Raw genomic sequence first — 43,850 nt, 5'->3', positions numbered from 1 at the left:
GTGCGTCTGCGCGAGTTCCAGAAAGCTTCGCTCGAGGCTTGGGTGCAGGAGTACCGGGGCGACCTTGGTATCGCGCTGACCGATGTGGTGGGCATGGATGCCTTCCTCAACGACTTCGACCTGTACTTTGCCAAACTGTTCGACGGTTTGCGGCACGATTCCCGGCGATCCGGTCGTGTGGGGTGAAAAGGCCATCGCGCACTATCAGGCCTTGCGGATTGACTCCAATACCAAGCGCCTGGTGTTCTCGGACGGCCTGGATTTCGACACAGCGTTCCGCCTGTACCGCCAGTTCGCCGACCGCATCATGGTGGGCTTCGGCATCGGCACCTGGCTGACCAACGATGTCGGTATCAAGCCGCTGAATATCGTGATGAAGCTGATCCGCCTGAACGGGCAATCGGTCGCCAAGCTGTCCGATTCGCCGGGCAAGACGCTGTGCAAGGACGAGACTTTCCTGGCCTACCTGCGGCAAAGTCTTCAACCATCAGGCCTCCTGAGGGTGGAAGCGCAGGCGGTAGTCGCCCGGCGTTACGCCGAGGCGGCGCACGAAGGCTCGCCGTAAGCTGTTCTGGTCATGGAAGCCGCTGCGCGCGGCCACCCGCTTGAGCGGGCTGGCGGTTTCCTCCAGCATGCGCCGAGCCGCGTCGAGCCGCGCGGCTTCGACGAAATCGGCTGGCGTTTCGCCGGTATCCGCTCTTGAAAGCGCGTGAGAAATTACGCACGCTCATGCCGGCTTGCGCGGCCAACTGGTCCACCGTCAATTCTTCTTCCAGGTTTTCCCAGCACCCATTCCTGCACTTGGCGGATCGGCTTGCGTTGCGCGGTTTGCGCAGGCCAGGTGGGCGCTGAATTGCGCCTGGCCGCCGGGGCGCTTGATGAACATGACCAGTTCGCGCGCTACGGCCAGGGCCACGTTGCGGCCAAGGTCTTCTTCCACCAGGGCCAGTGCCAGGTCCATGCCGGCGGTGACGCCTGCCGAGGGTGTAGAGATTCCCGTCGCGCAGGTAGATCTGGTCGTGCTCGACCCTGCACCTGCTCGAAGCGCCGCGCCAGCGAGGCCGAAATATTCCAATGGGTGGTGACGCGCCGGCCGTCCAGCAGGCCGGCGTGTGCCAGCAGCCAGGCGCCGGAGGCATACGGAGCCGAGGCGGCGCACCACGATCGCCTGCCGCTGCAGCCACTGCATCAAGCGCGGGTTGCTGGTCACATCTTTCACCGCATGGCTGCCGGTGACGAGCAGCGTATCCACCGCATGGTCCAGCGTATCGATAGTGGCTGTCGGCTGGAACAGCATGCCATTGTCGGCGCGGACCGGGCCTTCTTCCAGCGCGACCAGGTCGAACTGGTAAGTGTCCGGTTTGCCGGAACTGGCGGGCGGCCTCATGGAAGACATCCATCGGCCCGGCCACGTCGAGCAATTGCACGCCGGGGAAAACGAGGTAAAGCGATGCGCATGGTTAGCCTGCCAGGAGTTTGCCGGTGTACAGCGAATATAAGGTACGTACCAGTAGCACGGCAATCGTCACAGTCAGGAAGGCCAGCAGCACACCAGCCAGTACCACGACAGAGGCGCTATCGGCCACCGGTGGCATACTTGATCGCAGCGTTCACCAGTGCGGCGATCGGGAAGCTGATGGCCCACCAGGCAGGACCGAAAGGCACCGAACGGCGGAACACGCGCGGGGCCAGCACCAGGAACATGAACAGGCCAAAGTAGAACAGCATGGCGGCGAACATGTCGACGTGCTGCGTGACATTGACGTAGGCCAGGAAGCCGACTTCGAACGGGGCGATCATCACCATCAGCGATGGCAGCATGCCGGTTGGCAGCGGGGTTCCGCCATGCACCAGGCGGCTGAAGATCATCACGTAGAACACGATGGCGATGGCCGTGCCGATGCCGAGCGCAATCATGTTCATTTCATGGCCCCAGGCGCCGCCGGTAACGGCGATATCGAGCGAGGCGACACCGGGGATCAGCCAGGCCGGCACCACGTTGGCTGGCGTCATTTGGCCTTGCAGGACGCGCGACACCACCACATAACCCAGCACCAGCGTGGCGACCGAACCCACAGTCCACACCAGTTTTTGAAGCTGGGCACTCCACGGAGCCACAACGCTGGACAGCAGCAGCACGGCGATGGCGATGGTGCCGAAGAAGTTGCCCGCCACCGGATGCGAGAACTCGGCCTTCACAGCTTCCGGGAACGCAGCCCATTTCGACAGGTAGGCCACAGCCAGCACCGCAAACACCAGCAACGACAGGATGCCGACGCCATCGGCGATCAGCGTGCTGCTGCCGAACAGGTGAGCCGCACCGCGCCAGGCCAGCGCCAGGCCGGCAATGCCCATGACGGAGCCAAACAGGTTGACGGGTAAATTTTTGACCGAGGCGCTGCTGGTGGGCAGGGCGGTGGCAGTAGAGGTTTGCATGATGTTCATCCGATGGATTAGCGATGAATCCATTATCGGATAGCAAGCTTTTGGCCGATAGTGCACATAAACGTCATTTTCGGCCAACGCTGCACCACCTTCGGCCAAGCGCATTCCAGACAAGGTGCGGCGGCCCGACAATGGCCGCCCTCATGTAAGGAAAGGAAGAGAAATGCCCTGGATTCTGCTAACCATTGCCGGCTTGCTGGAAATCGCCTTTGCGCTCGGAATGAAGTGGTCGCAAGGTTTCACGCGCCCCATGCCTGGCGCGCTCACTGCGCTGGCCGGCCTTAGCCAGCATCTACCTGCTGTCGCTGGCCTTACGCTCGCTGCCGGTGGGAACCGCCTACGCCGTGTGGACCGGCATCGGGGCGGTTGGCACGGCGGCGGCGGGCGTGCTGTTCCTGGGCGACTCGGCAGCGCCCCAGCACGCCTGGCCTGCATGGCTGCCATCGTCGGCGGCGTGATTGGTTTGAAGGTCTTTTCGGCGGCCAGTTAGGGCGCCAGCTCAGCTACCTGGTCGTTGTAGGCAACCGGGATCCAGCGGAACGTGTCCACCTTCCTTGCGCAGGTGGCCCAGGCCTGGGAAGGAAAAGTGCGGCGACGCCACCACTACGCCGCTGGCCGCCACTTCGTCGAACAGCTTGCGGCGCGCGGCGGCGGCTAAGCGGCTGGCTGTCGTCGTAGGAAATCGTGATTTCAGGATGCGCCAGCTGGACTTCCGCCACGTGCACCGTATCGCCCCAGAACAGCATGCGGTGACCCTTGCTCTCCAACTGGTAGGCGCTATGGCCCGGCGTATGGCCCGGCACGGAGCGCGCTGTAATGCCAGGCAGGACTTCGCCGCTCGCCGGCAGGTACTTGATGCGCCCAGCTTCGAAGTAGGGGCCGACGGTTGCTTTCGGCGCCGGCTCATTGATCCAACGAGCCACTTCGCGCCGGTCCACATACACCTGGGCGTTCGGGAACAGCATTTTGCCGCCGATGGAAAGTCCGCCGGAATGATCGCCATGGATGTGCGTGAGCAGGATGGCGTCGATCTGTTCCGGCTTGAACCCTGCCGCGGCAAGGTTGGCCAGCAAGTGGCCGCTGGTGGCGCCAAACAATTCTCCCGCGCCGGTATCGATCAGGACGCGGTGTCTGCCGGTGTCGACCAGGTAGACATTGATCGACAAGGCCAGCGTATCGCGCAGGTGGCTGGCGCGCAGTTCGGCGCGGGTGGTGGCGGCGTCGCTCAGGATCGTTGTGACATCGCGCGGGGCGACGCCATCCGATATGGCAGTGACCTTGAAATCGCCCAGCTGGGCGCCGTAAAAGCCCGGCGCCTGGCTGGCCGCCAACGCCAGCGCGGGGACTTGTGCTGCAATGGCCATCAAGGCCGTGGCAATCATTCGTTTCATGGCAATCTCCATTTGTCTGTTGGTGATGATTGCCATTGTGGCGGGCCTAGACATATACTGGAAATCGATCGTTGATATTTGACATATAAGCTGTATGGATATAAGACCTTCCGACCTCGCATTGCTGGTGTCGCTCAACGCGCTACTGGAGGAGAACAACGTGACGCGTGCCGCGGCACGGCTGCATATCAGCCAGCCCGCGTTGTCGGCCCAGCTGGCGCGCCTGCGGGAACTGTTCGGCGATCCGCTGCTGGTCCCGTCGGAGAGCGGGGCGCGGCATGGTACCGACGGCACGGGCGCTGGCGCTGCGCGACGGCTTGCGCGCTTCGCTGCGCCAGCTGGAAACCGCGGTGCGCGATCCGGAAACCTTCGATCCGGCGCGCGCCGAACGCACCTTCATGATTGCCGCCAATGACAACGTGGTCACGATGTTCGGCATCGAACTGGTGCGGCGCATTGCCGCAAGCGGCGGGGTTGGCCTGCGCGTGGGTTTTTGTGAGCCGAACCAGGATGGCCTGGTGGCGCGCATGGAGCGCGGCGAGCTTGACTTGCTGCTTGGCGCGGCGCAGACCCAATCCCGTCCTGCGTTGGAAAGGCCGTACCGTTATCGAGCGAGCGTTATGTGATGGCGCAGCGGCGCGGCCATCCACGCGGCATGCCGCGCGCCGTCGCTGAGGCAGTTTTGCGCGCTGAAGCATGTGCTGGTGTCGGGCAGGGGAGAATTCCACAGTTTCCTGGACCAGCGCCTGAAGGACTTGGGCCAGCAGCGGCAAGTGGCCGTGGTGGTGGCGCATTACAACCTGGTGCCGGCGATCCTGGCCAACACCGATCATGTCTGCACTTTGCCGTTGCGCTTCCTGCAGCGCTTCAGCGAGCAGCTGGACATTTTCAAACTGCCCTTCGACCTGCCGAAATTTGCAATCGCCATGGCCTGGCATCCGCGCAGCGAGCATGATGCGGGGCACCGCTGGCTGCGCGAGCAATTGAAGTCCGTTGAGCTTTAGGGCTTCCTGCGCGCCGAAGCGTGCCATGATGCGGTCGGCCTGTTCGCGCTGGGCCTCGTCGTCCACGTCCACCGACAGCAGGGCCGCCGGGCGATCCGGCTTGTCGGTGTTGTCGACGTCGTCAGGCGTCAGCGAATCCATGATGTTCTTCACGGCCGACGCGGTGGTGCTGAGCGCGCGTGCTTCATGCAGGTTCAGTTGTACGGCCGAATTGGCAAAGCCTTCGGCCAGCAGGGCGCTGCGGGCGCCTTCTGCATCCGCGATCTGGCGGAAATTTCGGTAAATAGTGCTTGGCATGATTAGTCTCCTGTTTGGCGGGATTGTCGCGTAAGGCGCGGCAACGTGGCGCGCGCTTACTTCGCTGTGGCCTTGCGTGACGACCAGTGCAGGTGCACGATCTGCCAGCCGTCGCCCAGCTTTTCCAGCACGGCGGTTTCGAGCCCGAATACGTGGACCTCGGCATCCTTGTAGCTGCCGGTGGTTTCCGTTTCGCGCATCACGATGGCGGTGGCGCCGTCGCGCCGTTCTTCGGTGGCGCAGCAGGCGTGACCTGGTGCTGCGCAGGAAGTCGATATCGCTGTCGAGATGATGGGCTGCATATTCGTCGCGGCTATTCTCGGTATAGCCGGATTCGAATATCCGGACTTTGGGGCTGAGCAGGGCCAGTACGGCGTCGCGCTTGCCCTCGGCCAGCGCGCGCTGGAAGGCGTCCATGGTTTCAGCCGGGGTGACGGCGAAGGCAGGCAGGCCGGCGGCAGCCAGCAGCAGGCAGGCGAGGAGTCGCATCAGAATCCGGCGACGACGTTGGAGGTGTGCTCGACGCGCGGGGTGTTGGCGAAGTATTGGCCAACCATGCCGCGCCAGGACTGGAAGTCCCTCACTGCCGCGGAAATCGACGGTATGGTTCTCCAGCGTTTCCCATACGATGACCAGCATATAGGTGTTGGCGCGCTCGATGGCGCGCTCCAGGCGCATCGATTTGCAGCCCTTGGCGCGCTGGAACAGCGCTACGGCATTCTGCACCGCTGCTTCAAACGCGGCACCCTGGCCATCCTTGATTTCAAATTCCGCCAGTTCGTAAATCATCGGGACATTCCTTTTGCAAAGTAATGTCCCGATTGTGCCTCAGTTGGATCAGAAGCGGTAGCGGGCAGTGACGCGGAAATTGCGCGGTGCGCCCGGCATGTTCAGCAGCTTGCTTGACCCGTGGCCGGAAACGATGTACTCGCGGTCGAGCAGGTTGTTCACGTTCAGCTGCACGTCAAAGGATGCGGTGCGGTATGCCACCATGGCATCGACCACGGTGTAGCCAGGCAGGGTGGTGGTGTTGCCCGGATTGGCGAAAGCGGTCACCCTGGTAGTTCACACCGGCGCCGCTGAACCAGCCGCCGCCGAGTGCCTTGTTCAGCCACACGTTGGCACTGCGCTTTGGCGTCAGTGTTGGCTGCTTGCCTTGTACGTTCTGGCCGTCGTCGCGTGCGATGGACTTGATGATTTCCGCATCCATCAGCGCCAGTCCGGAAGCCACTTGCCAGCCCTGGCCCAGTTCACCGGTGAAGGTCAGTTCCAGGCCGTCGGTGCGCTGGGTGCCGACCGGGATGACGATATTGGTGACTGGATCGGTAGCCTTGATGCCGGTGCGCTTGCAGGCGGAACAGCGATGCGCCAACGGTAGCCTGGCCGCCGAACAGGTCGATCTTCGCACCCACTTCCTTGTTGGTGGTTTCTTCCGGTTCAATGGCGGCGTTGTTGGCGGCCAGGGCGAAGGTTTCACCCGAAGGCTGGAAGGACTTGCTGAACGATGCGTAGTAGGAAACGGTGCCGCTAGGCTGGTACACCAGGCCTGCGCGCGGACTCCAGGCGCGGTCGGTGCGTTCCAGGTCCTTCTGGCCCACGCGTCGCTCACGGGTCTCCTGGCTGAAGTCATCGTAGCGCACGCCGGCCAGCAGCTTCCATTGCGGCGTCAGCGTCGCCAGGTCCTGCACGTAGACGCTCTTGTTCTTCATGATGCCCAGGTTGTCGGTGCCTGGTGCGACATTGGCTGCCAGTTGCAGCACCGGCAGTACTGGATTGAACAGGTTGACCGTGGCCGCATTGGTTTTTGAGCGGTTGACCTGGTCCTTGTCCTGTTTGCCGATCTCCACCCCGTACAGGATCTGGTGCTGCATGCCGAAGAACTCTGCGCGCTGGGTCAATTCGGTCTGGTTGAAGTACCCGTCTTCTTCGCGGCGCACATTGGCGTGGGTCAGGGAAGCAGTTTGCGCCGCCTCATTGACGCTGCCCACCAGCGTGTTATTGCGGTTCAGCGAGTAGTCATAGCGGCGGAAGGCATTGCGCAGCGACCAGTTGGCGTTGATGCGGTGATCCAGCACCGCGGCCAGCGATTTTACGCGCGCCTGGCTGAAGTCCACGTCGCGCGCGTTGGCGGCGCCGAAGTAGGTGCCCGGTTCAACGTCGACCGGACGGCCTTTGTAGGACGGAATGCCGAAGTCGGTCAGGCGGCGGTCGGACAGGTATTCGCCCTGCAGCAACAGGGAGGTGTCGGCACTCAGCTTCCACTGCAGGGAAGGCGACAGCGCCTCACGCTTGAGGAATTGCTGGTCGCGATAGCTGTCCGAATCTTCCTTGGCGCCGGTGATGCGGAAGGCCACGCCGCTGTCGTTCAGGTTGCGCGCCACGTCGAATTCGCCGCGCTTCTTACTCCAGCTGCCGAAGGTCACGCTGGCTTCCGTGCGGTCGATGCCAGGCTTTTTGGTGATGCGGTTGATCATGCCGCCCGAAGAACCGCGGCCATACAGCACCGAGGCCGGACCCTTGATCACTTCGATCTGCTCGACGTTGGACAGGTCGCGGAAATACAGCGCGTCGTCGCGCATGCCGTCGATGAACTGGTCGGCAATCGCGGTGAAACCGCGGATGGTGACCTGGTCGCGCTGGCCGTCGCCGTGCGACAGGCCGACGCCAGGAATGCCCTTCATCACGTCTTCCATCGAACTCGCGCCCTGGTCGCGCAGCAGCTCCTGCGGCACGACGTTCACGGTTTGCGGAATGTCGCGCAGGGGCGCGTCGATCTTGGTGGCGCTGGTGGCGGTGCTTGGGTTGTAAGCGGCGTCGCGTGCTGCGGTGACGGTAACGGAGGGCAGGGTGGCTTCTTCGGCGAAGACTGCGAAATGCGGCAGCGCCAGTGCAATGGCAAGCGCCAGCGGAGACTTGTTCAACGACATGCGATTTCCTAAGTGGCTACGTAATGAGAATTGTTATCATTCGCAATTATGCGCCACCCAGGAAGTTTGTTCAACGGTAAATCTTGTACTAGATCAAGAATTTAGCGTTCGCTGCGCCGCACGGTATCGGGCCCCGAATCCCGTTGCTCGCCCTGGCGATATTGGATGCCGGTCTGGAAACCGTGCTCGCGTTCCCCTTCATCGACACCGCCCGACAGCAGGTCGTCGGTCCGGCCCGCTGATTCTTCCGCTTGCTGGTTGCCTTCCTGCGATGGGGAAAGATTACGGCGGCCGGTGCAACCGGCGCCCATGGTCCCGATGCTGCTGGTGCCATCGTGGGTTTGTTGCTCCAGGCTGCGTCCCTTGTTGAGTGTGGACATGATTGCCTCCTCGTAGCTACGGCCAATCCCCATTTTAGGCCGATAGGGAGGAATATCCTAATGCTCGGTGTACTTGCGAAGCAGCAGGTTTAGCTGCTTGTTGCCGTCCGTGCCTATCCAGTTCCAAGCGCTATCGACCTCGTGACGGTGTGCTTCATAATAGGCCGGGTTGGTCGCGACCCAGAGATAGGATTTCAGCACCGGTTTGTCCAAACGGACCAGTTGACTGAGGTAACCTGAGTTTTTCGGACACTTCCATTTGATAAACTTGTCAAAGGGAGTGAAATCATGAAATCAACAACATACACGCGAGAGTTTCGGGCCGAGGCGGTGAAGCTGGTACTGGCGCAAGGCTTGACGCTTGAGGAAGCAGCCAAGCGGATTGCGATACCCAAAGGGACGTTGGCCAACTGGGTAAGCGCCGCCAAACGTAGTGCCGATGCTGCTGCGCCTCCAGGCAGCCGTAGCGTCGCCGAACTGGAAGCGGAAGTCGCCAAGTTGCGCAAAGAACTGGCTGTCGAACGGATGGAAAAGGAAGTATTAAAAAAGGCCACCGCGTACTTTGCGAGGGAGTCGCTGCCCGGTACGCGTTCATGAAATCGGTGCGACTTGAATACCCGCTTGGCTTGTTGTGTCGGGTCTTTTCGGTGTCGCGCAGCGGCTTCTATGCAGCGGTGGGTCGCCCGCCATCTCAACGACGGCAAGATGACGAGCGATTGAAGGTCGCCATCAAGGCCGCGCATGCGCAGACGCGCGAGACCTACGGGCCGTTGCGTTTGCAGCCAGAGCTGGCCGCACAAGGTTTTGACGCAGGGCGTGATCGCATCGTAAGGCTGCGGCGGGAACTGGGTCTGCGCTGCAAGCAAAAGCGGAAGTTCAAAGCGACGACCAATTCGAAGCACGCCTTCCCGGTGGCGCCGAACTTGTTGGAGCAGACCTTCGCGCCGACACGGCCGAATGAGGCCTGGGTTAGCGACATCACCTATGTCGCCACCGAGGAAGGATGGCTCTACCTGGCGGGCATCAAAGACGTCTTCACATGCGAGATGGTCGGTTATGCCATGGGCGCGCGAATGACGCAGGATCTGACGGCGAAAGCGCTGTGGCGGGCGGTGCGGAGTAAGCGGCCGGCGCCAGGGCTGATCCTGCACTCTGACCGGGGGAGCCAATACTGCGCTGACGACTACCGCAAGCTGGTCTCGCAGTTCGGAATGCGGGCCTCTATGTCGCGCAAGGGGAACTGCTTCGATAACGCGCCTATGGAGAGCTTTTGGGGCAGCTTGAAGAACGAAATGATTCATCATCAGAGGTACGCTACACGGGCCAACGCGGAGGCAGCCATCAAGGAGTACATCGAGATTTTTTATAACCGCCAGCGGCGCCATTCGCGCCTTGGTTACGAGTCGCCAGCGAGGTTCGCTGAGAACTTCGGCAAACAGGCGCTGGCTGCTTGAAACGGAAGTGTCCACCATTGACAGTACACCTCAGTCTTTTCCGTCTGAATGCATCTTGTAGCCTTGTGATGGTTGAAGTACTGAAACGAGTTAGCGGCTCATCATTACATATCCTCCGGCGTCATCGTCCGCCGTAGCTCCGCTGGATTGAAGAACTTCTGCACCAGCTGATGGTTGTTGAGCATCCCTAGCGCATCGAGCCAGACGAGGACAGCACAGAATCTGTACTTGTAGAAGTCAATTACCACTTCTGAACCTTTATGCTCGGCATACTTTATGAGTAGATAGCTCAGGGACACAAACTCCAGTCGTAGTGGCATCGTTTGCGCTTCGAGTTTATTTAGCAGGTCACTGACTATCTCTGTAACCCCTAAAAACTCCGACCTTTTTTCAGTACTGCTGAGTTCGAATGTCCCTACCAGGGAAATTACTTCAAACAATGTTCGGGGCTGGCTAAAGTACCGATTGATCGCTTCCGAGTTGCTCGTGCCCATGACTACTGGTACCTAAGCGACTTGTTCATTTTCTCTGCGAGTGTATAAGTCATGCAAGAACCTTAAGATTGATGGTGAAAATGAAATTAAAAGTAATCGAAAGCAAATACTAGCAGGCTGGCTAGATTTCTGATATTTACTGTATGTATGTACAGTATTGAGTATTCTTACGACGACCCTTTCGCGGGACCAAAAACCGTGACTCCAAAAGGTATGCGTGTAGCGGTCTCGGTTTTGCGCAGTTTCGGTGCGAAGGTAACTTGCGCAGAGTTGGGGCGAACTCAGCCTATCGTGGGCTTCATTCGAAAAGTTCACGATAACGGGAAGAGTATGGCCTATAGTTACAACGGTTTTCTCACTTTGGAAACCGACGGCTACCAACCTCGCGAGCTTGCTCGTCTTCACAGTCCAACGATTAACGATTGGAATGGTGATGGGGAAATTTTGGAAGGGTGGGTGCTGGAGAGAGGAGCGGAAGGGAAGCTTCATCAAGTGATGCAGCTTTGGTGGGTTCGTCCGCTCGCAGCCGATGCAGTCGAAAGTCCAGGCTAGCTTCTTTGGTAGGGGATGAGTTACAGTCCAGTTCGACACATTACGTGCCAACTCGCCTAAAGGCCCATCCCACATGCAAGCACTCGACCTTGAGCACTCGCTTCAACAGTCGCAGCAAATATCCGATCTGATTCGCAATTCTTTGGGGGAGCAAGCGCAAGTCGATCATCGTGGTCGAATTGCGTTGGCTTACTTGACTCTCAGTCTCGATCATCGCGAAGGCATTTCCCTACTAATCAGAAGTGGTGCGTTCGCAAGTGCCACTGCGTTAGTGCGTCCATCACTTGAGGCGCTGGTGACTGGCGCTTGGGTTGATTGTGGCGCAAGCGATTTCGAATTTAAGTAAGCGTCAAGGCAGCGCCGTCTTGAGCGCTGCGCTACTTTGATCGAAGATGTTCCCAACACCGCTGGGAAGCGGAGTTCAAGCGCTGGGGAGTTTGTCGGCGCAGTTCCAGGGCAGGAAGTCGTCCACCCGATTCACAGGATGGTCGGCGATATGGGCCAGCACGTAGCGCAACCAAGCCTCGGGGTCGACACCGTTAAGCTTGGCCGTTCCGATCAGCCCATACATGGCGGCAGCGCGTTCGCCGCCACTGTCCGCACCTGCAAACAGGAAGTTGCGACGACCCAGGGCCACGCCGCGCAAGGCTCGCTCGGCGGCGGAGTTGTCGATCTCGATGCGGCCGTCATCGCAGTAGCGTGTCAGCGCCGGCCAGAGTTTGAGCGAGTAAAGAATGGCGGCCGCCGTATCGGACTTGCGCGACAAAGTAGCGAGCGTGGCGTGGAGCCATCGTTCGAGGTCGTCGAGCAGTGGTCTGGCATATCGCTGGCGAGCAGTGCACCGCTCGTCTGGCGGTTTGCCGCGTATGCTGTCCTCGATGACATATAGCTCGCCGATCCGGCGTAGCGCTTCGGTCGTTACGGCCGATGGCCGCGCTGCGTGCAAGTCGTAGAATTTGCGGCGAGCATGAGCCCAGCATGCGGCTTCGCTCACTTTGCCGGTCTCGTAGATGGCATTGAAGCCGGCATACGCATCTGCCTGCAAGATGCCGCTGAAGTTGGCCAAGTGCGCTTGCGGGTGCTCGCCTTTGCGGTCGGGAGTATAGGCAAACCATACCGCTGGCGGCGTGCTGTCGCCGCTGGCGCGGTCGTCGCGCACATAGGTCCAAAGGCGCGCCGTGCGCGTCTTGCCATTGCCTGGCGCCAGTACCGGCAGCGGCGTGTCGTCGGCGTGCAGCTTGGTCGCCGCCAGCACATGCCGGCGCAACGCATCGACCAGTGGGCGCAGCAGCGCTCCGGCGGCGCCGACCCAGTTGGCAAGCAAGGCGCGCTCCAGTTCCACGCCTTCGCGCGCATACATAGTGCTTTGGCGGTACAAGGGAATGTGGTCGGCGAATTTGGCCACCAGCACATGCGCCAGCAGGCCGGGGCCGGCCAGACCGCGCTCAATTGGGCGGCTGGCGGCCGGGGCCTGTACGATGGCATCGCAGCAGGCGCAGGCCAGCTTCGGGCGCACATGGCGAATCACACGGAAGCTGGCCGGGACATATTCCAGCTGCTCCGACACGCTTTCGCCCAGTACCTTCAATTTTCCGCCGCAGTCCGGGCATGCTTCACTGGCTGGCATCTGCACTCGCTCCTCGCGTGGCAAGTGGGCTGGCAGAGGCTTGCGTTCGGCCTTCTTGCGAGGTGCCACTTCCACAGGTGCCAATGCTTCGGCCACCGCTGCTTCGGCTTCCAGGTCTTCCAGTTGCAGCTCCAGCTGCTCGATCTGCTGGTCCAGCTTTTCCGAGCGGCGGCCGAACTGCATGCGCTTCAGCTTCGCCAACACCAGCTTAAGATGTTCGATTTCGGCGGTGCGCGTAGATAGTTCGGCGCTCAGGTGTGCCACCTTCGCTTCGCTCGCCAACAACGCTGCATCGCGCGCCAGCAGCATGGCTTTAAGCGCTTCGATATCGTTGGGCAGATTGGCGGCGTTGAGCATGCGTCCAAGTTTACGCAAATCGTGCCATGTTTACAAGGCCGATTGCGGTCGCCAGGTGCGTTCTGGTCGGCGCCAGTCGATCCCTTCCAGCAGCATCGACAACTGTGCTTGTGTCAGCGCCACGCTGCCACTACTGGCCTGCGGCCAGATAAAGCGGCCACGCTCCAGGCGCTTGGCCAGCAAGCATAAGCCGTCGCCGGTCCACCACAGCAGCTTGATTAAGTCACCGCGCCGGCCACGGAATACAAACACGTGGCCACTGAACGGATCTTCTTCCAACGCGGTTTGCACTTTCGCTGCCAGGCCATTGAAACCGCTGCGCATGTCGGTGGTGCCTGCGGCCAGCCAGACTTTCGTACCTGCCGGCAGGCCGATCATCGCAGCACGCGATCCAACACTTGTGCCAACGTGGCGGCATTGGCCTGGCCTTCGATACGTAGCCGCACACGCCCAATTTCCAGCGTGATGATTCCGGCAGGGGCAGGTTCAGCCTCAGGCTGCTGTGCCGGCGTCGTCACCACCACTGGCAGCAACTCACTCCCCGGCGCCGCTGCGCCGCCTACAAGCTGCCCTGCCTCGTATAGCTTGCGCCAGCTAAACACCTGGTTTGCATTGACGCCGTGCTCGCGCGCGAGGCGCGCTACAGAAACTCCGGGCTGCATGGCCATTTCCACGAGCGTTCGCTTGAACTCCAGGGAATGCTGGCGGTACTTGCCACGCGGTCTGCGTTCAATGACTGGTTGAAAATTTGTGTCCATAATTGAATTTGTGGGCACAACTGCTGTGCCAAAATTCGATCATGGCTGGGGGCGGTTTCTCCGTCCAGACGGTGCTGGCTTTACGCTTACGAATTTAAAGCGATTGCTGCGCTTGATCCGAACCAACCCAGACCGAAATTTGAATCGATGGCGCAGCGCCTGCGAAAAACCCATGTGCTCGGGAAGATGTTTGAAGCACTACGCCGCCATTATGGGACTTTGAGTGACTATACCCATGGGCATCATCGTCAGTTATCGCGATGGTTAAGCAAGGAGGGCATAGGGCCTCGCTACAGCAGAGAACAGATGGCCGAAATTCTGCGATTTTCGGATTTCGTCGGCCTATTGGCCGCCATACTTAGGGAAAAAATAGCGGAGCGCCCAATTGAGCCGCTGCTCTACACGGCAGAAGCCCTGCTGCAGAGTCGTGACTTGCCCTCTATCTAGATCACTCAAAAAAAATAGCCGCGAGGCGCGGCCATCTTCAGGTTGTCATTATGTTGGCATTCCAGTGCCAAAACAGCCCTAAAATACTCCAACTAATGACAACATTAAAATCATAAGTTCATGATTTTAAACGAAATAGTGGTGGAGACGGCGGGAATCGAACCCGCGTCCGCAAGCACTCTACAGACAGTTCTACATACTTAGCACTGCCATTTAATTTAACCCCTACGACGCGGACGTGCACGCTTCGTAAAGGCGATTCACCTTAGATTTAGAACTACTCGAAGTGAACCCTCGTAGTTCGATCCCTTATAAATGACCCAACACGACCTTGCGGTCACACCCTAAGGGCGAGGTGTTGTCGGGCAGGCGCGATTAAGCAGCCAGTGCGTACGAGTTATCGTTTGCAGTTAGTTTGTTTCTGGGTGTATTTACGAGGTAACCAGCCCTCGGTATGCCCTGTTCTGCTTTGCAACCCACGTCGAAACCAGGTCGTCCCCACAGATGGAAGTTGTATTCTACCTGAATCTTTAACGCTGCGTCACTCTTCGAGCGAAACCAGTGGGCGGGCGTCATCTGCAAGGCGGTTGGCGCGGATCTCGCCGCCGGGCCCGAAGGTGAATTCGACCAGATGGCGGCGCGAGACCGGCACGATGGCGGACTTGAGGTCGTGGAAGCTGTCGGCTTCCTTGAAGCCGAGGTCGACGGTGAGCCTGTCAAGCTGGTAAGTCTCGACCAGTCCTGCCACGCGGTCGCGCCGGTTGTTGTTCTCGATGGTGCCGTGGTGGGCGGGCTTTTCGCCTTCGAAGTAGCGGATCAGCGCACCTTCCATCACTTCGCTGTGCGAGCGGGCGGAGGCTTCGCCGAGCGGGTCTTGCACCGCGGTCTCCACTTTCACATCCATGCGCTTGACCAGCAGGAAGGTGTCGAAGGCGCCGTCGTTCTCTTCCATGATGCGGTTGACCGCTGGCAGCCGACCCTTTGCCAGGCGGGACTGCTGGTCGCGTGTGATGCCGACGAACTGCACGCTGCTTTCGTACTTCAGGTCATTCGGGAATTTCTGCAGCAGGTCGTGCGCGGAATAGCATTCCGTCAGCGCGCCCCAGTTCAGCGTGATGTACTTGTCGTGCAGGGTGACAATTGGCTTCTTGAAGGTTGCTTCGAACGGCACTTCCAGTTCCAGCGTGATCGATTCCTTGCGGTTGTCGGTGCCCGACAGCAGCGGCACGCTCAGCTTCAGGCCGAAGAAGCCCCAGCTGGTGCCTTTCTTGATGTCGAAGCGCAGGCGAGGGCGGGAAATGACGAAGAACAGCAGCTGCTTTTCCATGGTCGCGTCGAGCGCGAACTGCATGCGGCGCTGGTAGCGGCCGATCGGGTCGCGGAAGTCGGGCACCAGCGGGTCGTTGACCAGCAGGTCGTACCAGTAGAAGCGGCTCTCGGCAACGGAGGCATCCCAGGCTTGCGGCGCGCTGCTGCGTGGTGGGAGCGCCGCCTCGATGTTCTCGTCCCCGTCCATAAAGTCTCCCGATGCCCTTTTCTTGTAATCGTTACTGACTATAGTATAGAAACTTATTGCTGTTGGGCAAGTTATAACGCAGTTTCTATGCTGCTAACGGTGTCGGGGATGGTACGGTTGTGCGAATCAGGGCCAGCAGGTCGGCTGGCGAAGCCAGCAAGTGGTCGGCGCCCCAGCTGGCCGGCTCGACCGGTCCGCAATAGCCCCACTGGCAGGCCGCGGTGCGCATGCCGGCGGCGTGGCCTGCTTGGATGTCGCGCAGGTCGTCGCCGACGTACCAGCATTCTTCCGGCGCCAGGCCAAGCCGGGTCGCGGCTTCCAGCAGCGGGGCAGGGTGCGGCTTGGCGTGTGGCGTGGTGTCGCCGGAAATCACGCAGCTGGCCAGCGCCAGGCCGATTTGCGGCACCAGCGGATCGGTGAAGCGGGCTGGCTTGTTGGTGACGATGCCCCAGCGCAGGCCGGCTTCGGTGATGCCGGCCAGCAGTTCATGCACGCCGTCGAACAGCGTGCTGTGCACGGCCATCGCAGCTTCGTAATTGGTGAAGAAGCCGTCGCGCAGTTCTTCAAAGCCTGCATCCTGCGGCTTCAGGCCGAAGGACACGCCGATCATGCCGCGCGCGCCGTGCGATGCCTGTGGCCGCAGCACCTCATACGGCGTCGGCTCCAGCCCGCGCACGGTGCGCAGCAGGTTGATGGCGGCGGCCAGGTCGGGGGCGGTGTCGGCCAGGGTGCCATCCAGGTCAAACAAGATGGCGCGCGGGGCTGGGAACAGGCTCATGGTGGGGACGGGCTTTCGAAGCAGGCGGCGCGCAGGCCGCCTGGCTTTATTCAGGGCGGGTGCAGGCCACCAGGTAATTAACGCTGGTGTCGTTGTTCAGGGAGTAGACCTTGGTGAGCGGATTGTAGCCCATGCCCTTCAAGGCATCCACTTGCAGGCCAGCAGTGCGCACATATTGCGACAGTTCGGCTGGGGTGATGAATTTCTCATAATCGTGCGTGCCCTTGGGGAGCATGCGCAGCAAGTATTCGGCACCGATCACCGCGAACAGGTAAGCCTTCGGGTTACGGTTCAGGGTTGAGAAAAACACATGGCCGCCTGGTTTTACCAGGGTGGCTGCTGCGCGCACGATGGCGCCTGGATCGGGAACGTGTTCCAGCATTTCCATGCAGGTGACCACGTCGTACTGGCCGGCTTCCTGCGCTGCCATTTCTTCGGCGGCAATCAGCTTGTAGCGTACCGGCACGCCGGATTCCAGGCTATGCAGGTCGGCCACTTTCAGGGCCTTTTCGGACAGGTCGATGCCGGTGACCTTGGCGCCTTTGCGGGCCATGGATTCGGACAGGATGCCCCCGCCGCAGCCGATATCGATCACGTTCTTCCCGGCCAGCGGGGCGCGGGCGTTGATCCATTCCAGGCGCAGTGGATTGATTTCGTGCAGGGGTTTGAATTCGGAAGTGGGATCCCACCAGTGATGGGCCAGTTCGCTGAATTTTTGCAGTTCTAATGGGTCGGCGTTCATGCCGGGATGATACTGGAAAAATGTCCACTTCGGGGTCAGGAACCCAAGTGGACATTTCCTGCATTAAGGAAAATGTCCGCTTTGGTTCCTGACCCCAGGGTGGACAAAAAAAAGCCCCGCACGGGGCGGGGCAGTACTTGCGCTGATGCGCCGGGAATTACTTCTTGGTGCCTACAACTTCGATTTCCACGCGGCGGTTCTGGGCGCGGCCTTCGGCGGTCTTGTTGTCCGCTACTGGCTGCTTCTCGCCCTTGCCTTCGGTGTACACGCGGTTGGCTTCCACGCCTTTGCTCAGCAGGTAAGCTTTAACGGCTTCAGCACGGCGCAGCGACAGCTTGTCGTTGTATTGGTCGGTGCCCATCGAGTCGGTGTGGCCGACGCCGATGATCACTTCCAGGTTGATGCCTTCCAGCTTGGTTGCCATTTCGTCCAACTTTTCTTTCGCTTCCGGCTTCAGTACGGCCTTGTCGTAGTCGAAGAAGGCGTCAGCTGCGAAGGAAACTTTCTCCGCGGTTGGAACGGCGGCTGGCGCTACTGGGGTTGCGACAGGCGGTACGGCGACTGGCGGCTGCTCTGCTACTGGCGGTGGCGGTGGCAGGACGCATTTGCCATCCTTCAGCTCTTCCGGCGGGGTGCAGAGCGGCAGGTCGCAACCTGGCACTGCATCGGCTGGGGTCCAGTAGCCGGTGCGCCAGCACAGGCCGAACGGATTGCGGGCGATGACGCCACGGGCATCCGTCACATAGGCGCTCTTAGGCGTCGCGGCCTTGATGTCCTGGGTTACTGGTGCGAACGGAGGAGCGGTTGGCTTGTCTTGTGCTAGCACAGGGCCGGCCAGAACGGAAGACGCAGCAAACACGGTGGCGAGGATTTTCTTCATATTGGTCTTTTCCTTAATCGGGGGGTAAAGCTAATAAAACTAGGTATTTCATTAGTTTCTCGACCATTTTGCCATATTTCGCAAAACTGCATCAAAACTAGAGGAAAAGGCCAGTTTCGCGCATTTGACCAAAATGTTGTTTTGTTGCAACGTAAGGGGCATGGTACGGTGCATTTGTGTCAACTCGATGACTTTCGTCCGGCAGCCTTGGCGCCATGCTAAAATCGCAGGCTTGTACGCCTAGACACTAGATCGACCCGCCAATGGATCAATTCGCAAAAGAAACAATCCCAATTTCCCTCGAAGAAGAGATGCGCAAGAGCTACCTCGATTACGCCATGAGCGTAATCGTAGGCCGAGCCTTGCCCGACGCTCGCGACGGCCTGAAGCCTGTGCATCGCCGCGTACTTTTCGGGATGCACGAACTGAACAACGTGTGGAACCGTCCTTACGTGAAATGCGCCCGCGTCGTGGGTGAAGTCATGGGTAAGTACCACCCGCACGGCGACGCGTCGATTTACGACACGCTGGTGCGTATGGCGCAGGACTTCTCGCTGCGCTACATGCTGGTCGACGGCCAGGGCAACTTCGGTTCCATCGACGGCGACAATGCCGCGGCGATGCGTTATACCGAGTGCCGCCTGGACAAGATTTCGGCAGAACTGCTGGCCGACATCGACAAGGAAACCGTCGATTTCGCGCCCAACTACGACGGCAAGGAGAAAGAGCCGACCGTCCTGCCGACCAAGATTCCTAACCTGCTGATCAACGGTTCGTCCGGTATCGCAGTGGGTATGGCCACCAACATCCCGCCGCACAACCTGACGGAAGTGATCAACGGCGCGCTGCACGTGCTGAATAACCCGGATTGCTCGATCGACGAACTGATCGAAATCATCCCGGCACCGGACTTCCCGACCGGCGGCACCATTTATGGCGTGTCCGGCGTGCGCGATGGTTACCGTACCGGCCGTGGCCGCGTGGTGATGCGCGCCAAGACCCACTTCGAGGAATACGGCAAGGAAGGTGGCCGTACCGCGATCATCGTGGACGAACTGCCATACCAGGTCAACAAGAAATCCCTGCTGGAGCGCATCGCCGAAAACGTGCGCGACAAGAAGCTGGAAGGTATTTCCGACATCCGCGACGAGTCCGACAAGTCGGGCATGCGCGTAGTGATCGAGCTGAAGCGCGGTGAAGTGCCGGAAGTGGTGCTGAACAACCTGTACAAGCAGACCCAGTTGCAGGACACCTTCGGCATGAATATGGTCGCCCTGGTGGACGGCCAGCCGAAGCTGATGAACCTGAAGGACCTGCTGGCCACCTTCCTGTCGCACCGCCGCGAAGTCGTTACCCGCCGTACCGTGTACGAACTGCGCAAGGCGCGCGAACGCGGCCACGTGCTGGAAGGCCTGGCGGTTGCACTGGCTAACATCGACGATTTCATTGCCATTATCAAGGCCGCGCCGACGCCGCCGATCGCGAAACAGGAATTGATGGCGCGCGGCTGGGATTCGTCCATCGTGCGCGAAATGCTGAAGCGCACCGGTGAAGAAGGCCAGGGCGGGATCGAAGCGTTCCGTCCTGAACACCTGCCGAAGCATTACGGCTTGCAGCCTGATGGCCTGTACAAGTTGTCCGACGAGCAGGCAGGCGAAATCCTGCAAATGCGCCTGCAGCGCCTGACCGGCCTGGAGCAGGACAAGATCGTCAACGAGTACAAGGACGTGATGTCCCTGATCGCCGACTTGCTGGACATCTTGTCCAAGCCAGCCCGCGTGACCGCGATCATCACCGACGAACTGAATGCGTCGATGCTGGAGTTCGGCGACAAGGATCCGCGCCGTTCGAATATCGAGAACAACGCGACCGACCTCGAAACCGAAGACCTGATCACGCCGCAGGACATGGTGGTGACCCTGTCGCACATGGGCTATATGAAGGCCCAGCCGCTGTCCGAATACCGTGCCCAGAAGCGCGGCGGCCGCGGCAAGCAGGCAGCTGCGACCAAGGATGAAGACTGGATCGACCAGCTGTTCATCGCCAACACCCACGATTACATCCTGTGCTTCTCCAACCGCGGCCGCATGTACTGGCTGAAGGTATGGGAAGTGCCGCAAGGCTCGCGTACGTCGCGCGGCAAGCCGATCGTGAACATGTTCCCGCTGCAGGACAACGAGAAGATCACCGTGGTACTGCCGCTGTCCGGCGTCAACCGCACCTTCCCGGAAGACCACTACGTCTTCATGTCGACCAGCCTGGGTACTGTGAAGAAGACCCCGCTGAAGGACTTCAGCAACCCACGCAAGGCCGGCATTATCGCGGTCGACCTGGACGAGGGCGACTTCCTGATCGGTGCTGCGCTGACCGACGGCAAGCACGACGTGATGCTGTTCTCCGATTCCGGCAAGGCAGTGCGCTTCGACGAGAACGATGTGCGTCCGATGGGCCGTACCGCGCGCGGTGTGCGCGGCATGAACCTGGAAGAAGGCCAGAACGTCATCGCGCTGCTGGTGGCTGAGAACGAGCAGCAGTCGGTGCTGACCGCAACCGAGAATGGCTTCGGCAAGCGTACTCCGATCACCGAGTACACCCGTCATGGCCGCGGCACCAAGGGCATGATCGCGATCCAGACTTCCGAGCGTAACGGCAAGGTGGTGGCGGCGACCCTGGTCAGCGCGAGCGACGAGATCATGCTGATCACCACTGGCGGTGTGCTGATCCGCACCCGCGTGTCGGAGATCCGCGAGATGGGCCGCGCTACGCAGGGTGTGACCCTGATTGCGGTGGAGGACGGCACCAAGCTCTCGGGCTTGCAGCGAATCCTCGAGGCGGACGTGGACGAGCCCGAAGCAGAAGCCGAAAACGGCGAAGCAGCCGAATAAGGCTGACCCGCAACGGGCCCCGTCTGAGTGATCAGGCCGGGCCCGTTAGTTTTTGCAACGACCATATTCGAAAAACGAATAAACAATGAAGAAAAGCGTCGCAGCCTTGAGCGCTTCCTTGGCACTGGCCCCAGGGGGCGTTTGCTGCTGACTGGCGCCAGCCGCAGCGCATTCAGAAAGCAATGGAGCAGTTCCGTAAAAACCAAGGAGCAAGCATGAAGAAGATCGCCTTCGCCGCCGCAGTATTCGCCTTCGCCGCAGCCGCCCACGCAGCTCCGCCGAGCGAGGCGTCCATCCGTGAGCTGATGGACACCACCGGTGCGCGCGCCAATATGGCCGCCTCGCTGCAGAACCTGGCAAAGGCGCTGCCGCAAATCCTGCGCATGCGCGCGGAAGCGGTGGTGCGCAATAATCCAAAGCTCAACGACGAACAGCGCAAGGCCGAAATGGCGAACGTGGAGCGCCGCATGCCGGTCATCACCACTGCCCTGCAAAAGGATTTGAACGATCCGAAAATGGTCGATGAGCTGTACAACCAGGTGGTGCCGCTGTACGCCCGCCATTTCACGCAGGACGACGTCAAGGCGCTGACCGCCTTCTACCGCAGCCCGACCGGCAAAAAGTCGCTCGAGGTCATGCCTGTGCTGATGGGCGAAAGCGCCCAGGCCGCACAAAAGCTGATGCAGGAGCGCGCCAAGCGCATTGTCGAACAAACGAAGTAAGGAGTCTCGAAGTGGCGAACATCTACAATTTCTCCGCCGGCCCGGCCGTGCTGCCTAAGGAAGTGCTGCAACAGGCGGCCGCTGAAATGCTGGACTGGCAGGGCAGCGGGATGTCCGTCATGGAGATGAGCCACCGCGGTCCGGAATTCATTTCGATCTACAAGGCCGCCGAGCGCGACCTGCGTGAGCTGCTGGCCGTGCCGGACAACTACAAGATCCTGTTCATGCAGGGTGGCGGCCTGTCGCAAAACGCCGTGCTGCCGATGAACCTGTGCGGCGGCGCCGACAGCACCATCGATTTCGTGCAGACCGGTTCCTGGTCCAGCAAGTCGATCAAGGAAGCCGCGCGCTACGCCCGCGTCAACGTGGCCGCTTCGTCGCAGGCCACCGGTTTCGACCGCGTGCCGGATCAAAAGGACTGGAAGCTGACCCCGGGCGCGTCCTACCTGCACATCTGCACCAACGAGACGATTGACGGCGTCGAGTTCAACTTCGTGCCGACCGCGCAGGGCGAGACCGATATCGTGGCCGACATGTCGTCCCATATCCTGTCGCGCCCAGTGGACGTCAGCAAATACGGCGTCATCTTCGGCGGCGCGCAAAAGAACATCGGCCCGGCCGGCGTCACCGTGGTCATCGTGCGCGATGACCTGATCGGCAAGGCGCAGCCATTCTGCCCGTCCGCCTTCGATTTCAAGAACGTGGCGGACAACGAATCGATGTACAACACGCCACCGACCTACGGCATCTATGTGGCCGGCCTGGTGTTCCAGTGGCTGAAGAAGCAGGGCGGCGTCGCCGCCATGGAAAAGCGCAATATTGAGAAAGCCGAGCTGCTGTACCAGGCGCTCGACGCCGACGACTTCTACCAGAATCGCGTCGCAAAAGATTACCGTTCGCGCATGAACATCCCGTTCTACCTGCGCGACGAATCGAAAAATGAAGCATTCCTGGCCGGTGCGAAAGCGCGCGGGCTATTGCAGCTGAAGGGCCACAAGTCCGTCGGTGGTATGCGGGCATCGATCTATAACGCGATGCCGATCGAGGGCGTGCAAGCGCTGGTCGACTACCTCAACGAATTTGCAGGCAGATAATGAGCGATAAACTGAAACCCTTGCGCGAGAAGATCGATTCGATCGACGCGCAGATACTGGCGTTGCTGAACGACCGCGCCAAAGTGGCGCAGGAAGTAGGGCACGTCAAGGCCGAAACCAATGCGCCCGTGTTCCGTCCCGAGCGCGAAGCCCAGGTGCTGCGCGGCGTGGCCGACCGCAATCCGGGCCCGCTGGGCGCACGCGAAGTGCAAACCATCTTCCGCGAAATCATGTCGGCCTGCCGCGCGCTCGAGCGCCGCGTGACCGTGGCCTACCTTGGCCCGGCCGGCACCTTCAGCGAGCAGGCGGTGTACGCCCAGTTCGGCACTGCCGTGGATGGCATTCCTTGCGTCTCCATCGACGAGGTGTTCCGCGCCACTGAAGCCGGCACCGCCGATTTCGGCGTGGTGCCGGTCGAGAATTCCTCCGAAGGTGCGGTGAACCGGACGCTGGACCTGATGCTGGCCACGCCATGCCTGATCTCGGGCGAGATTGCGATTGCCGTTCACCACAGCCTGATGACCAGGACCGGCGTCATGGAAGGCGTGCAGGTGATCTGCGCCCATTCGCAAGCGCTAGCCCAATGCCAGGTGTGGCTGAACCAGAATTACCCGCATATCGAGCGCCGCGCCGTGGCCTCGAACGCCGAGGCGGCACGCATGGCCGGCGACGACCCGACCATCGCCGCGATCGCCAGCGAGCACGCCGGAGCGCAATATGGCCTGGGCGTGGTCAATGCCCACATCCAGGACGACCCGCACAACCGTACCCGTTTCGTGGTGATCGGCAGCCTGCACACCAATCCGTCCGGCCGCGACCACACCTCGGTGATCCTGGCGGTGCCGAACAAGGCTGGCGCTGTGTACCAGCTGCTGGCGCCCCTGGCCAAGAATGGCGTGTCGATGACGCGTTTCGAATCGCGCCCGGCCCGCATCGGCACCTGGGAATACTATTTCTATGTAGACGTAGAAGGGCACGTGCAAGACCCGTCCGTGACAAAGGCATTGGCTGAACTCAAGGACAATGCTGCCTTCTTCAAAGTGCTGGGCTCTTACCCGACCAGCCTCACCTGACCTTTAAAAGAGATTAGATCCATGTCCAAGAATTACGGCCCTGAATACGTTCGTGCAATCGCTCCTTACCAGGCTGGCAAGCCAATCTCCGAAGTGGCGCGTGAATTCGGCTTGAAAGAAGAATCGATCGTCAAACTGGCATCGAACGAGAACCCGTTCGGTGTGCCGGAATCGGCGCAGAAAGCCATGGCCGCTGCTGCTGCGGAACTGGGCCGCTACCCGGATGCCAATGCCTTCGAGTTGAAGATGGCGCTGTCCAAGCGCTACGACGTGCCGATGGATTGGATCACCCTCGGCAATGGCTCCAACGACATCCTGGAAATCGCTGCGCACGCTTTCGTCGAGCGCGGCCAGTCCGTGGTGTACTCGCAGTACTCGTTCGCCGTGTACGCACTGGCGACCCAGGGCATCGGCGCGCGCCACATCGTGGTCCCGGCCAAGAACCACGGCCACGACCTGGACGCAATGGCTGCCGCGATTGAAGCGGATACCAAGCTGGTATTCATCGCCAACCCGAACAACCCGACCGGCACTTTCGTGACCGGCGCCGAGATCGAGGCTTTCCTGCAGAAGGTGCCTGCGAACGTCGTTGTGGTGCTGGACGAGGCTTACAACGAATTCCTGAAGAAGGAAGACCAGTACGAGTCCGCTGCCTGGGTCAAGAAGTACCCGAACCTGCTGGTGTCGCGCACCTTCTCCAAGGCATATGGCCTGGCCGGCCTGCGCGTGGGCTTCGCGCTGGCGCAGCCGGACGTGACCGACCTGATGAACCGCATCCGCCAGCCGTTCAACGTCAACTCGCTGGCGCAGGCCGCTGCGATCGCTGCGCTGAACGACAAGGCATTCCTGGACAAGTCGGCGGCCAACAATACCGCGGGCTACGAGCAGTTCGTGGAAGCGTTCAAGGATATGGGGCTGGAGTTTGTGCCTTCGTACGGCAACTTCGTGCTGGTGCGCGTGGGTTCGGATGACGCGGCTGGCGCGCGCATCAACCTGGCGCTGCTGAAGCAGGGCGTGATCGTGCGTCCGGTTGGCAATTACGGCTTGCCGCAGTGGCTGCGTATTTCCATCGGCCTGCCGCAAGAGAATGCGGTGCTGATTACTGCGCTGCGCAAGGCGCTGGCGGAGGACCGTGCTTAACAAGGTTGTCATCTTTGGCGTCGGCCTGATCGGCGGCTCGTTTGCACGGGCGCTGAAGCAGGCTGGCGCTGTTCAGCATGTCGTTGGCGTCGATCGTTCGGAAGCGTTCCTGTCGCGGGCGCTCGAGCTGGGTATCATCGACTCGGCCGCCCAAACCGGTAAACCGGTGTCTGACCCAAGGGTCAGACCCGCAAGTTCCGCAGTCAGCGGATTCGACGCAGGCGGGTCCGACCCTTGGGTCGGACCCAGTTTCACCGGTTTTGGCGAAGCAATCGCCGGCGCCGACCTGATCCTGCTGGCCGCGCCGGTCGCGCAGACAGCCCGCATCCTGACCGCAATCCTGCCGCACCTTGACGCCAGCACCATCGTCACCGACGCCGGCAGCACCAAATCCGACGTGGTCGCCGCCGCCCGTGCCGTCATGGGCGACAAAGTCAATCAGTTCGTCCCCGGCCACCCCATCGCAGGCCGCGAAACCAATGGCCCCGACGCCGCCATCGTCGACCTGTACCAAGGCAAAAAAACCGTCCTCACGCCACTGGCCGAGAACGACCCGGCCGCCGTGGAGCGCGTTGCAGCAGCCTGGAAAGCCTGCGGCGCCATCATCCACACCCTGACCCCGGAAGAACACGACAAAGTGTTCGCCGCCGTCAGCCATCTTCCCCATCTGCTGGCCTACGCGCTGGTAGACGACATCGAGCGCAAGCCCCACTCGGATTTGCTGTTCCAATATGCTGCCAGCGGTTTCCGCGACTTCACCCGCATCGCCGGCAGCTCGCCTGAAATGTGGCGCGACATCAGCCTCGCCAACCAGGCCGCCCTCCTGACTGAGCTGGATGCATATCTGGCACAATTAACCCGCTTGCGCGCCAGCCTCGCCGCTGGCGACGCCGCCGCCCTCGAAGCCACCTACGTCAACGCGCAGCGCGCGCGCCGGCAATGGATCGAGACCATCGAGGCGGCAGAGCCGCCGCAGCCGAAAGACGCAGCGGCAGAATAAGGACCACGCATGACTGATTATCCGCATTACCTCGACCTGCTGCCGGTCGCCCGTGCCGCGGGCACGGTGCGCCTGCCAGGTTCGAAATCCATCTCCAACCGCATCCTTCTGCTCGCCGCATTGGCAGAAGGGGAAACCCGCGTGATCGACCTGCTGGCATCCGACGATACCGCCGTGATGCTGGCCGCATTGCGCTCGCTCGGCGTCGAGTGGACCGAACACCGCGAAGGTGAGAGCACCGTGCACGTGGTGCAGGGCGTCAAAGGCAGCTGGCCGCTGCGCAGCGCCGACCTGTTCATGGGTAACGCCGGCACCGCGATTCGCCCGCTGACCGCGGCGCTGGCCGTGATTGGCGGCGACTACAAGGTGCACGGCGTGCCGCGCATGCACGAGCGTCCGATCGGCGACCTGGTCGACGCGCTGAACGCCGCCGGAGCCGACATCGAATACACGATGAACAAGGGCTACCCGCCGCTGCACATCCGCAGTGGCGAGTTCAAGTCGCAGCGCCTGTCGGTGCGCGGCGATGTGTCGAGCCAGTTCCTGACCGCATTGCTGATGGTCGCCCCGCTGATGGCGCGCGAACACGCGGTGACCATCGACGTTGAAGGCGAACTGATTTCCAAGCCTTACATCGAAATCACCCTGAACCTGATCCGCCGCTTCGGCGGCGTGGTGGAGCAGGACGGCTGGTCGTCGTTCACCATTCCCGCTGGCCAGGTCTATCAGAGCCCGGGCACCATCCACGTGGAAGGCGATGCCTCCAGCGCATCCTACTTCCTGGCTGCCGGCGCGATTGGCCGCGGCCCGGTGCGCGTGCAGGGCGTGGGCAACAACTCGATCCAGGGCGACGTGCGCTTTGCGCAGGCGCTGGAGCAGATGGGTGCGACCATCGTCATGGGCGATAACTGGATTGAAGCCAGCGCGAGCGGGCCGCTGAAGGCGGTCGATATGGACTTCAACCATATTCCGGATGCGGCGATGACCATCGCCGTGGCCGCGCTGTACGCCGAAGGCACCACCACCCTGCGCAATATTGCCTCCTGGCGCGTGAAGGAAACCGATCGCCTGTCGGCCATGGCGACCGAACTGCGCAAGCTGGGGGCGAAGGTGGAAGAGGGCGCGGACTGGCTGTCGGTCACCCCGCCCGCGGTACTGCTGCCGGCCGCCATCGATACCTACGACGACCACCGCATGGCGATGTGCTTCTCGCTGGCCTCGTTGGATGGCTTTATCCGCCAGGGTGCCAAGGTTCGCATCAATGATCCAAAATGCGTCGCGAAGACCTTCCCTGAGTATTTCACCGCGTTCGCGTCGATCGCGAAGCGTGGTAGCGTTTAACTTTTAATCAAAACCGGTAGTTCTGGGTCAGACCCAAGGGTCAGACCCGCCACCGCAGGTGCCGCAGGCTGGGTCAGACCCTTGGGTCTGACCCGGGTTTACCGGTTTGAAAATTAATCATATGCCAACATCGAACATCCCAGTCATCACCATCGACGGCCCGACCGCTAGCGGCAAGGGCACCGTGGCCCACAAGGTCGCGGACAAGCTTGGCTTCCACCTGCTCGATTCGGGCGCCCTGTACCGCCTGACAGCGCTGCAGGCCCTGCGCCGCGAAACCAACCTGAACGACGAGCACGCCCTGGCCAAGCTGGCCGAGCACCTGAACATCCATTTCGCCGGCGACGCCATTTACCTGTCGCAAGAAAACGTCACCGACGCCATCCGTGTCGAGGAAGTTGGCAATACGGCATCGAAAATCGCCGCGCTGCCCGCCGTGCGCCAGGCTTTGTATGGCCTGCAACTGAGTTTCCGCAAGACACCTGGCCTGGTCGCCGATGGCCGCGACATGGGCTCGGTGATCTTCCCGCACGCCCCGCTCAAGGTGTTTTTGACCGCCTCCGTGGAAGCGCGCGCCGATCGCCGCTATAAGCAATTGATCGGAAAGGGAATTTCTGCTAGTATGCAAGACCTGCTGATGGATTTGAAAGCGCGCGACGACCGGGATATGAACCGGGCCATTGCGCCGCTGGCGCCAGCAGAGGGTGCTTTCCTCCTCGATACGTCTGCCATGAACGCTGATGAAGCGACCGAGCAGGTGTTGAAATGGTGGGCCGCTACCCACAAATAAATAGCTGTTCTTGTTCAACCCTCAACCCAGTTGAAGCCGCATCGTGCGGGTCTTACTGGCTAACCTGGAAATAACAAATGGAAAGTTTTGCAGCCCTCTTCGAAGAGTCCCTGTCACGTCAAGACATGCGCTCCGGCGAAGTGATTTCCGCTGAAGTCGTGCGTCTGGACCACAACTTTGTGATCGTCAACGCCGGCCTGAAATCGGAAGCTTTCATCCCTGTTGAAGAATTCAAGAATGACCAAGGCGAACTGGAAGTCAAAGTAGGTGACTTCGTTTCCGTGGCCATCGAATCGCTGGAAAATGGTTTCGGCGATACCATCCTGTCCCGTGACAAGGCTAAGCGCCTGGCATCGTGGCTGGCACTGGAAAAAGCAATGGAATCCGGCGAGATCGTCGTTGGTACCGTCAATGGCAAAGTCAAGGGCGGCCTGACCGTTCTGACCAACGGCATCCGTGCGTTCCTGCCAGGTTCCCTGGTAGACACCCGTCCTGTTAAAGACACCACCCCATTCGAAGGCAAGACCCTCGAATTCAAGGTTATCAAGCTGGACCGCAAGCGTAACAACGTCGTTCTGTCCCGCCGCGCCGTCATCGAAGCTTCGATGGGCGAAGAGCGTCAGAAACTGATGGAAACCCTGAAAGAAGGCACCGTGGTTACCGGCGTCGTCAAGAACATCACCGACTACGGTGCGTTCGTTGACCTGGGCGGCATCGACGGCCTGCTGCACATCACCGACCTGGCATGGCGTCGTGTGCGTCACCCATCGGAAGTGCTGACCGTTGGTCAAGAGATCACCGCTAAGGTCCTGAAGTACGATCAAGAGAAGAACCGTGTGTCCCTGGGCGTGAAGCAACTGGGCGACGATCCTTGGACCGGCCTGTCCCGTCGTTACCCACAGAGCACCCGCCTGTTCGGTAAAGTCACCAACCTGACCGACTACGGTGCGTTCGTTGAAGTTGAACAAGGCATCGAAGGCCTGGTTCACGTGTCCGAAATGGACTGGACCAACAAGAACGTGGCTCCTAACAAAGTCGTTCAACTGGGCGACGAAGTTGAAGTCATGGTCCTGGAAATCGACGAAGAGCGTCGTCGTATCTCGCTGGGCATGAAGCAGTGCAAGGCAAACCCTTGGGACGACTTCGGCGTGACCCACAAGAAGGGCGATAAGGTCAAGGGCGCGATCAAGTCGATCACCGACTTCGGCGTGTTCATCGGCCTGCCAGGCAACATCGACGGCCTGGTGCACCTGTCCGACCTGTCCTGGACCGAGTCCGGCGAAGAAGCCGTGCGCAAGTTCAAGAAAGGTGACGAACTGGAAGCCGTGGTTCTGGCAATCGACGTTGAGCGTGAGCGCGTTTCCCTGGGCGTTAAGCAACTGGAAGGCGATCCATTCAACAACTACGCAGCCATGAACGACAAGGGCTCCCTGGTTACCGGTACCGTTAAGTCGGTTGAGCCAAAAGGCGCCGTGATCCAGCTGTCCGAAGAAGTTGAAGGCTACCTGCGCGCTTCCGAAATCTCCCGCGACCGCGTGGAAGATGCCGGCACCCACCTGAAGGTTGGTGATTCCGTGGAAGCCCTGGTGATCAACATCGATCGCAAGGCACGTTCGATCCAGCTGTCGATCAAAGCTAAAGACAGTGCTGACACCGCTGAAGTGATGTCGAAGATGGCCGCTGACTCCAGCGCCGCTTCCGGCACCACCAGCCTGGGCGCACTGCTGAAAGCCAAGTTCGACAACAAGAACTAATCTACCGAGTACTTAGATGACTAAGTCCGAATTGATCAACCGCCTGGCTGAGCGTTACTCTCAGCTGGTGGCCAAAGATGCGGAGTACGCCGTCAAGACCATTCTCGATGCGATGACCAACGCCTTGGCCGAAGGCCAGCGCATCGAGATCCGTGGTTTTGGCAGCTTTGCCCTGAATTCGCGGCCGCCACGCATTGGACGCAATCCCAAGTCCGGCGACAAAGTGATGGTGCCTGAAAAACGGGTGCCGCACTTCAAGCCTGGCAAGCAGCTGCGCGAGCGGGTCGATGCGATGGTCGGGCAACCGATCATTGAGGACTGAGTCTCTGGCACAGTAGAATGAAGGGGCGGGCATTTGCCTGCCCCTTTTTTTGTTGTTTAGAACCGGTAAACCAGTGTCTGACCCCGAGGGTCAGACACTGGTTTACCGGTTTTAAAGATAGGAACCGAGAATGAAATTTATTTCCACCGCCTTCGGCGTTGTCCTGTTTGTCCTGTTCTTTGGTTTTGCCCTGAAAAATTCGCAGGAAGTCGACCTGCACCTGTTCCTGAATTACGAGCTGCGCGGACCACTGGTGCTGATGCTGCTGGCCTTCTTCGTGGCCGGCGCCGCCCTGTGCATCCTGGCGCTGACTCCTACCTTGTTCCGCCAACGCCGCGAATCGAACAAGCAGAAATCCACCATCCAATCCCTGCAGAGCGCGGCCATGCAAGTGAACGAGCGCCCGCTGCCGGACAGCATCAACACCCAGCAATAAGAGAAATATGGATTTTGAACTCTGGTGGCTGCTGGGCATCCCAGCTATGTTTGCCCTCGGCTGGATCGCCGCTCGCGTCGATATCCGCGCCGTGGTATCCGAATCGCGCACCCTGCCGCGCGGCTATTTCCGTGGCCTGAACCATCTGCTGAACGACCAGCCGGACAAGGCCATCGACTCCTTCATCGAGATCGTCAAGCTCGATCCCGAAACCGCCGACATGCACTTCGCACTGGGCAACCTGTTCCGCCGCCGCGGCGAGACGGAGCGCGCCATCCGCGTGCACCAGAACCTCTTGTCGCGTCCCGACCTGCCGACCGAACAGCGCGCCCAGGCGGAATATGAGCTGGGCCAGGATTACCTGAAGGCCGGCCTGCTGGACCGCGCGGAGGAAACCTACACCCGCCTGCTCGACACCACCTACGCCGTGCAGGGCCGCAAGGCGCTGCTGGAAATCTACCAGCGCGAAAAGGAATGGAAGCGCGCCATCGAAGCCGCGCTGGCGCTGCAGGAAGCCGGCGCCGGCTCGCGCCAGAAAGAAATCTCGCAGTTCTACTGTGAACTGGCGCAGGACGCGCTGGTGCACATGAAGCCCGAAGAAGCGGAAAGCCTGCTGGAACAAGCGCTGCAAGCCGACCGTTCGAGCGTGCGTGCCACCATCTTGTGCGGCGACGCGCAGCTGGCAAAAGGCGACACCGAAGCCGCGCTGCTCACCTGGCGCCGCGTCGAGCAGCAATCCGTGCCGCACACCGCCCTGGTGGCAACACGCCTGATGGACGGCTACCGCAAGGTCGGCCGCCCGCAGGAAGGTGTCAGCCTGCTGAAGTCCTACCTGGAACAGGCCTCCTCGATCGACTTGCTGGAAGTGGTGTTCAAAGCCGTCATCGAACTGGAAGGCGTGGACACCGCCAAGCAGGTTGTGCTCGACGAACTGCGCCGCACGCCGACCCTGCTCGGCCTCGACAAGCTGCTGGAAGCGCGCATGATGGATGCGCCGGCCTCCGTGCTGTCGGAGCTGTCGATGGTAAAAAACCTGGTGCACGGCTACACGCAAAAGCTGGCGCGCTACCAGTGCAGCCACTGCGGCTTCAAAGCCCGCCAGTTTTACTGGCATTGCCCAGGATGCAGCCGTTGGGATTCCTACCCGCCGCGCCGCACCGAAGAACTCAACGTAATGAACTGATATGAGCAAAGCGCCCGCACTCGACAAAGTACGCATCCTGGTCGCAGGCGACGTCATGCTGGACCGTTACTGGTTCGGCGACGTCAGCCGTATTTCGCCGGAAGCCCCGGTACCCGTGGTGCGCATCGAACGCCGCGAAGCCCGGCTGGGCGGCGCCGCCAACGTCGCACGCAATTCCGCGGCGCTGGGCGCGCACGCCGGCCTGCTCGGCATCGTCGGCGCCGACGAAGCCGGTGCGGAAGTGGAGCAACTGCTGCAAAGCGGCGGCATCCACAGCTACCTGAAACACGACAGCGCGATTTCCACCATCATCAAGCTGCGCGTGATCGGCCGCCAGCAGCAGATGGTGCGCATCGACTTCGAAGAACCGCCAAGCGACGCCGTGCTGCGCAACAAGCTGGTGCAGTTCAAGACGCTGTTGCCGGAATACGACGTGATCGTGCTGTCCGACTACAACAAGGGCGGCCTGGTCGACGTGGCTGAAATGATCGCCACCGCACGCGCGGCCGGCAAGATCGTGATGGTCGACCCGAAAGGCGACGACTTCTCGCCATACAAGGGCGCCACCGTACTGACCCCGAACAAGTCGGAACTGAAGCGTATCGTCGGCACCTGGAACAGCGAAGAGCAACTGGTGAGCAAGGCGCAAAACCTGCGCGCCGAACTCTCGCTGGACGCATTGCTGCTGACCCGCTCGGAAGAGGGCATGACCCTGTTCACCGACGAAGGCATCTTCAACGTGCAGGCCAGCGCGCGCGAAGTGTTCGACGTCTCCGGCGCCGGCGACACCGTGATCGCCACCATGGCCGCCATGCTGGGCGCCGGCGCCGGCTGGCAAGAAGCGGTCGAAACTGCCAACCGCGCCGGCGGCATCGTGGTCGGCAAGCTCGGCACCGCCACCGTCACCCGCGACGAACTATTTGCTTAAAAGTCGGGGTCAGCTCCGGCAATCGGACAAAAGGCGCACATTCGTGCGCCTTTTGTCCGATTGCCGGAGCTGACCCCGACTTTCATGTGCGTGGGCGGGAAGCGATTTTTTGTTATATTGGCAATCCGTTTATTCTTTCCGGACTGCCATGCGCCTGCTCATCCTTTCCCTGCTTGCCGCGATCTCGGTGCAAGCACACGCCCAACCTAATTTCTCCAAAGACATTGCCGGCGGCAGCGATCATCCGTTGCTGCATCGTTATGAGGGGTCGATGCTGTATATGTTCGGCGGCGAGAACCTGGGGCCGGCCCGCATCGTCGATAGCGAGGCTGGCAAGCCGGTGCTGCGCAAGGTGGAAGGCAAGACCGCCAACCGCTTTTACTGGGGCCCGAAAGGCCGCAGTGCGCTGGAAATCCACCGCAACTACCAGCAGGCGCTGACTGCCGCCGGCTTCAAGATCCTGTACGCCTGCGAGACCGACCAGTGCGAAAAGGCCAAGGTGCAGCACCTGGTGCAGGAGCTGCCGCGCGAAGCGAACTGGAAGTCGTTTGACGCGTATGTCAGCAGCATCTTCAACAGCGCCAACCAGCCGCGCTTCCACTTGGTCAGCGCTGCCAAGGCCGGGCCGGGCGGCAATACCCATGTCATGGTTGCATTGTCCGAATACACGGATTACCAGCGCGTGCGCCAGTTCGTGCAAATCGTCGAACCGACCGTGATGGAAGGCGGCAAGGTGACTGTCGATACGCGCGCCATCCAGGATGGTTTGCAGCGCGATGGCAAAGTGGCGCTGTATGGCGTGACCTTCGACACCAACAAGGCCGTGATTCGCGATCAATCCAGTGAACAGCTGGAACAGATGGCCAAGGCACTGCAGGCGCAGCCCAAGATGAAAGTCTTCATCGTCGGCCACACCGATGACCAGGGCGAGTTCGAGGCCAACCTGGTCTTGTCGCAGAAGCGTGCCCAGGCCGTGGCCGAAGCGCTGGCCTCCAAGTACGGCATTCCCGCCAACCGCATGATGCCGCGCGGCGTCGCCAATATGGCGCCAGTGGCCAGCAACGCCAGCGACGAAGGCCGCGCCAAGAACCGTCGTGTGGAATTAGTCGTGCGTTGATTGATCTGCCTCAAACTACGCGTGGCTCGCGTCAGCCGGAAGGCGCGGGCCGCGTTGTGGCTGAACGAGGTCTTCTCGTGTCCACATATGGAGGTAATCATGATCAGGAAACTGTTGCTTGCCGTCGCCACGCTGGCCGCTTGCATGGGCATGGCGTTCGCCCAGGTTGATGTGAACAAGGCCGACCAGGCCGCACTCGATGGCGTCAAGGGTATCGGCCCGGCCAAGTCCAAAGCGATCATGGCGGAACGCGCCAAAGGGGAGTTCAAGGATTGGGCCGACCTGGAACAGCGCGTCAAAGGCATCGGCGAGAAAAACGCCATGAAGTTGTCGGAGGCCGGGCTGATGGTCAACGGCAAGTCGCGCGACGGCGCCGCGCCTGTCCGTAAGGAAGCCGCGCGCAAGTAAGGTCAATTCGCTGCGGTAGTCCGCAGGTATCGGCGCTTATCGGCAAGGGGAGGCGTTCATCGCATGCTTCCCCTAACGCCTGCGGCCTGGGGCACAGTTACGGACATGACAATGTCGTCATGCCATGAGAAACTACCGCCCCATGAAACCCCACGTCGTACTGCTTGCAGCACTAAGCGCCATCTCATTGCTGGCGCTTGCACAACCCACTTCACAGCTCGATCCTGCCTGGTCGGTCGGCAGCGAAAATAACAATTATGAAGGCGGCATCGCCGATTTCGGTTTCGCTCGTGGCGGCAGCGCGAAATTCCTGCGTGCGAACAAAGCCGGAGAGCGGGATTGGGGCAGTCTGGCGCAGGGATTCAATGCCGCACAGTATCGAGGCAAACGGGTGCGGTTCCAGGCACAGGTTCGCACCGAGGGCATCACCGACTGGAGCGGCTTGTGGATGCGGGTCGATTGCCAGGGTGATCGTTCTTGCGCGTTCTATAACAGCGAGGACAACGCAATTGTCGGCACTCATGACTGGCAACTGCGTAGCGTTACACTGGAGGTTCCGGAAAACGCCAGGACAATCGTGCTGGGGGTGATTGCGGCAGGCAGGGGGACCGTCTGGATCGACGAATTGAAAATTGAAGCCGTAGGCAGCGAGGTGCCAGTCGACGTCCAGCCTTCTTTTGAAGAAATGATGGAACGGCGCAGCATGCCGAGCCTGTGATGGACATGCCACCCTCACCCTTGTCCGCCAAGCGTTTTGGCCCGATGCCTGCGTTGCAGCAGCTGGTTAGCTGCACGCGCCGCCAATTCGTCCTGAGCGCATTGCATATTCTTCTGGTTACTGCTGTCTTCCTGTGGCGCCAATGGTATGACCTGCTTGTGCTATTTGCCTGCCTGCTTCTGGCCGCTGCGCTGGTATTGCCCGGCGAAGCCTTGCTGCGCCGGGTGTTGCCGACGGATGCCGGCTGGCGCTGGTGCTGGGCGGCGCAGCCACCGTTGCTGGCGCTGGGGGCCAGCGCCGCGACCCTTGCCTATGTTTATGCGACAAAGACCCTGCACTTGAAGGCGCTGGGCGGCGCGCAGATGTTGGGAAGTGCGCTGGCGTTTGGCGCGCTGGTTGCCGTGGTTCCGCTGCTGTATGCGCAGCGCCAGGCCAATGCCCTGCGATTGTCGGAACTGCAGCGTGTGGCGCTGTCTGCTGAGCTGAAGTCGCTGCAGGCGCAGGTGGAGCCGCACTTCCTGTACAACACGCTGGCCAATACGCGCTACCTGGCGCGCCATGCGCCGGAACGCGCGGTGGAGATGCTCGATCACCTGATTGCTTACTTGCGCACGGCATTGCCCGACATGCGCACGCCGTCGTCCACGCTGGCCCGGGAGTGCGAACTGGCGGGCCATTACCTGGCGCTGATGGAAATCCGTTTCGGCACGCGGCTCGCGACCAGAATCGCTTGCCCTGAAGATCTGGGCAGCTTGCCCGTCCCGCCGATGATGCTGATGTCATTGGTCGAAAACGCGGTGCAGCACGGCGTCGAACCGAAACCGGGCGCCGTATGCGTGAGCGTCGCAGCAGCACTGCGCGGTGATGGCCGGTTGGGCATCGTCGTGCGTGACGACGGTGCCGGCGTGCAGTCCGGGCAGGGCGCCACGCTGCTGGGCAGCGGGGTTGGGCTGCGCAATGTGCGTGAACGACTGCAGGCCCTGTATGGCGGCCTGGCCGCTTTTGAACTGCGGCAGGCAGCCGATGGCGCGACCGAGGCGGAACTGCTGTTGCCGGTCGAGGGGCGCGCATGAAACCACGCATTCTGATCGCCGATGATGAGCCGCTGCTGCGCGCGGAGTTGCGCCAGCTGCTCACCGCGTTGTGGCCGGAGGCGGAACTCCTGCCCGATGCAGCAGATGGTTTCGAGGCGCTGCGGCTGGCACGCGAGATGGCGCCTGACGTGGCTTTTCTTGATATCCGCATGCCCGGATTGGATGGGCTGCAGCTTGCGGCCGCATTCGGCTCGCGCACGCACGTGGTATTCGTCACCGCATACAATGAGCACGCGCTGGCCGCGTTCGAACAGGGCGCACACGATTACTTGCTGAAGCCGGTCGATGCGGCGCGATTGGCGCGTACAGTTGAGCGGTTGCGCGGACGCCTCCTGTTGCCGCCGCCGGATTTGCGCCGCATTGCTGCCGACGTTCGCGCGGCAAGCACGGCACCGCTGCAAGTGGCGCCGGCGCCGTCATGGATCCAGGCTTCGGTGGGGCAGGCGGTTCATTTCATCGACCTGTGCGACATACTGTATTTCGTGGCCGAGGACAAGTACACGCGCGTGGTGGCGCAGGAATTGGAGGCGCACATCCGCACGCCGCTCAAGGAACTCGCCGAAACGTTGGAAGGAGGGGGATTCTGGCAGGTGCACCGCAGCTACGTGGTGGCAGTGAAGCGCATTGCCGCCGCCGTGCGTGACGGCGACAACGCGATGTGGCTCTCTTTACGCGGGCACGGAGCGCGGCTGCCGGTCAGCCAGCGCTTCCAGCACCGTTTCAAGGGGATGTGACCGGCAGGTTGGCCAGGAAGGTGTGGATCTGCGATACCACGGCCGCGCCTTCGCCGACACCGGCTGCAACGCGCTTGGTGGAGCTGGAGCGCACGTCGCCAATCGCAAACACGCCGGGCACGCTGGTTTCCAGCGGTGCGCGTTGCGGCGCATCGGCCAGCGTCATCTTGGCGCGGCATTGGTCCTTGATCGCATCGAAGCCGGTGCGGATGAACCCTTGCGCATCAACCTCCACGCCGCAATCGGCCAGCCAGGCAGTATTCGGGTCGGCGCCGATGAACAGGAACAGGCGGCATACGTCGCAGCCATCGACTTCGCCGGTATCCTTGCAACGGAAGGTGACGCGCGACAGGCCGTCATCATTGCCTTCCAGCGCCACGATCTCCGTATGCGTATGCAGTTCGATGTTCGGCGTGGCCTTGATGCGGTCGATCAGGTAGGTCGACATGGTAGCCTTCAGGCCGTCGCCACGGATCACCATGTGCACCTTGGAGGCGTGGCCCGAGAGGAATACGGCGGCCTGGCCGGCCGAATTGCCGCCGCCAACCAGCACCACTTCCTCCGACTTGCACAGCTTGGCCTCGATCGGCGAGGCCCAGAAATAGATGCCGCGGCCTTCGAATTCGCCGATGTTGTCGAGGGCGGGGCGCTTGTAGCGCGCACCGCTGGCCAGCACCACGGTCTTGGCGCGCACCACTTGTCCGCCCGCGATCTCCACGCGCAGCGGCCAGCTGTCGCACAGCAGCCGGGTGGCTGGCGCTGGAATGGCGACTTCCACGCCGAACTTCTGGGCTTGCACGAAGGCGCGGCCGGCCAGTGCGCCGCCGGAGATGCCGGTCGGGAAGCCGAGGTAGTTTTCAATGCGCGCACTGGCTGCTGCCTGGCCGCCAAAGGCGCGCTGCTCGAGTGCTAGCACGGACAAGCCTTCCGACCCGGCGTATACCGACGTTGCCAGGCCGGCAGGGCCGGCGCCGACCACCACCACGTCCCACAGTTTTTCAGTATCGATGTCGGGCAGCAGGCCGATGCAATAGCCAACTTCCGCGTTGCTCGGATTCTTTTTCACCGCGCCGTCCGGGCACACCACCAGCGGCCAGTCGTCCGGCCCCGGCTGGTAGTACTCGCATAGTGCGCGCGCCTGCTCGTCATCCTTCGGATCGAGGATGCGGTAAGGGTAGCCATTGCTGCTCAAGAAGCTGCGCAGGTGGAACAGGGCCGCATTGCCGGATGGGGAAACCAGTACCAGGCCGCCGCCTTCGGTCTCCAGCAAGCCGACGCGGCGCAGGATCAGGGCGCGCACGATGCGTTCGCCTAGTTCCGCTTCCGCGATCACCAGCGCGCGCAGGTTTTCCGGCGACACTTCCAGCACTTCGACATCGTCCTTGGCGGTGGCATTGACCAGGGAAGGGCGGCCGGAAAGCTGCGAGACCTCGGCAGTGAATTCGCCCGGACCGTGCTCGGTCAGGAATTCCGAATTGCCAAGTCCATCGTATTTGCAGATAGTGATCGTGCCTTTCAGCCCGACCAGCAAGCCAAAGCAGGTGTGTCCGGCTTCGAGGATGCGCACGCCGCGCGCATACTGGCGCACCGCGCCAAAGCGGTGCAGGCGCTTGACTTCCTGCTCGGTCAGCACCGGGTTGACCTGGTGCCGGCGGCTCTCCAAGGTGGACGGCATGGAGATGACTTCAGTGTCGCTCATGGGGAAAGGCTCCTCTATTAATGCATGTAGTTTAATGCAATTGCCCGGGCCTGCTATGATTTACCATGACCTTTACCATCCGACCGCTGCACCCGGAAGAATTGGGCTCCTTCTTCCATTACCTGAACGACCACCTGCTGGATAATGGACGCGATGGCACGCCCTTGTTCCAGCCCATGTCGCGAACCAGCGCTGGTTTCCCGCCGGAGAAGGTGAATGGCTTCAGCACCGGGCTCCAGGCCAACTTCGGCCAGCAAGGCTGGCGCCGCGTCTGGATCGCGCTGCGCGAAGGTGAAATCATGGGACACATCGACCTGCGCTCGCGCCCCGAAGCGACGGCACGCCATCGCTGCCTGCTGGGCATGGGCGTGCACCGCGCCGCGCGCCGCAGCGGCCTCGGCGCCGCGCTGGTAGCAACGGCAGCTGGCTGGGCGCGCGAACAGGGCCTGGAATGGGTGGACCTGGAAGTCCTGGCGGGCAATGCCCCGGCCCGCGGCTTATACCGGAAATGCGGCTTCGTGCAGACTGGCGAGATCGCGGACCTGTTCCGGATCGACGGCGAAAGCCTGGGCTATGTCTTCATGTCCCTGCACCTCGCCTCCGAAGCGGATAAAATGGTCGTTTGACAGAACAATACATAGCAGGAACCATGGGATACAAAACAATCGCCGATACCATCGGTAACACGCCGCTGGTGCAGCTGGTACGCATCCCCGGCGCGGACGCTGCCGCGCGCGGCAACATCATCCTCGGCAAGCTGGAAGGCGACAATCCGGCCGGTTCGGTCAAGGACCGTGCCGCCATGTCGATGCTGCGCCGGGCCGAAGAGCGCGGCCAGATCAAGCCGGGCGACACCCTGATCGAGGCCACCAGCGGCAATACCGGTATCGCACTGGCCATGGCTGCAGCCATTCGCGGCTACAAGATGATCCTGCTGATGCCGGAGAACCTGAGCGAAGAGCGCCGCATGAGCATGGCGGCCTATGGCGCCAACATCATCCTGACCCCGAAAACCGGCGGCATGGAATACGCGCGCGACCTGGCTGAGCAGATGCAGAAGGACGGCAAAGGCATCATCCTCGACCAGTTTGCCAACGGCGACAACCCGCGCGCCCACTACGAGGGCACCGGCCCGGAAATCTGGCGCGATACTGACGGCCGCGTGACGCACTTCGTCTCCGCCATGGGCACCACCGGCACCATCATGGGCGTGTCGCAATACCTGAAGGAGCAGAGCGAGAGTATCCGCATCATTGGCGCGCAGCCGGAAGAGGGCTCATCGATTCCCGGCATCCGCAAATGGCCGGAAGCCTACCTGCCGAAGATTTACGACAAGGCGCGCGTGGATCAGGTGGAATACGTGTCGCAGGCAGCGGCGGAACGCATGGCGCGCCGTTTGGCTGCGGAAGAAGGTATCTTCTGCGGAATTTCGGCAGCGGGTGCCTGTGAGATTGCGCTGCGCATTTCGCAGCAAGTGGAAAACGCGACGATCGTGTTCATCGTCTGCGATCGCGGCGACCGCTATTTGTCGACCGGGGTGTTCCCGGCTTAAGCACAACGGTGCTCACCCTCCCCGGGCGGGGAGGGTGAACCAAGAGCTGGAATCAGCCCTTGTTTTCGGAGCCTGCGCCCTCTTTCGGCTTGAACTGCTTGTCGCTGATGCGGAACTTATTGCGGCGGTCGCCCATCAGGTAGCGCAGGTCACGGATGCTCAGGTCGGAAACCTCGTGCATGCGGATCAGCAGCGATGCGCCAACCGGCAGGCGGTGGTGGCGAATTTTGGAGATCACAGGCGGCGCCACTTCCAGAGCGCGCGACAGTGCCGCATCGTTCTTCAGGCGCAGGTTTTCGATCAGGGTGTCGAGCAGACGGTTCGGATTGTACTGCAGCAGATCATCGCCTTCCGATTCGTTGTTCATATCGTTACCGACTTGGTTGGTCATGTCTTCTGTTCCTTCTCTAAAGTTGTCCTGCTAACGACCCAAATCCTGCGACGGATTCCTGTTTAACAAGTTTCATAATATATACACAATTGTACAACAGTGCGGTCAGCAGTACTTGCGTGCAACAAAAAATAGTATATTGCTCTCGAAACGCGTTGTCGTATCGCAACATTCTGAGAGAATTCTACCTTAATTTTTGTGTTAGGGTAATTCTATACTCTTGTATATCACACAAGTTACACGCGGTTACAAAGTTTCTTTCAATGAAAGCTTTACGGCACGCCCGAGTTCGACTACCGACATGGCATAGAAATAACTCCGGTTGTACTTTGTGATAGAAAAGAAATTATTGCTCGCAACCCAGTATTCGGTGGGATCCGAGCCGTTCTGCAGATCAACAAGACCATACAGGCCCGGCGGCAGGTCGCTATCGGGGTGTACGCCGGCAGCCAGCAGGTCGGCGCCGCTGACCTGGGCTTCCAGGCCGGTGTTCAGGTATTTCTCCCAACCGCGCTCGGGCGAGACGGTGGCCGGATAAGCCAGCCGCGCCGGATCGTCGCGCTTCCAGCCGTGCGCCACCAGGAAATTGGCAACGCTGCCGATGGCGTCGGCCGCCGAGTTGCGCAAGTCGACCTTGCCGTCGCCGTCGAAATCCACGCCCAGCTTGTAGATATTGCTTGGCATGAATTGCGGCATGCCGACTGCGCCGGCGTAGGAGCCGGTCAGCGACAGCGGGTCGATCCCGGCCTGGCGTGCCGAGACGATGGCGGACTCCAGCTCGCCACGGAAGAATTCCATGCGCGCTTCGCGGTTCGGCGTCAATGGGTAGGAGAAGGCCAGGGTGGCCAGCACATCGAGTACACGGAACTTGCCCATGTCGCGGCCGTAGATGGTTTCCACGCCGATGATGCCGACGATGATTTCGGCCGGCACGCCGTACAGCGCTTCGGCGCGCGCCAGGGTGTCGCGGTTGGCGTTCCAGAATTCGGCGCCCGCATTGATCCGCCTCGGTTCGATGAAGCGGCTGCTATAGGCTTGCCAGTTCTTTGGCTTGCCCGGCGGCGCCGGCTTCACCAGCTGCACCGCCGCGTCGATATAGCGTACTTCAAGGAACAGTTTTTCGGATTCGGCAACCGGCACACCGTGTTTCAGTTCCATGTCGCCCATGAACTGCTGCACATCCTTCCATTGGCCGAAGTTGACGAATTCGCCGCTGTAATCGATTGCGGGCTTCTTAGGCGCCGGCCGCGCTTTCGCGGGCTTGCGCGGGGCGGCATCGGCCGCCGGCGCCAGGGCCAGGCCGAAGCAGGCCATGGCCAGCATGGTGGTGGGGAAATTCTTTAAAAAAGTCATCGGGATTGCTTCAGCAAACTGTTCAGCCGTGCAACGGGCTGATGTTCTCGTTGTGCTGCCGGCGCGCCATATTTGAGTGCGCCGTACAGCTCCAGGAATCCGGTCATGGCAGCTATTTTCTCGCGCGGCAATTTCAGCTGCCGCACGCGTTGCGCCAGGTCCAGCGGGCCTTCGTCCGGCGCCTTGTCCACGCCATGGCGCGCAAGTTGGCGGCAGAAGGCGAGGTAGGCGGCATCGACGGGATCGCGCGCACGTTCGGTGCGGCGGTATTTCATCCACAGCACCAGCCCGGCACACAGGGCCAATCCTGCCAGCAGGCGCCAGTTGCCAAAGGCGGCTGCCAGTGCTTTGAAGAAATCTTGCTGCCTGTTTGGATTGTAATCGAGGATCCATTGATTCCAAGCATTATTCATCGCGCTGAAGCTGAAACGCATCTGCGCCAGCCAGGAGTACTGGTCGCGCGCCAGCTCGGCCAAGCCTTGCAAACCGAAAGGTGCTTCACGCGGCAAGGCTTGTGCCAGGCTGCTGCGAATGCGTTCAGGCGCGACGGCCGCGGTGGGGTCGATCCGCGTCCAGCCGCGCTGGGGCCCGAGCCAGACTTCGCTCCAGGCATGGGCGTCGGACTGGCGTACCGTGTAATAGCCGTCGACCGGATTGCGCTCGCCGCCCTGGTAGCCGTTCACCACGCGCGCCGGAAGGCCGGCCGCGCGCATCACGTAGACGAACGAGCCGGAATAATGTTCGCAGAAACCCTTGCGTGTATCGAACAGGAATTCGTCGATTTCATCGCGCCCAAGCCGGCCCGGCTCCAGCGTATATTCGAAGCCTTTGCGGAACATGTCCAGCACCGCCGCGATGGCCGCATCGTCGCCGCGTTCGGCGCGCAAGGCCTGGATCTGCGCCGCGTAGCGCAGCGTGCGCGGATTGAAGCCTTGCGGTAGCTGCAGCCAGCGCTCAAGGGTCTCCGGCTCAAGGCCTGGCTGCGCGATGTACTTCGGGTGTGCCACGGACGTGTAGCGCAGGCGCTTGTCGCTGCTGGCGCCCACCAATTGCTCCAGCTCCGCGGTGTAGGCCGGGTTGCCGCCGTCGACGCTCGGACCCGGTTCGCTCAGCTCCAGCATGAACAGGAATTGGCGGCGGCCCGGTTCCAGTGTCACCTCGTAGGGATAGGACGGTCCTTTCCAGGCCAGTTGCCGGGCCAGGCGTAACTGGGCGACGGGATGCAGCGGCCGGCCGATGCGGCTCCAGGCGCGCCCGTCGTAGTTGCTCAGCACCGGACCGCGCCAGTAGAGCTGTTCCTGCGGTGGCGCGGCGCCATCGAAGCGGGCGCGGAACGCCACCTCTTCCGACAGCGCCAGGCTGGTCATGGAGCCCGGCGACATGGTGTCGGACATGCCGCTCTTGCCGCCGGCATCGCCCGGCAAGCCCCACAGCGGACCCTGGATGCGTGGGAAGCCGACGAACAGCAGCACGCCCAGCGGCGCCGCAATCAGGAAGACGCGTGCGGCCAGCTTCAGGCGCGCGGCCAGCGGCGGCACGGTGCCGGTGAACTGGAAGGTGATCTGCGCCGACAGCAGCACGATGATGGTGGCAATCATCACCAGCGCGGTGAGGATCGACTGCGAGTAGAAGAAATTCGTCAGCAGCAGGAAGAAGCTGAGGAAGATCACCACGAACAGGTCGCGCCGCGCATGCATCTCCAGCAGCTTGAAGGTCAGCAGCAGGGCCAGCATCGTCACGCCCGGTTCGCGTCCGAGCAGGGTGCGGAAGGTCAGGTACACGCCGCCCATGGCCAGCAGCGAGACCGGCAGCAGCAGCCACATTGGCGGCAGGCGGCTGCCGCGCAGGGTAATCGCCCCGCGCCAGCACAATGTCAGGCAAACCGTGGCCGAAGTCCACAGCGGCAGGTGGCCGAAGTGGGGCGCCAGCACCATCACCGCCGCCAGCAGCAGCAGCAGGGTATCGGCCTTGTCGCGCGTCAGGCGGCTGGCCATGCCGGCCAGGCGGGCTATCATGTGCCCTCCTTGCCATGCAGGGCCAGCACGCGCAGGCATTCGGCGCAATGCG

43 protein-coding genes, 1 other RNA gene and 6 pseudogenes (1 of these 50 only partly in view) are annotated in these 43,850 nt (G+C 61.3%); 28 read left to right on the top strand and 22 right to left on the bottom strand.

Going from position 1 to position 43,850, the window contains the following annotated elements:
• A pseudogene (locus tag ACQ4MM_RS08795) lies at positions 1 to 500 on the top strand (nicotinate phosphoribosyltransferase); the annotation flags it as partial.
• Here ACQ4MM_RS08795 and ACQ4MM_RS08790 read toward each other — a convergent pair.
• The 3 genes and pseudogenes from ACQ4MM_RS08790 to ACQ4MM_RS08780 form a co-directional block, all read right to left on the bottom strand.
• Positions 488 to 1,400, bottom strand: a pseudogene (locus ACQ4MM_RS08790) (GlxA family transcriptional regulator). The pseudogenes ACQ4MM_RS08795 and ACQ4MM_RS08790 overlap by 13 nt on opposite strands.
• A 60-nt stretch (positions 1,401 to 1,460) precedes the next feature.
• Positions 1,461 to 1,595: a hypothetical protein gene (locus ACQ4MM_RS08785; RefSeq protein ID WP_431477004.1), complete on the bottom strand. Its 135-nt coding sequence runs from the start codon at positions 1,593 to 1,595 to the stop codon at positions 1,461 to 1,463.
• On the bottom strand, positions 1,576 to 2,436 hold the full coding sequence (locus tag ACQ4MM_RS08780) for an SLAC1 anion channel family protein (protein WP_431477003.1): 861 nt from the start codon (positions 2,434 to 2,436) through the stop codon (positions 1,576 to 1,578). The genes ACQ4MM_RS08785 and ACQ4MM_RS08780 overlap by 20 nt, the downstream gene beginning before the upstream one ends.
• 172 nt (positions 2,437 to 2,608) lie before the next feature.
• Here ACQ4MM_RS08780 and ACQ4MM_RS08775 point away from each other — a divergent pair.
• Positions 2,609 to 2,935: pseudogene (locus ACQ4MM_RS08775) on the top strand (DMT family transporter).
• A gap of 13 nt (positions 2,936 to 2,948) precedes the next feature.
• Here the strand turns inward: ACQ4MM_RS08775 and ACQ4MM_RS08770 are convergent.
• Complete coding sequence (locus ACQ4MM_RS08770; protein WP_431477002.1) at positions 2,949 to 3,836, bottom strand: MBL fold metallo-hydrolase; 888 nt, start codon at positions 3,834 to 3,836, stop codon at positions 2,949 to 2,951.
• A gap of 94 nt (positions 3,837 to 3,930) precedes the next feature.
• On the opposite strand from ACQ4MM_RS08770, the pseudogene ACQ4MM_RS08765 reads away from it, so the two are divergent.
• The 3 genes and pseudogenes from ACQ4MM_RS08765 to ACQ4MM_RS08755 all read left to right on the top strand — a co-directional run.
• Positions 3,931 to 4,047: pseudogene (locus ACQ4MM_RS08765) on the top strand (LysR family transcriptional regulator); the annotation flags it as partial.
• Positions 4,048 to 4,114: 67 nt separating this feature from the next.
• A complete protein-coding gene (locus tag ACQ4MM_RS08760; protein ID WP_431477001.1) occupies positions 4,115 to 4,462 on the top strand; it encodes a hypothetical protein in 348 nt (115 codons plus the stop codon).
• A 78-nt stretch (positions 4,463 to 4,540) separates the two neighbouring features.
• Entirely contained in the window at positions 4,541 to 4,840 is a 300-nt protein-coding gene (locus ACQ4MM_RS08755; protein ID WP_431477000.1) for a LysR substrate-binding domain-containing protein, read from the top strand.
• Positions 4,841 to 5,193: 353 nt separating this feature from the next.
• Here the strand turns inward: ACQ4MM_RS08755 and ACQ4MM_RS08750 are convergent, their stop codons facing one another.
• From ACQ4MM_RS08750 to ACQ4MM_RS08735, 4 genes and pseudogenes are all read right to left on the bottom strand, one after another.
• Entirely contained in the window at positions 5,194 to 5,439 is a 246-nt protein-coding gene (locus tag ACQ4MM_RS08750; RefSeq protein WP_431476999.1) for a hypothetical protein, read from the bottom strand.
• A gap of 361 nt (positions 5,440 to 5,800) precedes the next feature.
• A pseudogene (locus ACQ4MM_RS08745) lies at positions 5,801 to 5,926 on the bottom strand (antibiotic biosynthesis monooxygenase family protein); the annotation flags it as partial.
• Positions 5,927 to 5,974: 48 nt separating this feature from the next.
• Positions 5,975 to 8,064 (bottom strand): annotated as a pseudogene (locus ACQ4MM_RS08740) (TonB-dependent receptor).
• A gap of 101 nt (positions 8,065 to 8,165) precedes the next feature.
• Positions 8,166 to 8,444, bottom strand: coding sequence for a hypothetical protein (locus tag ACQ4MM_RS08735; protein WP_431476998.1), 279 nt, complete (start codon positions 8,442 to 8,444; stop codon positions 8,166 to 8,168).
• A 288-nt stretch (positions 8,445 to 8,732) separates the two neighbouring features.
• On the opposite strand from ACQ4MM_RS08735, the gene ACQ4MM_RS08730 reads away from it, so the two are divergent.
• Positions 8,733 to 9,898, top strand: a protein-coding gene (locus ACQ4MM_RS08730; RefSeq protein WP_431476997.1) for an IS3 family transposase whose coding sequence is annotated in 2 segments (ribosomal slippage) — positions 8,733 to 8,985 and positions 8,985 to 9,898 — 1,167 coding nt in all. Because the reading frame shifts where the segments join, the coding sequence is not laid out codon by codon here.
• Between the two features lie 104 nt (positions 9,899 to 10,002).
• Here ACQ4MM_RS08730 and ACQ4MM_RS08725 read toward each other — a convergent pair.
• A complete protein-coding gene (locus ACQ4MM_RS08725; protein ID WP_431476996.1) occupies positions 10,003 to 10,392 on the bottom strand; it encodes a hypothetical protein in 390 nt (129 codons plus the stop codon).
• Positions 10,393 to 11,017: 625 nt separating this feature from the next.
• On the opposite strand from ACQ4MM_RS08725, the gene ACQ4MM_RS08720 reads away from it, so the two are divergent.
• Positions 11,018 to 11,290 (top strand): DUF6988 family protein, encoded by a 273-nt coding sequence (locus tag ACQ4MM_RS08720; protein ID WP_431476995.1) that lies wholly within the window; start codon positions 11,018 to 11,020, stop codon positions 11,288 to 11,290.
• 75 nt (positions 11,291 to 11,365) lie between these two features.
• Here ACQ4MM_RS08720 and tnpC read toward each other — a convergent pair whose 3' ends face one another.
• The 3 genes from tnpC to tnpA are packed head-to-tail and all read right to left on the bottom strand — an operon-like array spanning position 11,366 to position 13,686.
• Positions 11,366 to 12,928 carry an IS66 family transposase gene (gene tnpC, locus ACQ4MM_RS08715; protein ID WP_431475435.1) on the bottom strand — a complete coding sequence of 521 codons (1,563 nt, stop codon included), beginning with the start codon at positions 12,926 to 12,928 and terminating at the stop codon, positions 11,366 to 11,368.
• A 30-nt stretch (positions 12,929 to 12,958) separates the two neighbouring features.
• Complete coding sequence (tnpB, locus tag ACQ4MM_RS08710) at positions 12,959 to 13,306, bottom strand: IS66 family insertion sequence element accessory protein TnpB (RefSeq protein ID WP_055936366.1); 348 nt, start codon at positions 13,304 to 13,306, stop codon at positions 12,959 to 12,961.
• The gene (gene tnpA / locus ACQ4MM_RS08705; protein ID WP_431475436.1) at positions 13,303 to 13,686 is read right to left on the bottom strand and encodes an IS66-like element accessory protein TnpA; all 384 of its coding nucleotides are present in this window, start codon (positions 13,684 to 13,686) and stop codon (positions 13,303 to 13,305) included. The genes tnpB and tnpA overlap by 4 nt, the downstream gene beginning before the upstream one ends.
• A 147-nt stretch (positions 13,687 to 13,833) precedes the next feature.
• Between tnpA and ACQ4MM_RS08700 the strand changes: the two genes are divergently transcribed.
• Positions 13,834 to 14,133 (top strand): hypothetical protein, encoded by a 300-nt coding sequence (locus tag ACQ4MM_RS08700; protein ID WP_431476994.1) that lies wholly within the window; start codon positions 13,834 to 13,836, stop codon positions 14,131 to 14,133.
• Positions 14,134 to 14,272: 139 nt separating this feature from the next.
• On the opposite strand, the gene ssrA is transcribed toward ACQ4MM_RS08700, so the two are convergent.
• From ssrA to ompA, 5 genes are all read right to left on the bottom strand, one after another.
• Positions 14,273 to 14,633, bottom strand: a transfer-messenger RNA (tmRNA) gene (gene ssrA, locus ACQ4MM_RS08695).
• A gap of 41 nt (positions 14,634 to 14,674) precedes the next feature.
• The gene (locus ACQ4MM_RS08690; protein ID WP_431476993.1) at positions 14,675 to 15,649 is read right to left on the bottom strand and encodes a hypothetical protein; all 975 of its coding nucleotides are present in this window, start codon (positions 15,647 to 15,649) and stop codon (positions 14,675 to 14,677) included.
• Positions 15,650 to 15,734: 85 nt separating this feature from the next.
• Positions 15,735 to 16,427 (bottom strand): HAD family hydrolase, encoded by a 693-nt coding sequence (locus ACQ4MM_RS08685; RefSeq protein WP_431476992.1) that lies wholly within the window; start codon positions 16,425 to 16,427, stop codon positions 15,735 to 15,737.
• A 46-nt stretch (positions 16,428 to 16,473) separates the two neighbouring features.
• Positions 16,474 to 17,169, bottom strand: coding sequence for a bifunctional 2-polyprenyl-6-hydroxyphenol methylase/3-demethylubiquinol 3-O-methyltransferase UbiG (gene ubiG / locus ACQ4MM_RS08680; protein ID WP_090441420.1), 696 nt, complete (start codon positions 17,167 to 17,169; stop codon positions 16,474 to 16,476).
• 157 nt (positions 17,170 to 17,326) lie between these two features.
• A complete protein-coding gene (gene ompA, locus ACQ4MM_RS08675; protein WP_431476991.1) occupies positions 17,327 to 18,049 on the bottom strand; it encodes an outer membrane protein OmpA in 723 nt (240 codons plus the stop codon).
• Positions 18,050 to 18,312: 263 nt separating this feature from the next.
• Here ompA and gyrA point away from each other — a divergent pair, with 263 nt between their 5' ends.
• The 18 genes from gyrA (at position 18,313) to ACQ4MM_RS08585 (ending at position 36,788) form a co-directional block, all read left to right on the top strand.
• A complete protein-coding gene (gene gyrA / locus ACQ4MM_RS08670; RefSeq protein WP_431476990.1) occupies positions 18,313 to 20,934 on the top strand; it encodes a DNA gyrase subunit A in 2,622 nt (873 codons plus the stop codon).
• A 215-nt stretch (positions 20,935 to 21,149) separates the two neighbouring features.
• Complete coding sequence (locus ACQ4MM_RS08665) at positions 21,150 to 21,656, top strand: DUF2059 domain-containing protein (protein WP_431476989.1); 507 nt, start codon at positions 21,150 to 21,152, stop codon at positions 21,654 to 21,656.
• Positions 21,657 to 21,667: 11 nt separating this feature from the next.
• The gene (gene serC, locus ACQ4MM_RS08660; RefSeq protein WP_431476988.1) at positions 21,668 to 22,750 is read left to right on the top strand and encodes a 3-phosphoserine/phosphohydroxythreonine transaminase; all 1,083 of its coding nucleotides are present in this window, start codon (positions 21,668 to 21,670) and stop codon (positions 22,748 to 22,750) included.
• Positions 22,750 to 23,823: a prephenate dehydratase gene (pheA, locus tag ACQ4MM_RS08655; protein ID WP_431476987.1), complete on the top strand. Its 1,074-nt coding sequence runs from the start codon at positions 22,750 to 22,752 to the stop codon at positions 23,821 to 23,823. Before serC ends, pheA begins: the two co-directional genes overlap by 1 nt.
• A gap of 21 nt (positions 23,824 to 23,844) precedes the next feature.
• Positions 23,845 to 24,963 (top strand): histidinol-phosphate transaminase, encoded by a 1,119-nt coding sequence (gene hisC, locus ACQ4MM_RS08650; protein ID WP_431476986.1) that lies wholly within the window; start codon positions 23,845 to 23,847, stop codon positions 24,961 to 24,963.
• Positions 24,956 to 25,963, top strand: a complete 1,008-nt coding sequence (locus ACQ4MM_RS08645; protein ID WP_431476985.1) for a prephenate dehydrogenase — start codon at positions 24,956 to 24,958, stop codon at positions 25,961 to 25,963. Before hisC ends, ACQ4MM_RS08645 begins: the two co-directional genes overlap by 8 nt.
• 9 nt (positions 25,964 to 25,972) lie before the next feature.
• The gene (aroA, locus tag ACQ4MM_RS08640) at positions 25,973 to 27,304 is read left to right on the top strand and encodes a 3-phosphoshikimate 1-carboxyvinyltransferase (RefSeq protein WP_431476984.1); all 1,332 of its coding nucleotides are present in this window, start codon (positions 25,973 to 25,975) and stop codon (positions 27,302 to 27,304) included.
• A gap of 121 nt (positions 27,305 to 27,425) precedes the next feature.
• On the top strand, positions 27,426 to 28,094 hold the full coding sequence (cmk, locus tag ACQ4MM_RS08635; protein ID WP_431476983.1) for a (d)CMP kinase: 669 nt from the start codon (positions 27,426 to 27,428) through the stop codon (positions 28,092 to 28,094).
• 77 nt (positions 28,095 to 28,171) lie between these two features.
• Positions 28,172 to 29,848: a 30S ribosomal protein S1 gene (gene rpsA / locus ACQ4MM_RS08630; protein ID WP_055937096.1), complete on the top strand. Its 1,677-nt coding sequence runs from the start codon at positions 28,172 to 28,174 to the stop codon at positions 29,846 to 29,848.
• A gap of 16 nt (positions 29,849 to 29,864) precedes the next feature.
• Positions 29,865 to 30,170, top strand: coding sequence for an integration host factor subunit beta (locus ACQ4MM_RS08625; protein ID WP_057260302.1), 306 nt, complete (start codon positions 29,865 to 29,867; stop codon positions 30,168 to 30,170).
• 130 nt (positions 30,171 to 30,300) lie between these two features.
• Positions 30,301 to 30,606, top strand: coding sequence for a LapA family protein (locus ACQ4MM_RS08620; RefSeq protein ID WP_431476982.1), 306 nt, complete (start codon positions 30,301 to 30,303; stop codon positions 30,604 to 30,606).
• Positions 30,607 to 30,613: 7 nt separating this feature from the next.
• Complete coding sequence (gene lapB, locus ACQ4MM_RS08615; RefSeq protein ID WP_431476981.1) at positions 30,614 to 31,789, top strand: lipopolysaccharide assembly protein LapB; 1,176 nt, start codon at positions 30,614 to 30,616, stop codon at positions 31,787 to 31,789.
• A 1-nt stretch (position 31,790) separates the two neighbouring features.
• Positions 31,791 to 32,717 (top strand): D-glycero-beta-D-manno-heptose-7-phosphate kinase, encoded by a 927-nt coding sequence (rfaE1, locus tag ACQ4MM_RS08610; RefSeq protein ID WP_431476980.1) that lies wholly within the window; start codon positions 31,791 to 31,793, stop codon positions 32,715 to 32,717.
• Between the two features lie 148 nt (positions 32,718 to 32,865).
• Positions 32,866 to 33,834 (top strand): OmpA family protein, encoded by a 969-nt coding sequence (locus ACQ4MM_RS08605; RefSeq protein ID WP_431476979.1) that lies wholly within the window; start codon positions 32,866 to 32,868, stop codon positions 33,832 to 33,834.
• A 99-nt stretch (positions 33,835 to 33,933) separates the two neighbouring features.
• On the top strand, positions 33,934 to 34,242 hold the full coding sequence (locus ACQ4MM_RS08600; RefSeq protein WP_431476978.1) for a ComEA family DNA-binding protein: 309 nt from the start codon (positions 33,934 to 33,936) through the stop codon (positions 34,240 to 34,242).
• A gap of 142 nt (positions 34,243 to 34,384) precedes the next feature.
• A complete protein-coding gene (locus tag ACQ4MM_RS08595; RefSeq protein WP_431476977.1) occupies positions 34,385 to 34,960 on the top strand; it encodes a transcriptional regulator in 576 nt (191 codons plus the stop codon).
• Positions 34,960 to 36,033, top strand: coding sequence for a sensor histidine kinase (locus ACQ4MM_RS08590; RefSeq protein ID WP_431476976.1), 1,074 nt, complete (start codon positions 34,960 to 34,962; stop codon positions 36,031 to 36,033). The genes ACQ4MM_RS08595 and ACQ4MM_RS08590 overlap by 1 nt, the downstream gene beginning before the upstream one ends.
• Positions 36,030 to 36,788 (top strand): LytR/AlgR family response regulator transcription factor, encoded by a 759-nt coding sequence (locus tag ACQ4MM_RS08585; protein ID WP_431476975.1) that lies wholly within the window; start codon positions 36,030 to 36,032, stop codon positions 36,786 to 36,788. Before ACQ4MM_RS08590 ends, ACQ4MM_RS08585 begins: the two co-directional genes overlap by 4 nt.
• On the opposite strand, the gene ACQ4MM_RS08580 is transcribed toward ACQ4MM_RS08585, so the two are convergent.
• On the bottom strand, positions 36,775 to 38,487 hold the full coding sequence (locus ACQ4MM_RS08580; protein ID WP_431476974.1) for an FAD-dependent oxidoreductase: 1,713 nt from the start codon (positions 38,485 to 38,487) through the stop codon (positions 36,775 to 36,777). The two genes, ACQ4MM_RS08585 and ACQ4MM_RS08580, sit on opposite strands and share 14 nt — an antisense overlap.
• Positions 38,488 to 38,552: 65 nt before the next feature.
• Between ACQ4MM_RS08580 and ACQ4MM_RS08575 the strand changes: the two genes are divergently transcribed.
• Complete coding sequence (locus ACQ4MM_RS08575; protein WP_431476973.1) at positions 38,553 to 39,113, top strand: N-acetyltransferase family protein; 561 nt, start codon at positions 38,553 to 38,555, stop codon at positions 39,111 to 39,113.
• A gap of 23 nt (positions 39,114 to 39,136) precedes the next feature.
• Positions 39,137 to 40,039, top strand: coding sequence for a cysteine synthase CysM (cysM, locus tag ACQ4MM_RS08570; RefSeq protein ID WP_431476972.1), 903 nt, complete (start codon positions 39,137 to 39,139; stop codon positions 40,037 to 40,039).
• Between the two features lie 52 nt (positions 40,040 to 40,091).
• On the opposite strand, the gene ACQ4MM_RS08565 is transcribed toward cysM, so the two are convergent.
• From ACQ4MM_RS08565 to ACQ4MM_RS08550, 4 genes are all read right to left on the bottom strand, one after another.
• On the bottom strand, positions 40,092 to 40,430 hold the full coding sequence (locus tag ACQ4MM_RS08565; protein ID WP_057260288.1) for a hypothetical protein: 339 nt from the start codon (positions 40,428 to 40,430) through the stop codon (positions 40,092 to 40,094).
• Between the two features lie 246 nt (positions 40,431 to 40,676).
• Entirely contained in the window at positions 40,677 to 41,783 is a 1,107-nt protein-coding gene (gene mltB, locus ACQ4MM_RS08560; protein WP_431476971.1) for a lytic murein transglycosylase B, read from the bottom strand.
• The gene (locus tag ACQ4MM_RS08555) at positions 41,780 to 43,798 is read right to left on the bottom strand and encodes a transglutaminase TgpA family protein (protein ID WP_431476970.1); all 2,019 of its coding nucleotides are present in this window, start codon (positions 43,796 to 43,798) and stop codon (positions 41,780 to 41,782) included. Before ACQ4MM_RS08555 ends, mltB begins: the two co-directional genes overlap by 4 nt.
• Positions 43,795 to 43,850 carry the final stretch of a DUF58 domain-containing protein gene (locus ACQ4MM_RS08550; protein ID WP_431476969.1) on the bottom strand. 904 nt of this gene lie beyond the right edge of the window, so the window shows 56 of its 960 coding nt (coding positions 905-960); its start codon lies beyond the right edge, outside the window; the stop codon is at positions 43,795 to 43,797. The genes ACQ4MM_RS08555 and ACQ4MM_RS08550 overlap by 4 nt, the downstream gene beginning before the upstream one ends.

This window comes from Massilia eburnea (genome assembly GCF_050709955.1).
GTDB classification, from domain to species: domain Bacteria; phylum Pseudomonadota; class Gammaproteobacteria; order Burkholderiales; family Burkholderiaceae_D; genus Rugamonas; species Rugamonas eburnea_A.
The sequence above is the reverse complement of the archived record's forward strand: the minus strand, read 5'-3'. Positions and strand labels throughout refer to the sequence as shown.

Bases quoted from the DNA above. Each gene is read 5' to 3' on its own strand.
- ACQ4MM_RS08685 (WP_431476992.1), bottom strand. From the start codon at position 16,427: ATGAGCCTGTTCCCAGCCCCGCGCGCCATCTTGTTTGACCTGGATGGC.
- ompA (WP_431476991.1), bottom strand. From the start codon at position 18,049: ATGAAGAAAATCCTCGCCACCGTGTTTGCTGCGTCTTCCGTTCTGGCC.
- ACQ4MM_RS08605 (WP_431476979.1), top strand. From the start codon at position 32,866: ATGCGCCTGCTCATCCTTTCCCTGCTTGCCGCGATCTCGGTGCAAGCA.
- ACQ4MM_RS08785 (WP_431477004.1), bottom strand. From the start codon at position 1,595: ATGCCACCGGTGGCCGATAGCGCCTCTGTCGTGGTACTGGCTGGTGTG.
- ACQ4MM_RS08575 (WP_431476973.1), top strand. From the start codon at position 38,553: ATGACCTTTACCATCCGACCGCTGCACCCGGAAGAATTGGGCTCCTTC.
- ACQ4MM_RS08595 (WP_431476977.1), top strand. From the start codon at position 34,385: ATGAAACCCCACGTCGTACTGCTTGCAGCACTAAGCGCCATCTCATTG.
- ACQ4MM_RS08665 (WP_431476989.1), top strand. From the start codon at position 21,150: ATGAAGAAGATCGCCTTCGCCGCCGCAGTATTCGCCTTCGCCGCAGCC.
- ACQ4MM_RS08585 (WP_431476975.1), top strand. From the start codon at position 36,030: ATGAAACCACGCATTCTGATCGCCGATGATGAGCCGCTGCTGCGCGCG.
- tnpA (WP_431475436.1), bottom strand. From the start codon at position 13,686: ATGGACACAAATTTTCAACCAGTCATTGAACGCAGACCGCGTGGCAAG.
- aroA (WP_431476984.1), top strand. From the start codon at position 25,973: ATGACTGATTATCCGCATTACCTCGACCTGCTGCCGGTCGCCCGTGCC.
- ACQ4MM_RS08770 (WP_431477002.1), bottom strand. From the start codon at position 3,836: ATGAAACGAATGATTGCCACGGCCTTGATGGCCATTGCAGCACAAGTC.
- ACQ4MM_RS08580 (WP_431476974.1), bottom strand. From the start codon at position 38,487: ATGAGCGACACTGAAGTCATCTCCATGCCGTCCACCTTGGAGAGCCGC.
- ACQ4MM_RS08620 (WP_431476982.1), top strand. From the start codon at position 30,301: ATGAAATTTATTTCCACCGCCTTCGGCGTTGTCCTGTTTGTCCTGTTC.
- ACQ4MM_RS08700 (WP_431476994.1), top strand. From the start codon at position 13,834: ATGGCGCAGCGCCTGCGAAAAACCCATGTGCTCGGGAAGATGTTTGAA.
- ACQ4MM_RS08555 (WP_431476970.1), bottom strand. From the start codon at position 43,798: ATGATAGCCCGCCTGGCCGGCATGGCCAGCCGCCTGACGCGCGACAAG.
- ACQ4MM_RS08760 (WP_431477001.1), top strand. From the start codon at position 4,115: ATGGTACCGACGGCACGGGCGCTGGCGCTGCGCGACGGCTTGCGCGCT.
- hisC (WP_431476986.1), top strand. From the start codon at position 23,845: ATGTCCAAGAATTACGGCCCTGAATACGTTCGTGCAATCGCTCCTTAC.
- ACQ4MM_RS08625 (WP_057260302.1), top strand. From the start codon at position 29,865: ATGACTAAGTCCGAATTGATCAACCGCCTGGCTGAGCGTTACTCTCAG.
- ACQ4MM_RS08780 (WP_431477003.1), bottom strand. From the start codon at position 2,436: ATGCAAACCTCTACTGCCACCGCCCTGCCCACCAGCAGCGCCTCGGTC.
- tnpB (WP_055936366.1), bottom strand. From the start codon at position 13,306: ATGATCGGCCTGCCGGCAGGTACGAAAGTCTGGCTGGCCGCAGGCACC.
- cysM (WP_431476972.1), top strand. From the start codon at position 39,137: ATGGGATACAAAACAATCGCCGATACCATCGGTAACACGCCGCTGGTG.
- rpsA (WP_055937096.1), top strand. From the start codon at position 28,172: ATGGAAAGTTTTGCAGCCCTCTTCGAAGAGTCCCTGTCACGTCAAGAC.
- ACQ4MM_RS08590 (WP_431476976.1), top strand. From the start codon at position 34,960: ATGGACATGCCACCCTCACCCTTGTCCGCCAAGCGTTTTGGCCCGATG.
- gyrA (WP_431476990.1), top strand. From the start codon at position 18,313: ATGGATCAATTCGCAAAAGAAACAATCCCAATTTCCCTCGAAGAAGAG.
- cmk (WP_431476983.1), top strand. From the start codon at position 27,426: ATGCCAACATCGAACATCCCAGTCATCACCATCGACGGCCCGACCGCT.
- ACQ4MM_RS08600 (WP_431476978.1), top strand. From the start codon at position 33,934: ATGATCAGGAAACTGTTGCTTGCCGTCGCCACGCTGGCCGCTTGCATG.
- ACQ4MM_RS08750 (WP_431476999.1), bottom strand. From the start codon at position 5,439: ATGCAGCCCATCATCTCGACAGCGATATCGACTTCCTGCGCAGCACCA.
- ACQ4MM_RS08725 (WP_431476996.1), bottom strand. From the start codon at position 10,392: ATGGGCACGAGCAACTCGGAAGCGATCAATCGGTACTTTAGCCAGCCC.
- tnpC (WP_431475435.1), bottom strand. From the start codon at position 12,928: ATGCTCAACGCCGCCAATCTGCCCAACGATATCGAAGCGCTTAAAGCC.
- pheA (WP_431476987.1), top strand. From the start codon at position 22,750: ATGAGCGATAAACTGAAACCCTTGCGCGAGAAGATCGATTCGATCGAC.
- ACQ4MM_RS08735 (WP_431476998.1), bottom strand. From the start codon at position 8,444: ATGTCCACACTCAACAAGGGACGCAGCCTGGAGCAACAAACCCACGAT.
- mltB (WP_431476971.1), bottom strand. From the start codon at position 41,783: ATGACTTTTTTAAAGAATTTCCCCACCACCATGCTGGCCATGGCCTGC.
- ACQ4MM_RS08565 (WP_057260288.1), bottom strand. From the start codon at position 40,430: ATGACCAACCAAGTCGGTAACGATATGAACAACGAATCGGAAGGCGAT.
- ACQ4MM_RS08720 (WP_431476995.1), top strand. From the start codon at position 11,018: ATGCAAGCACTCGACCTTGAGCACTCGCTTCAACAGTCGCAGCAAATA.
- ubiG (WP_090441420.1), bottom strand. From the start codon at position 17,169: ATGAACGCCGACCCATTAGAACTGCAAAAATTCAGCGAACTGGCCCAT.
- rfaE1 (WP_431476980.1), top strand. From the start codon at position 31,791: ATGAGCAAAGCGCCCGCACTCGACAAAGTACGCATCCTGGTCGCAGGC.
- lapB (WP_431476981.1), top strand. From the start codon at position 30,614: ATGGATTTTGAACTCTGGTGGCTGCTGGGCATCCCAGCTATGTTTGCC.
- ACQ4MM_RS08690 (WP_431476993.1), bottom strand. From the start codon at position 15,649: ATGGACGGGGACGAGAACATCGAGGCGGCGCTCCCACCACGCAGCAGC.